The sequence below is a fragment of the Rhizobium sp. CG5 genome (assembly GCF_023701945.1).
Classification (GTDB): Bacteria; Pseudomonadota; Alphaproteobacteria; order Rhizobiales; family Rhizobiaceae; genus Allorhizobium.
Map to the genome: position 1 here is coordinate 1 of NZ_JABAEF010000017.1, position 57,671 is coordinate 57,671.

General features: G+C 58.9%; 41 protein-coding genes and 8 pseudogenes (1 of these 49 running past the window's edge). 23 read left to right on the forward strand and 26 right to left on the reverse strand.

Annotated features, from left to right (window positions below):
• The first annotated feature begins 144 nt into the window (after positions 1-144).
• The gene (locus HGO38_RS23255) at positions 145-1,140 is read left to right on the forward strand and encodes an IS110 family RNA-guided transposase (protein WP_250958314.1); all 996 of its coding nucleotides are present in this window, start codon (positions 145-147) and stop codon (positions 1,138-1,140) included.
• A 544-nt stretch (positions 1,141-1,684) separates the two neighbouring features.
• Here HGO38_RS23255 and HGO38_RS23260 read toward each other — a convergent pair.
• Positions 1,685-2,611 carry an AraC family transcriptional regulator gene (locus HGO38_RS23260; RefSeq protein ID WP_250958315.1) on the reverse strand — a complete coding sequence of 309 codons (927 nt, stop codon included), beginning with the start codon at positions 2,609-2,611 and terminating at the stop codon, positions 1,685-1,687.
• An 81-nt stretch (positions 2,612-2,692) separates the two neighbouring features.
• Here HGO38_RS23260 and HGO38_RS23265 point away from each other — a divergent pair, with 81 nt between their 5' ends.
• On the forward strand, positions 2,693-3,520 hold the full coding sequence (locus tag HGO38_RS23265; RefSeq protein ID WP_250958214.1) for an oxidoreductase: 828 nt from the start codon (positions 2,693-2,695) through the stop codon (positions 3,518-3,520).
• Between the two features lie 95 nt (positions 3,521-3,615).
• Here the strand turns inward: HGO38_RS23265 and HGO38_RS23270 are convergent, their stop codons facing one another.
• Complete coding sequence (locus HGO38_RS23270) at positions 3,616-4,200, reverse strand: hypothetical protein (protein WP_250958215.1); 585 nt, start codon at positions 4,198-4,200, stop codon at positions 3,616-3,618.
• Between the two features lie 209 nt (positions 4,201-4,409).
• Between HGO38_RS23270 and HGO38_RS23275 the strand changes: the two genes are divergently transcribed.
• The gene (locus HGO38_RS23275) at positions 4,410-4,583 is read left to right on the forward strand and encodes a hypothetical protein (RefSeq protein WP_250958216.1); all 174 of its coding nucleotides are present in this window, start codon (positions 4,410-4,412) and stop codon (positions 4,581-4,583) included.
• A 304-nt stretch (positions 4,584-4,887) separates the two neighbouring features.
• On the opposite strand, the gene HGO38_RS23280 is transcribed toward HGO38_RS23275, so the two are convergent.
• Positions 4,888-5,538 carry a DUF7007 domain-containing protein gene (locus HGO38_RS23280; protein ID WP_250958217.1) on the reverse strand — a complete coding sequence of 217 codons (651 nt, stop codon included), beginning with the start codon at positions 5,536-5,538 and terminating at the stop codon, positions 4,888-4,890.
• Between the two features lie 82 nt (positions 5,539-5,620).
• Complete coding sequence (locus tag HGO38_RS23285; RefSeq protein WP_250958218.1) at positions 5,621-7,336, reverse strand: ParB/RepB/Spo0J family partition protein; 1,716 nt, start codon at positions 7,334-7,336, stop codon at positions 5,621-5,623.
• A gap of 321 nt (positions 7,337-7,657) precedes the next feature.
• On the opposite strand from HGO38_RS23285, the pseudogene ligD reads away from it, so the two are divergent.
• Positions 7,658-8,703, forward strand: a pseudogene (ligD, locus tag HGO38_RS23290) (non-homologous end-joining DNA ligase).
• 177 nt (positions 8,704-8,880) lie between these two features.
• Here the strand turns inward: ligD and HGO38_RS23295 are convergent.
• The 4 genes from HGO38_RS23295 to HGO38_RS23310 form a co-directional block, all read right to left on the reverse strand.
• Positions 8,881-13,968 carry a helicase-like domain-containing protein gene (locus tag HGO38_RS23295; RefSeq protein ID WP_250958219.1) on the reverse strand — a complete coding sequence of 1,696 codons (5,088 nt, stop codon included), beginning with the start codon at positions 13,966-13,968 and terminating at the stop codon, positions 8,881-8,883.
• 99 nt (positions 13,969-14,067) lie between these two features.
• A complete protein-coding gene (locus HGO38_RS23300; RefSeq protein ID WP_250958220.1) occupies positions 14,068-14,673 on the reverse strand; it encodes a DUF1419 domain-containing protein in 606 nt (201 codons plus the stop codon).
• Between the two features lie 130 nt (positions 14,674-14,803).
• The gene (locus HGO38_RS23305) at positions 14,804-15,739 is read right to left on the reverse strand and encodes a DUF3991 and toprim domain-containing protein (RefSeq protein ID WP_250958221.1); all 936 of its coding nucleotides are present in this window, start codon (positions 15,737-15,739) and stop codon (positions 14,804-14,806) included.
• A gap of 176 nt (positions 15,740-15,915) precedes the next feature.
• On the reverse strand, positions 15,916-16,095 hold the full coding sequence (locus HGO38_RS23310; RefSeq protein WP_250958222.1) for a hypothetical protein: 180 nt from the start codon (positions 16,093-16,095) through the stop codon (positions 15,916-15,918).
• A gap of 537 nt (positions 16,096-16,632) precedes the next feature.
• On the opposite strand from HGO38_RS23310, the gene HGO38_RS23315 reads away from it, so the two are divergent.
• Positions 16,633-17,478 carry a type IV toxin-antitoxin system AbiEi family antitoxin domain-containing protein gene (locus HGO38_RS23315; protein WP_250958223.1) on the forward strand — a complete coding sequence of 282 codons (846 nt, stop codon included), beginning with the start codon at positions 16,633-16,635 and terminating at the stop codon, positions 17,476-17,478.
• Positions 17,468-18,385 carry a nucleotidyl transferase AbiEii/AbiGii toxin family protein gene (locus HGO38_RS23320; protein ID WP_250958224.1) on the forward strand — a complete coding sequence of 306 codons (918 nt, stop codon included), beginning with the start codon at positions 17,468-17,470 and terminating at the stop codon, positions 18,383-18,385. The genes HGO38_RS23315 and HGO38_RS23320 overlap by 11 nt, the downstream gene beginning before the upstream one ends.
• A 287-nt stretch (positions 18,386-18,672) precedes the next feature.
• Here HGO38_RS23320 and HGO38_RS23325 read toward each other — a convergent pair whose 3' ends face one another.
• The 3 genes and pseudogenes from HGO38_RS23325 to HGO38_RS23335 form a co-directional block, all read right to left on the reverse strand.
• Positions 18,673-19,434 (reverse strand): metallophosphoesterase, encoded by a 762-nt coding sequence (locus HGO38_RS23325; protein ID WP_250958225.1) that lies wholly within the window; start codon positions 19,432-19,434, stop codon positions 18,673-18,675.
• Between the two features lie 490 nt (positions 19,435-19,924).
• A pseudogene (locus HGO38_RS23330) lies at positions 19,925-23,170 on the reverse strand (error-prone DNA polymerase).
• Positions 23,170-23,454 (reverse strand): annotated as a pseudogene (locus tag HGO38_RS23335) (DUF6504 family protein); the annotation flags it as partial. The pseudogenes HGO38_RS23335 and HGO38_RS23330, both read right to left, overlap by 1 nt.
• Before the next feature lie 102 nt (positions 23,455-23,556).
• On the opposite strand from HGO38_RS23335, the pseudogene istA reads away from it, so the two are divergent.
• The 4 genes and pseudogenes from istA to HGO38_RS31170 all read left to right on the forward strand — a co-directional run bounded on the left by istA (position 23,557) and on the right by HGO38_RS31170 (position 27,014).
• Positions 23,557-25,049 (forward strand): annotated as a pseudogene (gene istA, locus HGO38_RS23340) (IS21 family transposase).
• Complete coding sequence (gene istB, locus HGO38_RS23345; RefSeq protein WP_250958226.1) at positions 25,046-25,804, forward strand: IS21-like element helper ATPase IstB; 759 nt, start codon at positions 25,046-25,048, stop codon at positions 25,802-25,804. Before istA ends, istB begins: the two are co-directional and overlap by 4 nt.
• Before the next feature lie 176 nt (positions 25,805-25,980).
• Positions 25,981-26,598, forward strand: a complete 618-nt coding sequence (locus HGO38_RS23350; protein ID WP_250958316.1) for an FAD-dependent monooxygenase — start codon at positions 25,981-25,983, stop codon at positions 26,596-26,598.
• Between the two features lie 122 nt (positions 26,599-26,720).
• Positions 26,721-27,014, forward strand: coding sequence for a RidA family protein (locus tag HGO38_RS31170; protein WP_352230508.1), 294 nt, complete (start codon positions 26,721-26,723; stop codon positions 27,012-27,014).
• Positions 27,015-27,179: 165 nt separating this feature from the next.
• Here the strand turns inward: HGO38_RS31170 and HGO38_RS23355 are convergent, their stop codons facing one another.
• From HGO38_RS23355 to HGO38_RS23380, 6 genes are all read right to left on the reverse strand, one after another.
• Positions 27,180-27,902, reverse strand: a complete 723-nt coding sequence (locus HGO38_RS23355; protein WP_250958227.1) for an amino acid ABC transporter ATP-binding protein — start codon at positions 27,900-27,902, stop codon at positions 27,180-27,182.
• Between the two features lie 96 nt (positions 27,903-27,998).
• A complete protein-coding gene (locus HGO38_RS23360; protein WP_250958228.1) occupies positions 27,999-28,664 on the reverse strand; it encodes an amino acid ABC transporter permease in 666 nt (221 codons plus the stop codon).
• A gap of 11 nt (positions 28,665-28,675) precedes the next feature.
• Positions 28,676-29,338, reverse strand: a complete 663-nt coding sequence (locus HGO38_RS23365) for an amino acid ABC transporter permease (RefSeq protein ID WP_250958229.1) — start codon at positions 29,336-29,338, stop codon at positions 28,676-28,678.
• 121 nt (positions 29,339-29,459) lie between these two features.
• On the reverse strand, positions 29,460-30,263 hold the full coding sequence (locus tag HGO38_RS23370) for a transporter substrate-binding domain-containing protein (protein WP_250958317.1): 804 nt from the start codon (positions 30,261-30,263) through the stop codon (positions 29,460-29,462).
• A 136-nt stretch (positions 30,264-30,399) separates the two neighbouring features.
• A complete protein-coding gene (gene lhpH, locus HGO38_RS23375) occupies positions 30,400-31,407 on the reverse strand; it encodes a trans-3-hydroxy-L-proline dehydratase (protein ID WP_250958230.1) in 1,008 nt (335 codons plus the stop codon).
• A 252-nt stretch (positions 31,408-31,659) separates the two neighbouring features.
• Positions 31,660-32,325, reverse strand: coding sequence for a GntR family transcriptional regulator (locus tag HGO38_RS23380; protein ID WP_250958231.1), 666 nt, complete (start codon positions 32,323-32,325; stop codon positions 31,660-31,662).
• A 215-nt stretch (positions 32,326-32,540) separates the two neighbouring features.
• On the opposite strand from HGO38_RS23380, the gene HGO38_RS23385 reads away from it, so the two are divergent.
• From HGO38_RS23385 to HGO38_RS23400, 4 genes are read left to right on the forward strand one after another with little or no spacing between them, the layout of a single operon-like run.
• On the forward strand, positions 32,541-34,790 hold the full coding sequence (locus HGO38_RS23385; protein ID WP_250958232.1) for a N,N-dimethylformamidase beta subunit family domain-containing protein: 2,250 nt from the start codon (positions 32,541-32,543) through the stop codon (positions 34,788-34,790).
• Positions 34,780-35,802 carry an Ldh family oxidoreductase gene (locus HGO38_RS23390; protein WP_250958233.1) on the forward strand — a complete coding sequence of 341 codons (1,023 nt, stop codon included), beginning with the start codon at positions 34,780-34,782 and terminating at the stop codon, positions 35,800-35,802. The genes HGO38_RS23385 and HGO38_RS23390 overlap by 11 nt, the downstream gene beginning before the upstream one ends.
• Before the next feature lie 29 nt (positions 35,803-35,831).
• Positions 35,832-36,269 carry a GNAT family N-acetyltransferase gene (locus HGO38_RS23395; RefSeq protein ID WP_250958234.1) on the forward strand — a complete coding sequence of 146 codons (438 nt, stop codon included), beginning with the start codon at positions 35,832-35,834 and terminating at the stop codon, positions 36,267-36,269.
• 51 nt (positions 36,270-36,320) lie between these two features.
• Positions 36,321-36,638: an FAD-dependent oxidoreductase gene (locus HGO38_RS23400; protein ID WP_352230507.1), complete on the forward strand. Its 318-nt coding sequence runs from the start codon at positions 36,321-36,323 to the stop codon at positions 36,636-36,638.
• A gap of 3 nt (positions 36,639-36,641) precedes the next feature.
• Here HGO38_RS23400 and HGO38_RS23405 read toward each other — a convergent pair whose 3' ends face one another.
• Positions 36,642-37,991: a DUF7986 domain-containing protein gene (locus HGO38_RS23405; protein ID WP_250958235.1), complete on the reverse strand. Its 1,350-nt coding sequence runs from the start codon at positions 37,989-37,991 to the stop codon at positions 36,642-36,644.
• Positions 37,975-38,565 (reverse strand): recombinase family protein, encoded by a 591-nt coding sequence (locus HGO38_RS23410; RefSeq protein ID WP_250958236.1) that lies wholly within the window; start codon positions 38,563-38,565, stop codon positions 37,975-37,977. Before HGO38_RS23410 ends, HGO38_RS23405 begins: the two co-directional genes overlap by 17 nt.
• A 146-nt stretch (positions 38,566-38,711) precedes the next feature.
• On the opposite strand from HGO38_RS23410, the pseudogene HGO38_RS23415 reads away from it, so the two are divergent.
• Both HGO38_RS23415 and HGO38_RS23420 read left to right on the forward strand, forming a co-directional pair.
• Positions 38,712-38,918 (forward strand): annotated as a pseudogene (locus HGO38_RS23415) (DUF4158 domain-containing protein); the annotation flags it as partial.
• A gap of 37 nt (positions 38,919-38,955) precedes the next feature.
• Positions 38,956-41,651, forward strand: a pseudogene (locus HGO38_RS23420) (Tn3 family transposase).
• A gap of 51 nt (positions 41,652-41,702) precedes the next feature.
• Here the strand turns inward: HGO38_RS23420 and HGO38_RS23425 are convergent.
• The 3 genes and pseudogenes from HGO38_RS23425 to HGO38_RS31275 form a co-directional block, all read right to left on the reverse strand.
• Positions 41,703-41,984: pseudogene (locus HGO38_RS23425) on the reverse strand (transposase zinc-binding domain-containing protein); the annotation flags it as partial.
• Positions 41,985-41,996: 12 nt separating this feature from the next.
• Entirely contained in the window at positions 41,997-42,656 is a 660-nt protein-coding gene (locus HGO38_RS31055) for a tyrosine-type recombinase/integrase (RefSeq protein WP_502941623.1), read from the reverse strand.
• Entirely contained in the window at positions 42,653-42,856 is a 204-nt protein-coding gene (locus HGO38_RS31275; protein WP_250958237.1) for a phage integrase N-terminal SAM-like domain-containing protein, read from the reverse strand. Before HGO38_RS31275 ends, HGO38_RS31055 begins: the two co-directional genes overlap by 4 nt.
• Here HGO38_RS31275 and HGO38_RS31060 point away from each other — a divergent pair.
• Positions 42,813-43,238, forward strand: coding sequence for a transposase (locus HGO38_RS31060; protein WP_284739529.1), 426 nt, complete (start codon positions 42,813-42,815; stop codon positions 43,236-43,238). The genes HGO38_RS31275 and HGO38_RS31060 overlap by 44 nt on opposite strands.
• Before the next feature lie 38 nt (positions 43,239-43,276).
• Here HGO38_RS31060 and HGO38_RS23440 read toward each other — a convergent pair whose 3' ends face one another.
• Positions 43,277-43,426, reverse strand: coding sequence for a hypothetical protein (locus HGO38_RS23440; protein ID WP_250958238.1), 150 nt, complete (start codon positions 43,424-43,426; stop codon positions 43,277-43,279).
• Complete coding sequence (locus HGO38_RS23445) at positions 43,426-45,216, reverse strand: methyl-accepting chemotaxis protein (RefSeq protein WP_250958239.1); 1,791 nt, start codon at positions 45,214-45,216, stop codon at positions 43,426-43,428. The genes HGO38_RS23440 and HGO38_RS23445 overlap by 1 nt, the downstream gene beginning before the upstream one ends.
• A 360-nt stretch (positions 45,217-45,576) precedes the next feature.
• Between HGO38_RS23445 and HGO38_RS31280 the strand changes: the two are divergent.
• A pseudogene (locus HGO38_RS31280) lies at positions 45,577-46,562 on the forward strand (oxidoreductase).
• Between the two features lie 767 nt (positions 46,563-47,329).
• On the opposite strand, the gene HGO38_RS23460 reads toward HGO38_RS31280, so the two are convergent.
• Positions 47,330-50,467, reverse strand: coding sequence for an efflux RND transporter permease subunit (locus HGO38_RS23460; RefSeq protein WP_250958241.1), 3,138 nt, complete (start codon positions 50,465-50,467; stop codon positions 47,330-47,332).
• A 4-nt stretch (positions 50,468-50,471) separates the two neighbouring features.
• Entirely contained in the window at positions 50,472-51,755 is a 1,284-nt protein-coding gene (locus HGO38_RS23465; protein WP_250958242.1) for an efflux RND transporter periplasmic adaptor subunit, read from the reverse strand.
• Positions 51,756-51,798: 43 nt separating this feature from the next.
• Between HGO38_RS23465 and HGO38_RS23470 the strand changes: the two genes are divergently transcribed.
• The 5 genes from HGO38_RS23470 to HGO38_RS23490 form a co-directional block, all read left to right on the forward strand.
• Complete coding sequence (locus HGO38_RS23470; protein WP_250958243.1) at positions 51,799-52,470, forward strand: response regulator transcription factor; 672 nt, start codon at positions 51,799-51,801, stop codon at positions 52,468-52,470.
• Entirely contained in the window at positions 52,470-53,807 is a 1,338-nt protein-coding gene (locus HGO38_RS23475; RefSeq protein WP_250958244.1) for a sensor histidine kinase, read from the forward strand. Before HGO38_RS23470 ends, HGO38_RS23475 begins: the two co-directional genes overlap by 1 nt.
• A 239-nt stretch (positions 53,808-54,046) precedes the next feature.
• Positions 54,047-54,862 (forward strand): DUF3313 domain-containing protein, encoded by an 816-nt coding sequence (locus tag HGO38_RS23480; protein ID WP_250958320.1) that lies wholly within the window; start codon positions 54,047-54,049, stop codon positions 54,860-54,862.
• 1,003 nt (positions 54,863-55,865) lie between these two features.
• The gene (locus HGO38_RS23485) at positions 55,866-56,312 is read left to right on the forward strand and encodes a DoxX family protein (RefSeq protein ID WP_250958245.1); all 447 of its coding nucleotides are present in this window, start codon (positions 55,866-55,868) and stop codon (positions 56,310-56,312) included.
• Between the two features lie 387 nt (positions 56,313-56,699).
• Positions 56,700-57,671 carry the 5' portion of a methyl-accepting chemotaxis protein gene (locus tag HGO38_RS23490; protein WP_250958246.1) on the forward strand. 837 nt of this gene lie beyond the right edge of the window, so 972 of the gene's 1,809 nt are visible here — the first part of the coding sequence; the start codon lies at positions 56,700-56,702; its stop codon lies beyond the right edge, outside the window.

The following is a 57,671-nucleotide window of genomic DNA, read 5'->3' on the forward strand; positions in this document are numbered from 1 at the left end:
CCACTTACTTCGTCCGCCGTCGAATTGCGAAACCCTCCGTCCAGTTGTTCGGTGCCACACCATGGTGCTGAAGAATGGCTTGAGCCGGATGCGGGGTGATCCGCATGTCCGGTTCTTAGGGGGCGGCCGCGCAGCAATGCGCCGCTGCTACCCGACCAGGTACATGGCATTGATGACAGCAATCGTGTCGTGATCGCTCAGAAACTCCGGCGCGCACACCTTCTTGCATTCTTTGCCAAGCTGAAGCCGAGTCTGATCGGCATGGAGGCGTGCGGCTCCGCGCATCACTGGGCGCGCGAACTGACAGGCATGGGCCATGAGGTCAAGCTGATGGCGCCGGCTTATGTGAAGCCGTACGTGAAGCGGGGGAAGAACGACATGGTGGATGCCGAGGCGATCTGCGAGGCTGTGACCCGGCCGACCATGCGGTTCGTTCCAATCAAAACCGCGTCGCAGCAGTCGATCCTGATGGTGCACAAGTCGCGTGCTCTCCTCATCCGGCAGAGGACCATGCTGGTGAACGCCTTACGAGGCCATCTCACGGAGATCGGCATCGTGGCGCCGGTCGGGATAGAAAGAACGGCAGAGCTCGTCGAGCGGGTGCTCGCACACGAGCCGACCGAGCTGGACGTTCCGCCGCTCGTGGCTGACATTGTCGTATCCTTGGCCAGGCAAATCGACTCCCTGACCGCCGAGGTCAGGACACTTGAAGCCAAGATACGCGAATGGCAACGAACGAGCGAAGCAGGCCGCAGGCTTGCGACGATCCCGGGCGTCGGCGTAATCACTGCCACAGCATTGGCGGCGACGGTGCCTGATGCGTCAGTCTTCAGGTCGGGGCGAGAATTTGCCGCATGGCTCGGGCTGACGCCACGATCGAACTCGTCCGGAGGAAAAGAGCGCCTCGGCAGGATCACGAAGGCCGGGAACCGATATCTGCGAACGCTGCTGATCGTTGGCGCGACAGCCGTCCTCAGGCATGTCAGGCATAAGATGCACGGGCCGCTCATCGAGTGGGTCAGGAAATTGTTGTTGACGAAGCCCCCGCGCCTGACGACCGTGGCGCTGGCGAACAAGATGGCGCGGATCGCATGGGCCGTGATGACGCGGCAGACGGTATACACAAACGCCATCGCATAGAAACCGACGCAACAGCGTCACCGAGTTCGGAGGGCCTGCCAGACGATCGTGATGAATACCGGTTCCGCCGGGGATCAGGACAACCCGTTCGCGAGACTGCATCTGCAGAATGCGCTTTTTTGATTGGGACCATGATCCGCGGATTTCATCAAGGCCCGCGGCCGTTCGGCCGATCATCAGAGAGGCCGGACATATGCGAGCAGCCAGCCGGGTTCAAAAAGATCAGAAGATAGGCTTGACCGAGGGGGTGTCCACATATGCCTCGCGAGGAATGGCGGCTAAGCCGACAGGGGAAGAAAACGAGCCGGCCGTTGCGGATGCCGAGCGAGCCGAGCACCGCGAGGCGGTCTTTGGTCAGACATGCCCCATCGAGACCGCAGTGGACTTGGCCTACTGACAGATCAAGTGTTACGACTATGGCATCATCGGGAGGTGCCGAATGGGAGCGGGTTGCATAGTGGCCACAACTCCCAATCGAATAATCGAAGCGAACGCCCACATGTGAGAGATTGCCGGAACGGGCATTATGCCTCCTCGCTTATGCTCAGACGAGTTCGCCAAGGTGGTGTCTGACCCATTTCGCCTCCTCCGACGCTGTGCGACCGAAATGTCGCTTAAAGTCTCGGCTGAACTGGGCCGGGCTTGCATAACCGACTGACCTCGCGACCACCGCAATCGTCTTCTCCTGGCGGGCGATGATCAATCTTGCTTCTTGCAGCCGCATGGCCTTCACGTATTGCATCGGACTGGTGCCAGTCAGGTCCTTGAAATTCACATGGTAGGACGGCGCGCTCATGCCCACCCTGCCGGCCAGGTCGGCGATGGAGATTTCCGTGCCGTAGTGCTGCCGCAGCCAGGCCAAGCTCCGGAAGATTTTCCCGTATGGCCCACTGTGCTGAAGCGCGGCAATCATTGCGCCGCCTTGCGGACCGACCAGCACCCGATAGTGCAGTTCGCGCAGAATACCCGCACCCAGAACGGCACTTTCGACCGGACTGCGAAGCGCCCTCAACAGGCGTAACAGGACGTCCTCGATGTTAGCATCCATCTTGTTCGACATCAGACCGCGTGGCGGATGACCTGAAAGCTCGCTGCGCTTTTCGACCTGCAGGGCGATCTCAGCCGCCAACTGCATATCGAATTCGAGATAGACCGCAAGCAATGGCCTCTCCGGACTGGCGGTCGATTCCATCCGGAAAGGCACGGGGACAGAAACAGCCAGATAGTGGTCTTCATCGTAGCGGAAGATTTCTCCGTCCAGCATGCCCTGCTTGCTGCCCTGCAGGACGAACACGGCGCCTGGGTTATAGAGGACCGGGACATCGTGGAGCACGGCCTCGGTGCGGAGAATACGAACGCGATCGAGCCCGGTCGGATTGTATCCGTGACGCGGAGCTAGACCGCCGGCCAACTCGACCAGCTGGCCTCGCATCGATTGGCGATGTCCATCAATCATAGGATTTGGCAACAACTTCATCGGATCCGCAATCGTTCAGCCGGACGATTAATACTATCTGTCAAACGTCTCCTCAATCAAGGAAGTTCGCACATCATGTCGAGAAAGACCTTTTTCATCACCGGCGCAAATTCCGGCTTCGGCTTGGCCATCGCTACGGCTGCTGCTCAGATGGGCCATCAGGTGATCGGCACCGTCCGCTCCGAGACGGCACGCTCGGCGCTTGCCGCAGCCGTGCCCGCCATTCACCCCGTCCTTTGCGACGTCACCGCGTTCGACCAGATTCCGGATGTCGTCCGTGATACGGAAGACAAGTACGGGCCGGTCGATGTGCTCATCAACAATGCGGGTTACGGCCACGAGGGCGTCATCGAAGAATCGCCTCTCGAAGAGATGCGCAGACAGTTCGACGTGAACGTCTTTGGCGCTGTAGCTGTCGCCAAGGCGTTTATTCCCAGGTTCCGCGAACGGCGCCAGGGTTTCATCGTCAATGTCACGTCGATGGGCGGCATGATCACCATGCCCGGTATCGGGTATTACTGTGGCAGCAAGTTTGCGCTGCAAGGCATATCGGAAGTGATGCGTTCAGAAATGGCGCCGTTCGGTGTGCATGTGACGACGTTATGCCCCGGCTCTTTCCGCACAGACTGGGCCGGACGTTCGATGATCCGCACGGAAAGGTCGATCGCGGATTACGATTCCCTTTTTGATCCGATACGCGAGGCCCGGCAGGCAGTCAGTGGCAAGCAGCTTGGTGATCCAGAGAAACTCGCTGCAGCCGTCTTGATCCTAGTCGAGACCGATAACCCGCCACCGCAACTTCTCCTTGGCAGCGACGCTCTCAAGCATGTATCGGCGAGACTCAAGCGTCTCCAAGAAGAGATCGATGCGTGGACCTCCGTGACGGTATCGACGGACGGCTGACCGGAGAAAGAGGGCGCTCGGACCCTACGGCGCATTTACCCATTTATGATTTTCCTAAATGGGGCCTCAGGCGGGGCCGAAGCCCCGCGATCGTCCTATTCAAATGCTGCCATCTGGGCCGTCGCGGCCTTTTGGTCGACTGAGTTGGCGGGCTGCTCGACCGTACGCTCGTAGGGCTTCCAGGTTTCGCCGGTTATGTCCTCGTAAGCCGAGACGGCTCCTTCGGCTGCCATGCGAACCACATGGGCCTGCAGGCCCATGTCGGCTGCGAACTCGCGCTTTCGCTGGGCGCGGCTGTCGAAGCCTACCGGGCCGTCGAGGTCCTCGTCCCTGGTATCGTTGGAGAGCTTCATGGTGAGATCGCGGGCTTCGGTTACCGCGCGGCTGTAAAACTGCCCCGCGCCGTAGGCTGAGCCGACGAAGGATCCGACGATGCGCTGCATGTGGATCTGCATGGCCTTTTCGGCAAGGCCGTCCTTCAGGGCATCGGCGCTTTCGATCAACTGACCGCGGTGGAGGTCGCGGATCCCGTCGCTGTCGATGAGGGCAAGGCCGAAGCTTTCCGAGATGCGCAGTGCCTGGGCTGTATCGGGGCAGGCGTGCCTGACCATTTCGAGGGTGGTGGCGCGCTGGGATTTGGCTGGGCGGTTTTTCTGGGTGGAGCGGTTGAGCGGTGCCATGATCGGATCCTTTATGAGCGATGTTTCAGCGAAGCCCGGGGTGCCTGACGTCGTCCGGCTCAGCCCCTCGGGTGCGGGCAAAAGGACATGGGCACCAGCGGCCCGGCCCAAGGTCAGGGCATCGCCAGGAGGAGCGAGGACGGTTTGCGGATGGTGCTGCCCGCCTCAAGCGGGCTGCGACAGACGCGGGCCTGCCTTGCGACGAGGCGATGATCCTGCCGCAACGCGGCGCGAAAGCGGCCTTTGACCGGGGCGCGCCCATGTCAGACCGCAGCAAAACCGAGGTGCTGTGCCGGCCGACGATCTGGTTTCTCGGCAGCATGACGCAATCGCCATCGCCGATCCGACCGTGGCAACGCCGCTTCACCCACGCAGGCCACTGACAAATCCCGGTCCCATCACAGTGTGCCAGGATGGTTGCCGCCAGTTCTCTGGCTCCGCGTTTCGATCAGCGCTCTTACCGTACCTTCGAGTGGCCGGACCCCTCTCACCCGGCTCAGTTGATATGCATTCTGTGATCAGTGAATGGGCCACGCCGTGCTTTGCATTTCCACCGCGCCTTCGTTTATCGTGTCAGCTCAGCCCGCCGGGAGCGGCAATCCTGCTGCCGTGCCCAGATCCTGCGATAGAGCTCGATGAAATCGATTACCTGATTTCGAGGTGGGTCGCAGTCTGTGAGCGCGGCAGTCATTGCCTCGCCGCCCAGGTCACGAAGCTGGACGGACCGTCATATGGCTGGTGCTTCAGTGGATCAATGACGAAGCCGTGTCGGCCGATCTGGTAGTCGGCGCGTGGAACCAGGAACCGTCGTTCGCCTGTCTCGCCCCGAAACCCGCCCAGCGTCGCGATGCACTCGACGAAACCCGGTTGGTGATCGGAATTGAGGGCCGCGATGACCACCCAGTCATTGCGATGGCGGCTCTCGAATTCCTGCCGGTCCCGCATGTGAGACTGACTGCCGTCCAATGCGACGCCCATGACGCGCTCGTAGGCATCAGGATAAGAGTCGCGAAGTGTGCGATCGCCGAGGCGCCGCTCATAGGCGGTGAACAGCTGCGGAAAGGCGTGGGCGATCTTCGCCCATTCACAATCCTCCTCGTAGAATCCGTTGTCATTACGATAGAGGGGATGGACGACGGCGTTTGCAATTTCATCCAGATGGAAGCCGCCGTGACTGGCGGTCGAATGCAGAACGATACCGTCGGCATATCGCCGCGAGACCTGTGCCATGCCCCAAGGCGTCGATGCTCCGGCATGTATCGTCGGCCGGTCCAATGCCCTTAGTTCAGCCTCATGCACTGCTTTTTCTGTGGCCATGTCATCATGGATCTCTGCCATGACAAACTCCTTCTAACTGTTTGAGACAGAAACGCCGCCGGCATGAGCCAGCGGCGTCGGTTCAGATCCTGGTGCCTGGCGTTTATTCGGCAGCCTCGCGGAAACCTTCGTCCGCCTCTTCCTCGGCCGCAGAATGGTCCACAACCTCACCACCGGAAAGCTGATCTTCCAGCGTATCGGGAACGTCGTCAGCATCCTCCAATCCGCTGTCGACGCTGGTGTAGCGTTCGACCCACGATCGCACCTCCTCAGTGGATGGCGCCAGCAGCGCTGCCGGATTCACCAGCCGTCCGTCGGCAAAATGCTCAACCAGAGCCGCGCGGGTATCCTTCACCTTGATCCGACCGGGCACGCCCGCCGTTTCCGCGGTCGCCTCAAGCGCAGTGCGTGACAGGCATGAGAGGAAGTCTTCCGTCGCCATATTGGGCAGGAACTCATCAGCACCGACAGCGTCGCCGGCAATGCGGGCGATCAGGCCGCTATCGGAGCGATTGCGCCGAAGCGATAGGACTTCGATCAGAACCGAGCGTGCAGCCTGCACCAGTGTCTCGCGATCGGAGGACAGTTTGCCGTCCTCGCCAATCAGCCTAGCAGCATGCGGGCCGCATTTCGCATGACCATAGGGATTGTCCGATGCGCCGCTGGCAACGCTGACATTCATGCCGGTGAAGGCGAGAATGAGCAAAGCCATCAGCGTGTCGTCTTCGATCGGCGCACGGGCAAGCGCCTCGTGCAGAGCGTCAGTCCGCAAGTCGCCGATCATGTCGAGGCCCTTCTGGGTTACATCGGGCCGTGCTTTCGGTTCCTCGACATCCTCGACAACAGTTTCGACACCATCGGCATCCTTGACCAGCTTGGGCTTCTTCACGTCGGGCATGCGATAGGCGACCGACTGCACCGAGCCGTCGCGGGCGTTGATGTACCAGCCGGTCAGGTCACCCTTGCCGGCCTTGCCGTAGACCTGTTGCGCTTTGGCCGGCAGTTTCGCCTGGCCGTATTCATTGGCCTCGATCACCGAGCCACGCTTCGGCAGATTGTTGGAGAGCCATTCCTGCTGCGCACCGAGAAACGCCTCGACGTCTGTCGTATAGCGGCTGTCCTCGTCAGCGGGTGCAAACAGGTCCTCGACCCAGGTGATGCCATAAGCCTGCGCCAGTTCGTCACCGAAGCTTGCATGCTTGGCGAGCATCCGGGTCGTGGTCAGTGAGCGGGCCACCTCCCACCACGAGACCTGCGGGTCCTGCTTCTTCGGCTTGTACTTCTTCCAGACCTCGGCCTGCTCGTCCTGGCCGGCGGCGGCGATCGTGCGCAGCTGTTGCTCGTTCGGCATATCGCCCCGCGCCATCTGGTCGAGCATGGCGGGCAGGATGTTGGCGAGCAGCCGTAGCTTGCGGATCTGCCGGCTCGGAAGTGCCAGCGCCATCGCGATCGACTCTTCGGTCCACCCCAGGGCCACCAGCCGTTCGATGGCGCGCCATTGATCGACGGGGTTCAGCGGCTCGCGGGCGATGTTCTCCGCAAAGGACTGCATGGCGCCGAGATCGTCGGAGGGATCGGCCAGCAGCAGCGGAATTTCCAAGAGATCCGCGGCAATCGCCTGGGCGGCGCGGCGATGTCCGAAGACGATGATATAGCTATTGCCGCCATCGGGATCGAGTTTGACGATTGGTGGCTGAACGACGCCGATTGCCCTGATCGATGCGCAGAGCAGCGCGTCGGACTGGGGTGAGGATTTCGACTGGCGGGACCGGTCGGGATTGTCCTTCAGGCTGCGCGGATCGGCTGTAATCAACTGCATGGGAATGACCTTTCGGTTTCGGGCGGACGGACTGTCCTTGCCTCCTCGTCTTCTTCTCGAAGACATCTCCCGAACCGCAGGACGGGACGGCGGCTGCAATTGCGCCGGAGCAGACCTGGCTTGCGGGCGAGCGAGGCACACCTGCCTTGCGAGGCAAGCTTGCCCGGTCTCGGCAACCGGCGCGATTGAGAGAAGCAGCAGCCGTTGGACCGCTCTTGCGAACCGGTTTCCTTCCCCTCCTTCCTCCCCTCCCTCGTCGTCCTCCCTTCCATTTCCCAGCGATGTCACACGATTTTAAGCAATTGCTGCTGAACTCTGGCCATGACAAAGCCGCCGCGCCAAAAATCCCAGCCGCTTTTGCGGGAGACGGATCTCCCGATCCGCTCGCGACCGCTTAAAATCCGCGATCCTGCCCAGCCGCAGCTCCCTTTCGATCCGATGCCAGCGCGTATCGAACCGTGCCTGGCGCTGTTGAAAGCAAAACCGCCAACCGGACCGGACTGGATCTACGAGATCAAATGGGACGGCTATCGTATTGCAGTTCACATCGAGCCGAAAGCGGTGCGGATCATCACACGTGGCGGTCATGACTGGACCGACAGGTTTCCGGCGATCGCAGGCGCTGCGCGCAAGCTTGACGTCGGGACCGCCATTCTCGATGGGGAAGCCGTTGTCCTCGATGCCGAGGGCCGCTCGGATTTCGGGGCGCTGCAGCGTTCACTTGGCGGGCGCGGGGGCAGACAAGCCTCTGAGCATGCGATCCTCTACGCATTCGACCTTTTGTATTTCGACGGGCATGACCTGACGAAGATGGAGTTGTCCGGACGTCGTCACCTGCTGGAAGACCTGATCGGCGAAGGCGAAGGAGCGATCCGCGTCTCGCAGGAGGTCGAAGCGGATGGCGCGACACTTCTGGCGGCCGCGCGCGAGCACGGCCTGGAAGGCATCATCGCCAAGCACCGCGACAGTGCCTACCGCTCGGGTCGGCTCGGCAACTGGCTGAAGATCAAATGCATCCAGAGCGGAAGCTTTATGATTGTCGGATACGAGCCATCCACCGCGGCGCGCGGTGGGATCGGCAGCTGTTGCTGGCGGCCTACCAGGGTGCCGCGTTCGTCTATGTCGGTTCGGTCGGGACTGGCTTCAAAGAGAAAGACACTATCGAACTGCGCCGGATGCTGGACACGCTGAAGACCAGGCGTGCTCCAGTTGCGGTTGATAAGAAGGGGGCCGTCTTCGTTCAACCGACATTGATTGCCGAGATCGAGTACCGCGCCTGGACCGACGATGGCAAATTGCGGCACGCCTCGTACAAGGGCCTGCGGGAACTGCAGGACAACGCGGCGATCTACAAACTCAGCGAGTAGGTTTCTAAGGTCTCAAAACGAAAGGGCGCTCGACCCTTTCGGGGAGCGCCCTTTCCAACCCGGACAGTTTCAAACGCGCGGCAAATCGCCACTGTGAGGCAAACCATCGAAACGGGTGATGACCGACAGGTGTGTATCGCCCGACCTCGTTTCAAGTGACGGTGGATATACCGCCGTTCATGCGGCCTGCTGGCTATCCTCCTCTGGTTCATCGGCGGTCGCCGCCAGATCCCTTTCGATCTCGTCCAGTTGGCTCAGCTTGAGTTCAAGCTCAGCTTCGAATGAGAAGCTTTCACCCAGACGCGGCGTATAGGAGGCGAGGCGACGTTTCGCATCGGCGAGACGATTGCTATGGTTCTCGCGTTCCTGTTCAAACCCGCCAAGCGCGTGCTCGAGCCGGGAGATGGCACCGATGGGCGTGGTGGTGACGGCCAGGTCGATCTCGTAGTCGCCACCTGTTCGTTGAAGCAGCGTGTCGTACCGGTACCCGTCCTTGCCGAACCGCTCGCCATGATATGCGAGATCGAAACCGCCGATGGTGGCGATAGTGGCTTCGCCCTCCTGCTGAAGCTGAACCAGCGTCAGGATCTCCTTCATCAGCGCGCGGCCGGCGAGCTTGCGCTCGTCAAATTCGGCACTTCCGACCTGCATAGTAAAAGCGTCGCCCATGGTTGGGACCAGACGGTCGATGTCCTTGCCCACGTCCCCAATGCGGCGGCTGGAAACCTCGATGTCCCGTTCGGCATCGCGGATCTGGCGCCGGATCGCGTGCTGGTCGTCGATATGGGCGGCCCGCAGCCGATCGAGACGGGCAATCTCGGCTTCCAGCCCCGCCTTCTGCATGAGCCGCTCGTCGCCTGACGCGATGGCCTTGGCCATGCCGAACTGGTTGGCCTGCCCCTCCCCCATGTCCTCAAGCCGCCGAACGCTGGTGTCACCGGACAGCGCGGCTGCTATGAACCGGGCCTTACGCTCGTTGTTCTGCCACATGGTGGCATCGAGGCTCCCAAGCGTGGCATAGGCAAAGACATCGACCTCATCATGCTGATTGCCCTGACGAATAATACGGCCCTCGCGCTGCTCGATCTGCGATGGCAACCACGGAACATCGAGATGATGCAGGGCTCTCAAACGGGCCTGAACATTGACGCCGGTGCCCATGGTTTCGGACGAGCCGATCAGCACGCGAACCTTGCCGGCATTGAAGTCGTTGAACAGCCGCTGCTTTGCGTCCGACTTCTTGTAATCCTGCATGAAGGCGATTTCGGAAGCCGGCACGCCCAATCGGACCAGTTCATCGCGGATCCAGCGATAGGCAGAAAAGCCCCGCGTGGCCTCGACATTGATCGTGCCGAGATCGGAGAAGATCAACTGGCCGGCGCCCGGCCGGTCGAACGGCTTGCCGTCCTTGCGGCAATATTCCGCCTCTCCCGTTTCCTGCCATATCCGGTAGGTGTTGAGAACGAGTGCGTTCAGCTTGTTGGCGGTCTCATTGCCCATGGCCTGATCGACCAGGCGCAGATCGATCGCGGCGTGACGTCCGTCGGTGATGACCGAGAGCAGGATGTCATCGCCGGGCTTGGTCGGCCCGTCGCGCATCTCGATCGCCTTGATCCGCGCGTCAAGTTGCTTCTGGTACGCCCTAAAAGCAGCGGTTGGCTCTGCGGTGACGATCTGGCGCTTGCCGCCGGAGACATCGGGGACCTTCACATAGGTTTTCAGATCGACCGGCAGCACGACGTCGGCAAAGGATCGGAACATGGCAATGAGTTCCGGAACGTTGACGAACTGGCTGAAGCGCGTGACCGGCTTGTATTTACCCGACGGCTGTAATTCGAGTTCCGTCGAGGTGTCGCCGAAGGTCGAGGCCCAGGCGTCGAACTCGTGCAGACCACGTTCCGACAATGCTGCCGGATCCATCATCCGCTGCGCGGAGAACATCTCGCCGAGCATGTTGGTGATCGGGGTGCCCGATGCCAGCACCAGCGCCCTGCCCGGGTTCTTCGTCTCGATGAAGCGGGATTTGACGAACAGGTCCCAGGCGCGCTGCGAACCGTTCGGATCGACACCGCGCAGCGTCGACATGTTGGTGGCAAAGGATAGCTTGCGGAATTCCTGCGCCTCGTCGACGATGATCTGGTCGATCCCGAGCTCCGAGATGGTCAGCAGGTCGTCCTTGCGCGTCGCCAGCGCCTCAAGCCGTTCCTTGTGACCTTCCTTCATGCGCTCTATGCGCTTGCGCGACAGCCGGTCGTCACGCTCGACCTTGACCAGGAGGTCCTCGTAAAGCTCCAACTCGTCCTGGATCATCTGTGCTGCAAAAGCCGATGGTACGGATATGAACCGAAACGCCGAATGGCTGATGATGATGGCATCCCAGGTGGCGGTCGCTGCCCGCGACAGGAAGCGATGGCGCTTTTCCCTGACGAAGTTGGTCTCGTCGGCGACCAGGATCCGCGCATTGGGATAGAGCGCCAGGAATTCACGGGCCGCCTGCGCCAGGCAATGGCCGGGCACGACGAGCATTGCCTTATTGATCAGACCGAGCCGACGCTGTTCCATGATGGCGGCCACCATGGTCAGCGTCTTTCCAGCACCGACGGCGTGCGCGAGGTAGGTGGCGCCGGCGGAGATGATCCTCCAGATGCCACGCTTCTGATGGCCATACAAAGAAAAGGCGCCTGAGGCGCCGGGGAGCTTGAGATGATCGCCGTTGAAGGATCTCGGCGCGATGTTGTTGAAAGTATCGTTGTAGACCCGCGCCAACCGATCAGTGCGATCCGGATCGGACCAGATCCAGGACTGGAAGGCCATCTTGATCTTGGCGAGCTTTTCCTTGGCGGCTTCCGTCTCCACCGTGTTCAGCACCCGGCGCTCGGTTTCGCCATCGCGCATCGTGTCGAAGATCTGCGGTACGGACGAGTTGAGGGCGTCGGATAAAAGCTGTCCGGCATGGCGGCGGTGGGTGCCCCATTCCGTGGTGCCAGCAGCCGACCATTCGAGTTGACGGGCATTGGCCGTCCATGTCGCCAGCTCCGGCAGATGGTGGATGGAGATCTCCGCCTTCATGGTCTCCTTGACGAAGGCGACGACATCATCGGCCGGGATCCACGGCGCGCCGAGCCGGGCGGTGATGTCGGAAGGCCTGAGATCGGCAGGCTGGACACGCTCTAGCGCCGCGACGTTTCGCGCGAAGACTGGATCAAGCTCGGCCGCCGCCCGGGCAACAGTGAGCTTCGAACGGACCGCGCCGGACAGATAGGCATCAGCCATCTGCCAGTAGCCGTTGGACGGATCGCGGAAGATCGCCTCGCCCAACTCGCCGATAACATCCTCAACGTCACGATGCAGCAGCTCGGCGATATGATCGGGATCGACATGACCACGTTCGTTCAGCACCACGGCAAGCGCATCGAGCGCGGAGGTGATGACGGGTGCCGGCGGCGGCGCGATGACGCGTTCGGTAAAGATCGGACCCGGCTTGGCGGTGTTGGTCTCCAGATCGTAGTCTTCGATCGAGGCCACCAGCCAGCAATCGGGATCGTCTAGGAACGGCGCTAGGTTCGGCCGGCGGTGGGTTTCTCTGATCTCCCCGGTTTCCGGGTCTTCCGCGGTCGAGACGCTGGTGAAATTGATCGGGCCGAACTCGCGTACGAAGCTCGACCAGGCGATGCGCAGCGACACTTGCGCCTTTTGCCATGGCTGATCGCGTTCCTGAAGCTTGAGAATGAGCCGGACCGCATCGCGGATCGGGATCAGCTTTTGGATGATCAGGGCGTGCTTGGCAAAGATGCCAACAGTGCTGCGACCCTTCCTGACCTCGACCGGGACAGCAACCCCATCCACAACCTGCATCAGTGCCGCGGCCTTGCCGATGAAATAGCTTCCCTCGCGCACCTTGGGATCGTCTGGCCGCTCTGCCATGGCATCGGCGACTTCGTCCTCAAGCGCGAAGTCTATTGTGGAAGGCTCGCCGTCGTAGATGTCGGCTGGTAGCTGACTGATCGCGGCGTTCAGGCTCGTTTCAAGATCATCACCGATCCGGAGGCAGGTATAGGTCTCGCCGAATGGACCTGAGGTGACCGCATGGCGGCCCAGCACCATGTCGGGATGATCGACGAACCACCTGTTGATACGGATGCTGTTGCCCTCACCTTCCACCTTTACATCCGCGAGATCGACCCATCTGTCGTCTCCAGCCTGCTCGTCGACGCGGCGCTTCCGGAAGAAAAGGATATCGACGACAACATCCGTGCCGGCGTCAGCGCGGAAACTGCCTTCGGGAAGGCGGACCGCGCCAACAAGATCGGCCATGCCGGCGATATGTTCACGGGCGCGGGCGTCAGCCTTGTCCATCGTGCCGGACGAGGTCACAAAGGCGGCAAGCCTGCCGGGCTTCAGCCGGTGGATGGACTTGGCGATGAAATAGTCATGCAGCCGCAAGCCGAGAGAGCGGAAGGCCGGATCGCTTTTCACCGTACGATCGGAAAACGGCGGGTTGCCGATCGCAAGGTCGAAATGGTCGGACAGGTCGGTGCGGGCAAAATCGCCGCAGACGATTCTGGCCCGTGGCTGCAGCAGCCGGACGATACGGGCGGTGACGGGATCAAGCTCGATACCGGTGACATGGCTCACCTTGGAGAGAGTGTCCGGCATCAGCGCCGGAAACATCCCCGTGCCAACACCCGGCTCCAGGATCCGGCCACCCTTAAAGCCCATGCGGAGCAGGCCAGACCAGATGGCACGAACGATAAACTCCGGCGTGAAGTGGGCATATTGGGTGCAGCGCGCCAGAGACGCGTAATCGCCAGGCGCAACGGCACTTTCGAGATTGCCGCCGAGCTCCTCCCAGCCTTTGCGAAACGCCTCGTCGCCGGGACGCCGGAAAATGCCGTTGGCCAGGTCCGACGCGCCGAAACCTGTAAAGCGAATAAGCCTGGCCTGCTGGTCAGGTCGGGCCGGTAGACCATGTCGTTCGATCTCGCCCGCCAGCAGGATGGCGGCGATATTATCGCGCGCCCGCTCGCGCCACGATTTTGCGAGACCGCGCGAACCCTGCAGCCGGAAATCGACCTTCGTCCGCATCTGCGGTGTGGTTTTCGGTTCTTTGCGAACCGGAGCGGCTGGCGCCAGTGTCGAGGGGTGCGGGTCAATATCGATATCGGTCCCGAAGTTTGCTGCGAAACCCGGCACACCGAGATCGAAACCGGATGCGAGAGCTGTATTGCCGAACAGGTCGATGGTGAAAGGATCGTCATGCGCCATTGGAAAAACTCCTGTGAGTGGGCGCGCCGAGGCACACTCGCGGGAAGAAGCGGTGTTGCCAGGCTGCGGATGGTGGAGGTTTGGAAATGAAGGCCGCCGTTAGGCAGCGATCGTTTCCGGCAAAAGACGGAACTGCACCGGCAGCTTGGCGGCAATCTCCTCGTCGGACAGATCGTCAAGCAGCTTCCAGATCTTGCCTTGAGCCGAGGGATAGACCAGCACGATCTGCCGATTGCGTAGATCGGCTGGAAATCTGTTGTCGGCATAGCCGCGGAAATCAGGTCCGGTCGCGCTCCAGATATGATCGAGCTTTTCCTGTCGGCTCATGGCGCGGACGGGACGGGATTCGCGGGTGATGATTTCGGCACGCATCCGGTTAGGTGACTGACGATCACCCAGGTCGCAATATCCGTGAAACCAACGGGACCGATCATCGATCGTCAGTGCGAAAAAGACACTGGTGACGCTGGCGGCCAGAAACTCGCGCATGGCGAACATGTCGCCGCGATAAAACAGCGGAGGGAGGATCTCGAACATGTGGTCGTGATCGGCTTCGGATATCTCAAACCACTCGCCGACGTAGCGCGTGCCATTCATCCTGTTATCGTCGAATGGCGCCTGGGCGTGGCGGTTAAACAGGGCGTACATCTCATGGCGGCTGGCGACGCCTTCGAACACTTTACGTATTGCTGGGGAAGCGAACATCTGTGGCTCCTTCGGGGTTACGACTGAAGCGAAGCCTGGTCGACCTCTCCTTTCAGTCCTTTGATTACCCCTCCTCAGCCGGCGCTTCGCGGGCAGCGGGTCAAGGGCCGCCGTCAGGCGGGCGGCAGCTTCACCCTTGATGCGCTGGCCGCGTATGCGGCAGCTCTCCTTTCTCCCTCCTGTCCTTCAGTTCCTCATTCCAGTCTTCACATCGCGGCCTCAGCCGCGAGAAATCGCAACCGGCGCGATCTGCCATCTGGCGCAGACGATCGGCAAAAACCTCACCCTGAACATTGTTGTCGGTCGCGGCCACCAGCCACGTGCCTTCCCCGGACGCTAAGTTTTCCAACGCGAGCGCGGTTAGCGGCGACCACCCGCCGCCGGTGCTGACGTAGAGCGTGTCGGATCGTGTCTGCTCGATTGCGGCCAGGCTAAGTGCATCGATCGCCGCCTCGGTCACACAAATCCGACGAACGTCGTTCATTCCAAACCGGAAGAGCGCCTTGGCGCCGCCGGTGGAAAACCCGCGCCACTCAGGGCCGCGCTCTTCCCAGCCAATGACGGCGCCAGTCTCATCGACATGTTTTGCCCACATCGAGCCATAGGGGCCTTCTCGAAGAACGTCCGCCTCGATCGCCGCAGAGATAACCTGCCATGGCAGCGCCCGGTTGTGTCGAAGATAGCTCCATGTTGCCGATGCTCGCCACGGCCGCTTTCTTTGGTTCCAGCGGTCAGCAACCGAAGCCCCTGTTTGTGTTTGACGAAGAGGCTTCTCCCAGGTCGCTGCGGTTGGCTGAAACGCGACGAGATCGCCGACCACCGCCAAGGCCTCGGCAAAGCCGATCCCATGGAGATAGCTTGCGAGCGCGAAAACGTCGCCCTTGGCATCCGAACGAACGTCGAACCAGCCCCTGTCGTCATGGATGACGATGATGATGTCGTCGTCGCGCCGGAATTTGACTGCCCGGCGCGTGCTCTCTTTCCTGTCTATCGCGAAGCCCTCATGCTCAAGGACGGCTGCGCAGCCCACCTGGGTACGCAGCTCTTCGATGTCATTCTTTTCCATTTCACTTCCTTAGCTTTCCTGACTGTTCGGGCTGTCAGCGCCCAGGCCGCGAAGATGGAAGCGCGCAAGGGCGCGGGTTCGCAATGTGCAGATCTGCCGGGACAAGCTCGCGGCGAAGCCTCCCTTGCGCGGCATCAGCGCAAGCGGCACGCGCTTCCCCCGAAGGGGTGATCGGCTCAATGAGCCGATCCGTAAGCAAAGGGATCATAGATATTGATGATGGCGTCCTCGTCGCCGTCATACTCGGCGGAAGTCATGACGCCGATCTCGCCATCCACCTCGAAGAGGGTGACCGGGACCATCAGGGTCCGGGCAAGATCGAATGCGTGGTTTTGTGCGAGGCTGAGATCCGACATGTGAGGCTCCATCCGTTGGCGGGGCCAATCCCCGCTCAATGGCGCCCGTTCGATCCGGGCCCGGCCGCGGTCACCTCGGCGGCGCAGCCAGAGAGGTCGCAGGAACTGCGAACCCCCTGCGGGTTGACCGTCCAAGGACGGGACTGGATTAGGGATGCCAGACAAGAGAGCTGGGTTTGGCAACGCCATTGGCTGGAGCGGATTGGTATTCGATCTCGCCGCACTGACCTTCGTCCGGATCATCCGGACTGCCATCAACCGGAATGAAGTGAAAATAGGGAACGGCTTGTCTTCCAATGTGAGACTTAGGCGCATAGCGTTCGATTTGTCGGACAGGTGTTCATCGATCGCATCATGTGCGACGGCACACAGGGTGAGACTTTGGCATTGCGTTTAAGACGCAACGAACGAAGCGCTGCCAACTGGCCCGGTACGCAGCTTCGGGATCTCCTATTCGTGTCAATTCTGAATTGACAATCGATAAATGTTTTAAAGTAAACTTGATATTCACTTTGAACTCGTGCCATAATGTCCATTATGAATGAACATCCAACGCCAAAGCTAAAGCACCTTATCCAATCGGTTCCGCCGGGCTTCCTCGTCGATTCGGCTTGGACGGCACGCCATGCAATCTCACGGCAATCCGTATCGGCGTATATCAAGCAGGGTTGGCTTGAGCGGATCGCGACAGGCGTCTACCGACGACCATTTTCGGCAAGAGAAACGGCGCAAGCCGTCACGGGCTGGAAAATTCCCTTGCTATCCGCGCAGTGGATCATGGGACATGTTTTCCACGTAGGAGGTTGGACCGCACTTGGATTGCGCGGCCATTCCCACTACCTGCAGCTCGGCGGCGATACGCGCGTCTACCTCTATGGCTCCGATATACCTGACTGGCTTATGACATTGACAACCGATGCCAGGTTCGTCCGACGAGGTCATGGACTGTTCTCCGACGAGAACAACGGCGTCGAGGACAGCGAATTCAGCCTCTCCGATAATCCAGATGAGGAACTGGCCATGAGCCCGTGGCGATGGCCTATCAAAATGTCATCGGCAGAGCGGGCAATACTGGAGCTTCTAGATGAACTTCCAAAGAACGAGAGCTTTCACAACATCGACATGGTGTTTGAGGCAATGGTCAATCTGCGCCCGAAAATGTTGACGACGCTGTTGACCCAGTGCCGCAGTGTAAAGGTGAAACGCCTTTTCTTCGTCTATGCCGACAAGCACGCGCATGCGTGGCTCAAGCATATCGACAGATCGCAAATCGACATGGGACGCGGCGATCGGGCACTTGTCCCAGGCGGAAGGCTCCACCCGATTTATCGCGTAACGGTCCCTGCCGACCTGCTGCCAAAGGAGAATATCAATGGCGCGTGATCGCTATATGCGGCAGGTCGAGCTGCTCGTTAGGACGTTGCCCTACATCGCTCGGCAGGATGTCTTCGCCCTCAAGGGGGGAACGGCCATCAACCTGTTCTACAGGGATATGCCCCGCTTATCGGTCGATATCGACCTCACCTACCTTCCAATCGAGGATCGGGACACCACGCTCAGCGGTATCGACGCCGCGCTTGACCGCATTCGTGAAGACCTGCTGAAAAATCTGCGCGGCGTCGACGTCCAGCGTATCGCCGGTGGCGGCAACAATGACACGCGAGTGCTCGTCCGGCAGGGCACCACCGAAATCAAGATCGAAATCTCGCCGGTCGCGCGTGGAACGGTGCATCCTCCGGAACTGCGGACGGTCACGGATGGCGTGGCCGAGGCGTTCGGCTTTGCCGAAATGCAGGTCGTGTCCTTCGAGGATCTGTTTGGTGGCAAGCTTCATGCCGCCGTGGACCGTCAGCACCCACGCGATCTCTTCGACGTGAAGCTGCTCTATGACAATGAAGGGCTCACTGATGCGTTGTTTCGGACCTTTCTCATCTACGTCGCAAGCTCCGGCCGCCCCCCGCATGAGCTGATCAGGCCGTCATTGTCCGAAATCGATGACGCCTTCGTGAAAGAATTCGAAGGCATGACCATCGAGCCTGTCAGCCTGATCGAACTGAAAGACGCGCGAGTCCGGCTGACAGATGACCTTCGAGCCCGCCTCGACGATAAAGCGATGCGATTCCTGCTTACTCTCCATGATACGGAACCGGATTTCGACGCCATCGGGTTGCCACAAGCAGCGGCACTACCGGCAGTACGGTGGAAATTGCTCAATTTAGCAAAGCTGAAGCAGCAGAACCCCGAAAAACACGCTACGCAGCGTGGGGAGATTGAGAATATGTTTGCTTGAGCCCACTGCATTCTCAAGCTCGGCGGGCCGCAGGCTTCTTACTCAGGGGTCGAACCAACGCAGCGGACATTACCGGCATGCGACATCGCGCCACCTGCAGGCGGGCATAGCCCGGAGCAAAACATAGAAGAGCATCGGAGCTTTCAGCATCGCGCCGGCCGAACAGGGCGGGAAAGCGGGACCGACTGCCCCCGGAAGAAACGTTCCATTCAGTCTGTCGCGAAGGCGGAGCCAACGTCCGAGTTTCACGACACAGTCCGTGACAACGATCTACTCTTCCCTATCGATTAGTCGGGCCGCCACTCGCCGACCTCGATGGAACCGCTCTCGGTCAGTTCGGTACATACGAAGTGTAAAAGCTCATCGTGCGTGATGACGGCGGCGCTCAGCCGGCCAGTCCGGTACGCTCCGGTATCCAGTGCTATGCGATTTGAGTAAACTTCGGGCCGCAGCGACTTTGTGATCGTGTGACCGTGTAAAACGACGTGGTCAAGAACGTCCATGTGGTCCAGAAAACCGGCCCTGATCCAGCGCAAGTCGTATTCGTCCTGTTTTGCGAGCAGAATGCCGGGACGTATTCCAGCGTGAACAAAACAGAAGCGGCCCATTTCCATGAACGTATGCGCGTTTTCGAGCAAGTCCACATGATGTGGGAAGACTCGGCGGATATCGGCGGCGATGTTCTCAAAATCTGGCACCGGACGACTGGAATATGCACTCACTGTCGCGACGCCTCCCCAGTCCATCCAATTGACAGCGTCGTCATAGGTGAGGGCACCGCGAAGGAGCTCACGTAGGTAAAAATCATGATTGCCGAGAATGAGCCGGGAGCCCGGATAGAGATCGAGTGTCGAGCAGACCTGATCGAGTACCTTCGGACTGTGAGGGCCGCGATCGATCAGATCGCCCAGAAAGATCACGACAGGCTTAGATTGATGATTATTCGCATGGGCGGCGATGTATCCAAGCATGGCTTCGAGAAGATCGGCGCGTCCATGGACGTCGGCAATGGCATAGACGGTGGATGGTAAGCTCTCGGTCGGTATCACTACTTTTTCCTGCAGGCGAAGCCAACGCGTGGCGATCGCCCTTGTGCTTGCAACATGTCGGAGCTTGGAGCGGCGGGGGCGGGGCCAGGGCCAAACCTCGGCGGTGGCATTCCTATAGGCCATGCCGGCGGTGGCACGCTACCAAAAGTGAGTGTGGCGCGAGATTTTCCGCCATGCCTATCGCGCGTTCCTGCCATGAACGGGATAGTGCGACCCCATGGGCATCACAACGTCTCCTCAAAAGAGATCAAAGCAAATGTGGCCGGCACCAGCCACATCTACCGTTATTGCAAACCAGTTTCGACCATCGTCTGCACCATGTCGGCATCACGACGCGGATGACTGAGCATGGCATCCGAGTGGGACGAAGGACGCGCACGAAAAATGCGCCTGATCAAGTTGGCATCTCCGTGGGCATTGACCGCGTCAGCGCTGAGTGTCCCTATCGCCTTGCTTTTGAGCGCGTCGCCTCTGTAGCCGCCCACCGCACTCACTGAAAATTCCTACTCTTCACCTTCAGCGTATCGATGTGCAGGTCAGGTACATAAATTTCCCGCGCCTTGATGCCCATCGGCGGCCGCTCGCGGCTGTCCGGACTGCCCGGTGATCCATGCGCGAACTCATCGCCCCGCCCTGTCGGAACGCGGAAAGTGTTCCGTTCTCCCAGGCTCGCAAGATCGGTGGTCAGATCGAACATCCGTTGCGCCACCTTCCCGCTGGATCTTGCCGTTGATCGCCATCATTGAGGATCCGAGCACGACGCGACGCTGCTTTTCAAAGAGGCTTGGCCAGACAACAATATTGGCAACGCCCGTCTCATCCTCAATGGTCATGAACATCACGCCCTTGGCGCTTCCCGGCTTCTGACGTACGAGAACAAGACCCGCCGTCATCAGCCAGCGCCCATCGCGCGCTGATGTCGCCTCGGCGCAGGTGACGATGTTTCGCCGAATGAGATCCTCTCGCAGGAAGCTGACCGGATGGGCACGCAGCGTCACACCGGTATGGCCATAGTCCTCGACGACATTGGCGCCTTCGGTCATCTGCCGAAGTGCCACGTCCGGTTCCTGCTGCTCGGCAATCACCGTCCGCTCGCGCTCGGCGGCCGCAGCAAACAGCGGAAGCGGTTCGTCGCGCAAGGCCTTGATCGCCCACAGCGCATCGCGTCTTTCAAGTTTCAAGTCCGGTCGAAAGGCGTCGGCCTCGGCGAGCTTAACCAGGGTAGCCGACGGCACGCCGCCGCGCCGCCACATATCGTCGATGGAAACGAAGGGCTCGTTGCCACGTGCCACTGCAATCTTTGCCGCATCCTGTTCGGGCAGCCCCTTCACCAGACGCATCCCGAGGCGCACGGCATGGCTGTCGGTTTCCTCGATCTCTTCGAGCGTGCAATCCCACCGCGAGTGATTGATGCAGATTGGCCGGATCGCTATCCCGTGGGCCCGGGCGTCGGTTACGATCTGCGCTGGCGCGTAGAAGCCCATCGGTTGCGCGTTGATGAGGGCGGCACAGAACACATCAGGATAGTGGCATTTCAGATAGGAAGATGCGTAGGCGATCAGGGCAAAGGACGCGGCATGGCTTTCCGGAAAGCCATAGGAGCCAAAACCCTCGAGCTGCGAAAACGTCTTCTCTGCGAATTCTGCTGTGTAGCCGTTCTTCACCATTCCCTGGACCAACTTGTCCTTGAACTTCGAGACCCCGCCGGTGAACTTGAAGGTCGCCATGGAGCGCCTCAGCGCATCCGCCTCGCCGGCGGTAAAGCCGGCACAGACGATCGCCACCTTCATCGCACTCTCCTGAAACAGCGGCACGCCCAGCGTCTTACCGAGTATCGCCTCCAGTTCCGGCTTGGGATAGACCACCGCCTCTTTGCCCTCGCGCCGCCGAAGATAAGGATGGACCATATCGCCCTGGATCGGACCGGGTCGAACGATGGCGACCTGAATGACCAGGTCATAATAGGTCTGGGGTTTCAGCCGCGGCAGCATCGACATCTGTGCCCGGGATTCGATCTGGAAGGTGCCGAGCGTGTCGGCCTTGCGGATCATCGCGTAAGTGGCCGGGTCCTCCTGCTCGATGGTGGCGAGATCAAGCTTCACTCCCTTGTGCTCTTCCAGCAAGGCAAAGCCCTTTGCCATGCAGGTGAGCATTCCCAAGGCCAGCACATCGACCTTCATGAACTCGAGCGCCTCGATGTCGTCCTTGTCCCATTCAATCGTTTGCCGATCCTCCATCCTCGCCTGCTCGATCGGCACCAGTTCGTCGAGGCGGTCATCGGTCAGGACGAAGCCGCCGGGGTGCTGACCGAGATGACGAGGTGCGCCCATAAGCTGCTGCGCCAGTTCCAATGTCAGCCGCAGGCGGCGGTCGGACATGTTCATGTTCAGCTCGTTGACCTGCTTTTCGCCGACGCCCTCCTTGCTCCAGCCCCAGACGCCGGCCGACAGAGCTGTGATCATGTCTTCAGGCAGGCCGAGCACTTTGCCGACATCACGAAGCGCACCTTTGGCGCGGTAGCGGGTGACGGTGGCGCAAAGGGCGGCCTTCTGCCGACCATAGGTCTTGTAGATCCACTGGATCACCTCTTCGCGTCTGGCATGTTCGAAATCGACGTCAATGTCGGGCGGCTCGTTGCGCTCTTCCGAGATAAAGCGCTCGAACAAGAGGTCGTTTGCGGCCGGATCGATCGCAGTAATCCCCAGCACGTAACAGACGGCGGAATTGGCGGCACTTCCGCGACCCTGGCAAAGAATATCCTGAGATCGCGCAAAGCGGACGATGCTGTAAACCGTCAGGAAATACGGCGCGTAATCGAGTTTGCGGATCAGGTCGAGTTCGTGATTGAGGGTCTTCACCACGTCGTCAGGCACCCCCTCGGGGTAGCGGTCGCGAACGCCCTCCCAGGTGAATTTTTCCAACGTCTGCTGCGCCGTCAGCCCGGGGATGATTGCTTCCTCCGGATACTGGTAGGTGAGCTCGTTCATGTCGAAACGACAGCGGTCGACAATCTCGCGGGTGCGGGCGAGAGCTTCTGGATAGCGGCTGAACAGCCGGTGCATTTCCTCCGGCGGCTTGAGAAAACGATCGGCATGCCGTTCGCGCAGGAAGCCGGCCCGGTCGATGGTGGTGCGATGGCGAATGCAGGTGACGACATCCTGCAGCTGCCGCCTGCCCGGCTCGTGAAACAGCACGTCATTGGTGACAACAGGCCGGACCTTGTGCCGGATCGCCAGTGTGTTGAGCTCATGCAGGCGTAGTTGGTCGTTCGGCCGCCGGCGCAGCGTCAGCGCCAAATAGGCGCGGTCGCCAAATATCTCCTTCACCTTGCGCAGCTGGATAGCGCATACGTCATCGGCCTCGTCGGGGATCAGGACGGCGAGCAGTCCCTCCGCATAGAGAGACACATCCGTCAGATCGAGATGCATTTGCCCTTGCCGCCTCGCTCCTTGCCGAGCGACAGAAGCCTGCAAAGCCCCGAATAGGCGGCCCGGTCCGTCGGATAGACCAGGATCGACATGCCGTCCGCCAGATCGAGCCTGCAGCCGACGACCAGCCGGACACCGGTTTCCTTAGCCGCCTCCCAGGCGCGCACGATGCCGGCAAGGCTGTTGCGATCGACGATGCCGAGCGCCGCAATGCCGAGTGCCTTTGCCGTGGCGAACAGCTCATCGCAACCTGACGCGCCACGCAAGAAGGAAAAATGACTGGTGACCTGGAGCTCGGCGTAGCGCATCAGCCATAGATCCCGTGCAGAAACCATTTTGCCGTTCCGGTCGCGGGATCCACCCCGTCGCCGGAGCGATAGACCCAGAAGCGATTGCCGTCTTCGTCTTCGATCGAATAATAATCCCTGACAGCCTCCATCTCGGATGAACGAACCCACCATTCGCCGAATACACGTTCCGGCCCGTCACCACGCTTAATTCGCCGGCGTTTGCCGCGCCAGGTCATTGATGCCGGCGGGTGGTCGGGTGTGAGCGCAATCACCTCGATCTGAGATCGGCGGTGCAAAAGTCTGCCACGGTAACGGCGAGATAGTCTCGCCGTAGGGGCGGAGTAAAATCCGGCCACCTATCTTCCTTCTGCGTTGAATGCAGGAGGGATAAGGGGATTTACACCGTGGAATTATATCTGAAGGTGCGACTGGCTGTCTCGGAAGGGATGAGCCGGCGTCAGGCCGCAAAGCATTTCAACATATCTCGCGACAGCGTTTGCAAGATGGTGTCGTATTCGACGCCGCCCGGCTATCAGCGTCAGTTGCCGATCCGGCGGCCGAAGCTGGATGCGTTCGTTTCGACGATCGATCATTGGCTTGATGAGGACGTGAAGGTACCGCGCAAGCAGCGCCATACGGCCAAGCGGGTATTCGACCGGCTTCGGGACGAGCGCGGGTTTACCGGCGGCTACACGATCATCAAGGATTACATGCGCGAGCGAGATCAGCGTCGCCAGGAGGTGTTCGTGCCGCTGGCTCATCCGCCGGGCCATGGGCAGGCCGATTTCGGCGAGGCGATGGTGGTGATCGGCGGTGTCGAGCGGAAGGCGCACTTCTTCGTGCTGGATCTGCCGCACAGTGACGGCTGCTATGTGCGGGCCTATCCGGCTGCGGTATCGGAAGCCTGGGTGGATGGCCACATCCATGCGTTTGCGTTCTTCGGGGCCGTGCCGCAGTCGATCGTCTACGACAACGATCGCTGCCTGGTAGCAAAGATCCTTCCCGACGGCACCCGCAAGCGAGCAACACTGTTCAGCGGTTTCCTGTCCCACTACCTGATCCGTGATCGCTATGGTCGTCCGGGGAAAGGCAACGACAAGGGGAATGTCGAGGGGCTTGTTGGCTACGCCAGGCGCAACTTCATGGTTCCGATCCCGCAGTTTCCGACATGGGGTGCATTCAATATCTGGCTTGAGGAGCAATGCCGCAAGCGTCAGCGCGACAGACTGCGCGGCGAGAGCGAGACGATCGGAGAACGGCTGCAGCGCGATCTGGCTGCCATGCGTTCGTTGCCACTATCGCCCTTCGATGCCTGCGATCAGGCCAGTGCCAAGGTCACGGCTCAGTCGCTGGTGCGGTAGAAGACCAACGACTATTCCGTCCCGGTCGCCTATGGCCACCAGGATGTCTGGGTCCGGGGCTATGTCGACGAGGTGGTGATCGGCTGCCGTGGTGAGATTATCGCCTGCCATACCCGAAGCTGGGAACGAGAAGATGTCGTCTTCCTGTGCATTACCTGCCGCTGATCGAACAGAAGATCAATTCGCTGGATCAGGCAGCACCTCTCCAGGGCTGGGATCTGCCGCAAGAGTTCGCCACGCTGCGCCGTCTTATGGAGGGCCGCATGGCCAAGCACGGCCGGCGTGAGTATGTGCAGGTCCTGCGTCTGCTGGAGAGCTTCGAGCTTGCCGACCTGCATGCGGCGGTAAAACAGGCCCTCCAGCTCGGCGCGATCGGCTTCGATGCCGTCAAGCATCTGATCCTGTGCCGGGTGGAACGCCGGCCGCCTCGACTGGACCTGTCCATTTACCCCTACCTGCCGAGGGCGACGGTCGAGACGACGTCGGCGAAGGCCTACATGCGCCTCCTGTCATCGGATGCGGGAGAAGCGGCATGAGTACCGAAGTGCCAGAGATCCTGCTCTCCCATTATCTCAAGATCCTGAAGCTTCCGACCTTCCAGCGCGAGTATCAGAAGCTGGCCCGGCTATGTGCCACCGAGGGGGTCGATCATGTCGGATACCTCTTCCGGCTTTCCAAACGGGAGATGATCGAACGGGATCGCCGCAAGGTCGAGCGCCGCATCAAAGCGGCCAGGTTCCCTGTCGTCAAAAGCCTCGACAGCTTCGACTTCGCCGCTATCCCCAAGCTCAACAAGATGCAGGTGCTGGAACTGGCCCGTTGCGAATGGATCGAGCGAAGGGAGAACGTGATAGCCCTGGGTCCCAGCGGCACGGGCAAGACACATGTGGCACTCGGCCTCGGCCTGGCAGCCTGCCAGAAGGGTATGTCCGTCGGCTTCACCACCGCAGCCGCGCTGGTCAGCGAGATGATGGAGGCACGTGACGAACGGCGGCTGCTCCGCTTCCAGAAGCAGATGGCCGCCTACCAGCTTCTCATCATCGATGAGCTGGGCTTCGTGCCGCTTTCCAAAACCGGCGCGGAATTGCTGTTCGAGCTGATCTCACAACGCTACGAACGGGGTGCCACCCTGATCACCAGCAACCTACCCTTTGACGAATGGACGGAAACCTTGGGCTCCGAGCGTCTGACCGGGGCTCTGCTCGATCGCGTGACCCACCATGTCAACATCCTTGAGATGAACGGCGACAGCTACCGTCTCGCTCAAAGCCGCGCCCGAAAGGCCAGCTGAAACCCCTCAAAAAATCGCCACGCACGCATGAGACCCCCGCTCGGGCTACGCCCTCCCGGAGGTCTCATGCGTGCGCCACAAGTGGCCTGGTTTTACTCCGCCGCCTGGCCGGATTTTACTGCGCCGTTGACACCGATGAGACGCGTCTTGCCGGAACCTATCTCAAGGGCCGCATCCTGCTCGCCGGCGATGCCGCCCATATCCACGCTCCCATGGGCGGACAGGGCATGAATGTCGGACTGCAGGACGCCTTGAACCTCGGCTGGAAACTGGCCGCAGTCCTGAAGGGCGAAGCGCCCGACAAACTGCTTGGTACCTATGACGAGGAACGGCGACCTATAGGAAAAATTCTCTACACCAATACGCTGGCGCAGGTCGCGCTGGTCACCCGGTTCGATCCGGGCACCCTTGCCTTGCGGGAGACGCTAAACCAGCTCCTAAAAATTCCTACAGTCAATCATCTTGCCGGTGAACTTTCTGGTTTCGACGTCGCCTATGGCGCCGATGCGAAGGCTGCCGTTACTGCCGGACAGTTGACGGCAGGGGTACGCGTTCCCGATATCGAACTGGTCGGCAAGGCCGGCGTATCGATGTCGCTCTACAGCCTGCTGGTGGAAGGGCGTTGGCTTCACCTTTCCTTCAAACCAGGCGCATCGGTCTCCGGTCCGGAATGGTTGCGATCCACCAGCGTGCAATCCCTGGCGGCAGACCCTTCCGACCACGCGGCCCTACGCCGCGTCCGGGCGCTGCTGGTCAGGCCAGACGGTTACGTCGCCGCTGTCGATCAGGAATAAGGGAGGCATCGATGGAAACTCTCAACCCTTCCTCCCTGACCGATGCCTTCTCGCACCTGATTGCACAAATCGCCATCGCCCCACCTGGCGCGCGCCTCGCCGCCATCTCGGGCTAGGTCGCGATCGATAGGTCAGGTCAACTCGTCGGTGGAAACGATCATGCCGCCCAGGCAAGGCAATGCTTCGGGAATGTCTTCAACGCCCTCGCGGCCATAAAGGCGGATCCTAAAGACATCCTGCAAATGAGGATCTACGTAGTCCGGCACACTCCGGATCTCGTCCCGGCGATCTTCGGGGCAGGGGGTGACATATTCGGTGAAAAATGGCCAGTTTGCGCAAGTACCTGGATCGGCGTTGAAGCACTGGCCATGCCCGAATGGCTTGTCGAGATAGAGGTTCTGGTCGCCCTGCCATAACGTACAAGGTATTATGAGACGCAGGGCGTCCGGGAGCCGGACACCTTCGTCTCATTTCATGAAGGCAGCACTGTGATCATCACGCTTTGAACGGATCTGAACTACGACTATCTCCAAATTCACTAAAGCTCGGCGACTAAGATTATTTTTCTATAATCTAGCAAATCAAAGCACCGACCGCAGGAAATCCGCCGTTTCAGAACGCTGCGGAGTATCAAATATCTGCTCGGGCGTTCCGATCTCATGGATAAGCCCTTCGCGGAAAAATGCCACGCGATCGGACACCTCGCGGGCGAACCGCATTTCATGCGTCACCACGATCATGGTCATGCCCTCCTGGGACAGCATGCGCAGCGTGTCCAACACTTCGCCGACCAATTGCGGATCCAGAGCGGACGTGACCTCATCAAACAGCATGTAGTCAGGCGACATCGCAAGTGCGCGGGCGATCGCCATTCGCTGCTGCTGTCCGCCCGACAGACGCGACGGAAAGGCTTTCAGCTTCTCGCCAAGACCGACATGCTTGAGCTGCTCAACCGCGATCGCCTCGGCCTCCGCCTTTGATTTACCCAGCACCTTTCTGAGCGCCAGCATCACGTTTTCGAGCACCGTCAGATGAGGGAACGCGTTCCATTGCTGAAACACGATCCCTATCTTTCGGCGCAGTTTGTTGAGATCGGTACTCTTCGCATGCACGTCTGTGTTATCGACACGAATGGTGCCGCCCTGGATCGGCTCAAGACCGTTGATGCACATCAGCATCGTCGATTTGCCGGAGCCCGACCCACCGATCATGGAAAGGACTTCCCCTTTCTGGACGTCCAGGCTCACACCTTTCAAAACATGCAAGGTGCTGAAGTGCTTATGGACATTCTCGATTTCAATCATTGTTTCTGCAACCTTTGCTCAAGTCGGATTCTCGGCCTTGCGGGGAGACACTTGCTCCGAAGAGCAAGGATCAGGTCGGCGAATAGCCTTCCGGGTTCAATCATTCTCGCGCCACCTTCTTTCCAGCCGTCCGCCGAAACGCGAGATGGGGAAGCACAGGATGAAATAAGCCAGTCCAACGATACCAAGGACGAACAGCGGCTCCTGAATCCGTGTCACGATGATCTGCGAGGAGCGAAGCAACTCGACGACGCCAATCCATGAAATGAGCGCCGTGTCCTTCATGACCCCGAGCGTGAGGCCAATCCAGTTCGGCAATGCGACACGCAGGGCAATAGGAAACACGACCTCCCTCAAATCCTGGCCCCAGGTCATTCCAAGAGACCGGGCGGCGCGCCGGGTCGTCGGGGGGACGGCCAGAATGCCGGCACGAACCACCTCTGTGCAGAAGGATGCTGTATAGATGGCCAGAACCACACAGCCGACGGTAAAGGCCGACCAGTTCAAATCGATGATGGATTTGAATGAATTGGCGAGCACAAACTGGATCAACAGTGGAACCGAGCGGAAGATGTCGAGCACAAAGCCGATTGGTGCGTTGAGCCACCAAGGTGCGCTGGCACGTCCCAAACCGAGCAACAGCCCGAGTATGGATCCACCAAGCACAGCCCAGAACGTAATCGAGATCGTAACACCGGCACCTTTGAGCATGAACAAGAAGTCATTGAGGGTCAGGGAGGTGTCGAAAAAGGTCTGCATCATAGCGGTGGCCCTCAATATCGGAACAGGCGCCACGCCATCAGGCGCGCCGAGCCGATGACCAGCTTCGTCATCAAATAATAGAGAACAGCGGCAATCGCGAAGAACTCGAACGTACGGAATGATCTGACATTCAGGTCCTGTGTCACACCGGTAAGGTCATTTGTCAGGCCCACCACCACGCCGAGGGACGTCATCAGGATCGCCCAGACCATCTGGTTTGTGAGCGGCGGAAAGACGACGCGGAACATCTGAGGCAGCACGATGAGGCGAAACGCCTGGAATTGTCCCATACCCAGAGACCGGGCGGCACGCATTTGTGTGCCGGGAACTGCTCGAAGTCCGCCACGGAAGGTTTCGGCAAGATAACCCGCATTGTTGAATGTAATCGCTGCCAGCAAAGCAAGGAAGCTGTCGAGGAATATCCCCAGTGACCCCAGACCAAAGTACACCATATAAATCTGGAACAACGCCGGCGTGTTACGGGCCAGCTCTACCCAACTGAGGGAAAGAGCCCGAACTGCGCGAAACCGCGACCCGGATGCCAGCGCCAACATAATCGCGAGCAACGTGCCAAGCACCATTGACAGCAGGGCGACCTCAAGCGTCACAAGGGCGCCCCAGAGCATATCAGGCAGCGCTCGAAACGCCGCTCGCCATTGAAAAGTATAGTCCATGGTCGTTCCCGCCATTTGGAAAGGATCGGGGGAAGGAACTCACTTGGAGATCCCGTCACGTCGAGCTGCGGCGGGCACGACTTCCTGTCCGGGAAAGTCTGCCCGCCGAGGTCGTAATCGATTAGCGGTAGACGCCGGGGATCGTCAGATCGGGTGCGTCACCAACGCCGACCCATTTATCCCACAGTTCCTTGTAACGACCCGTACGCACCTGCTGATGGATGAAGAGGTTCAGGTAGTTGATGAGGCCCTGCTCCTGGCGAAGCGTGACCAGTGCCGTATAGTCGATTTCATAAGGTGTCTCCCCGGCAACCACGACGCCCTTGTATTTGCCATCTTTAACGATCGTCGCGGCAACGGGGGCCGTGACGACGGTCGCCTCAATCTGCCCTTGGGAAAGCGCGAGAAACACATCGGCCTGGCTCTGGTAAGCTCTGAAGGAACCGCCGCCCCACGCCTTGACATCCTTTTCGAGGGCCATTGCCTCATAGCCGCCGGCGACACCGCCGACATTGCGGCCTTTCAGCTTCTCATAGCTATCGATCCCGAGTCCCTCTTTCGCGAGAACGACTTCTGTCAAGGCGGTGTATGGCATGGTGAAACCGACAGTTTTCGCCCGCTCCAGAGTGTCCGATGTCTGTGCGACGGCGATGTCAGCCCGGCCGGACACCAGTGCCGGAATACGATCCGGGAAGGTGGTCTCAACGATCTCTGCCGTTACGCCGAGCGCTTTGGCGATGTCATTGCAGTAGTCGACGTCGTAGCCGGCCGGATTGTTCTCCGCGTCGCGCATGCCCATCGGAGGGTAGTCGAGCACCACCGCGCAACGTAATGTGCCGGAAGCCATGATGTCATCCAGCTTGTCAGCATGAGCGACCGTCAAAGTTGATGCCACCAGTGTGGTGGCCAGGATAATTGAAGCCATACGCATTGTTGCATTCCCCTTTTTGTTGATTGGTAGGACTTGGAGCACGGATATTATCGAATTTCCAATATCGTATACGTTTCTTCCGCGCGGGCTGCAGCTATCGAACGAGACTGCAGCGGCTTAGAAACTGTAATTATTGAACCAAGAAACCGAACGTAAGCGGGTCTTCCTCATCGATCGTCCAATTTGCAAACCCGCAAATGTAGGCCTTGCCACTGACTTCCGGGATGACCGCGTCGTAGTCGCCAACCTTTGTCTCGCTCAACACACGTCCCTTGAACACCGTGCCGATGATCGACTCGTTCACCAGTGTTTCCGATGCTGAGAGTTCGCCACGAAGATAGAGTTGCGCGATACGGCCGGCGGTTCCGGAGCCTGTCGGTGATCGGTCGATGGCCCTGTCCGCATAGACGCAGCAATTCGCCTGGGTCGAGCCATCGTGGCGAGGATCGCCGTAGACCATGACGCCATAGACGTCATTGAACTCGGGGATTTCAGGGTGAACCACGGACATCTCGGCATTCACAGCCGTCTTGATCTCGTATCCAAACTGCTGGATCTTCTGAACATCCTTCTCGCGGATGGCGATATCGAACGGGCGGCCGTCAACGTAGAAATAGGTGGCACCGCCATAGGCGATATCGCCGGTCACCTTGCCGAAAGTCGGGGTGTCGACCGTCACGTCCCGCATGAAGATGAAGGACGGAACATTCACGAACCGAACGTTCCCTGCCCGCTTTCCGTCCCACTCGACAAAAGCTTCGATAAAGCCACAGGGCGCATCGATGCCGACGCGGGTTTCGGGCGACTTGCGTTCGACCCAGCCGAGCTCAAGTGCTGCGGTTGCGAGCGCAATGACGCCATGGCCGCAATGGGGACTGTAGCCCATGTTGTTGAGGAAGATCACGCCGAAATCGGCATCGGCACTGACCGGCTCCGTGAGGTAGCCGCCATAGAGATCTTTGTGGCCGCGGGGTTCCAACATGACCGCGCGTCGATACTGATCGGCGTTTTCCTGAAGCCAGGCGCGGCGTTCAACGATGGTCGCTCCGGGAATCTTCGGTAGACCCTGGGTCACAAGGCGGAATGTTTCACCGCACGTGTGCAGCTCGACGGTTGTCAGTGATCTTTCAAATTGCATGCGGACTTCTCCAGGACATCACACCACACAGGCATCAACGGAACCGTCGTCAGGTGGCAATTTTTAGATATCGTATACGATAAACGATAATGGTCAACCGCAAAAATGGAAGAACGGCGCTTTTTCATACAAGCACCATTTTTGTGCAGCGGCGTTCCGAGCCGTCAGTCAACCGAATGGCGCACCGAGTCGCACCCGCGATCTTGCGAGCGCAGGTCACACGTGGACGTCCAGCGGCACAGTGGAGTCTGGTTATTTCCGGATGTTTGCGAGAAGGGACTCGCAAGCTTTGGTAATATGCCGCGTCAGCAGCTCAGCGGCCTTCTCAGCGTCGCCCGCCCGACATGCGGCGAGGATCTCGCGATGCTCCCTGTCGTCGACACCCGTTCCTCCAGACAGCGTCAGCTGAATGCGGAGATAGCGCTCGATACGATCATTGACCGAACGGATGAGGTTGAGAAGGAACGACCGCTCGGCGTCCTCGTAGAGGCATGAATGGAACTGCCAGTTCAATTCTGCCCACCTCGCGACATTCGTTTCCCGGGCGAATGCGTCGCAATATTCCTCGGCCCTTTGGAACGTACGTGCCGTCATTCTGGGAACGGAGAGTCTGATGGCGTTTGACTCCAGCATGGCGCGAACTTCGAAGATCTGCGCGATTTCCGGCTCGGAAACGCTTGTCACCACCGCGCCGCGGTTCTTCTGAAACTCGACAAGCCCCTCAGCCTCAAGCCTCTTCAAAGCCTCACGCACGGGGATCTTACTGACATCGAACAGTTTTGCGACGTCGTCCTGGCGGATCGGCTCGCCCTCGTCAAACTCGCCACTGACGATCGCTTCCCGGATATGCTTGGCAATGATGTCGGATGCCGTGGGGGCGGTTCCAAGCGATGGCAGATCGGCGGGGTTAAGGGGCAAATGGAAATCTCCGAGTCTGCAGTCGATGTGGGAGTGATCGAATAACGTATTCGATATTAGATCGCAATGTTAGGACTTCTTCCCCAATACGCGCCCCGTCGTCGTCAAGATGAATCCGGGTTGACACAAACAGATACCGTATACGATATTCTATTTAGTGTGCCGCTCGACGAATGTCCACCGGCCCAACAAAACGCCCTCTCACTCGGTGAAACATGTCTATCCAGGAATACAGACCGCCAAGGGTAATTGGCTACGTCACCCCGCTCAGCGCCAGGCCGGGTGAACGGCTGGACTTCAAAATCTCATCGCTTGGCGATCGCGCGATAACCGCGAAGGTTGTCAGGTTGGATTGCTGCGATCCGAACCCACTCGGCCCCGGATTGAAAAGCGAACAGGTGGAATTCGGCTTGTCGGCGGTCTATCCGGCCAGAGAGCAGAAGACCCATCTAGGATCCTGCGCATTCGGGTCGCTGCCAACCATCCCGGTCACGCAAGACCTGACGGTCGAACTGACAGTCCGCCCAGGCTTTGTCAGTGCCACCGATCAGACGATCTTTTCCTTGCAAGATATTGCCGGCACGACAGGTGTCGCCTTGATTATCAATGGCGGGCGACTCTTCCTTAAAAATCTGCGGTCACCGGCGCAATCGCAAAGCCTGGATCTTTCCCTCAAGCTGAATGTGTGGAGCAATCTGGAGGTCTGTTTTTCGGATAATGGCGTGATCGTGCGCGCATCAACCGTGGAGACGTCAAAGGTCGGCGAGTCCAGGTTAATCGCAGGCTTGGGCGAAGCATTGCGCGATGTCGACCATATCTGCCTTGCGGCATTGTGGAACGGACATCCCAAGGATTGCTTCAACGGTACGATCGAGGCGCCACGTCTCTCCGTGGCTTCGCCAGAGGCTTTAGAAACCGGCCGCACGATCATCGCCCAATGGACTTTCACCGATAGCGGCAACAGCGAATGGGTGAGCGACGATATCGACCCATCTCGCGGGCTTCAATTGATCAACCTGCCGATGCGCGCCGTCCGCTCGTCCGCGTGGACCGGGCGACACATGGACTGGAAAGTCGCACCGGAAGAATACGCGGCAATCACCTTCCATTCAGACGATCTGAGCGACTGCGCATGGGAGACGACGATCGCGCTCGCCGTGCCCGACGGCGTGCCTTCTGGCGTCTATGGTCTGGTGGTCGAGAATGACATCGCGACCGATACCATCCCGTTCTACGTGCTGCCGGGTCACGGCATGCCACGACAGAAAATCGTCTTCCTGGCGCCGACCTTCACCTACATGGCCTACGCCAATCACGCCCGCGGAAACTTTGCAGGCCCGCTCGAAGCGCGCGTAAAGGACTGGGGCGCCTATCCCCATAATCCGGATGTCGTCGGCACCTTCGGCTACTCCACCTACAACCGCCATCCGGACGGAACTGGCGTGACGATATCTTCGCGGCTGCGTCCGATCATGACGATGCGCCCTGGATACCTTGTCTACCACGACCCGCACGGCTCGGGCATGCGCGGCTTCCCCTCTGACTCTCACCTGACCGACTGGCTGACCAACAAGGGTTTTGCATTCGACGTGCTAACCGACGAGGATCTGGATCGTGAAGGGGTCGATGCCCTCTCACCCTACGATGTGGTTCTGACTGGAACGCATCCTGAATATCATACCCGCCGCACCATCGAGGCCATCCTCGCCTACCGGCAAGCCGGCGGACGGCTGATGTATCTTGGGGGAAACGGCTTCTACTGGAAGATCGGCCGCGACCAGACCTTGCCCCACATTCTCGAGCTCCGACGCGCCGAAGGCGGCATGCGCGTCTGGGCCAGCAAGCCCGGTGAATACTATAACCAGCTCGATGGCGAATATGGAGGGTTGTGGCGACGAAACGGCATCCCTCCCCAGACAGTTGCTGGCGTCGGCTTTACCGCTGAAGGCAATTTCGAAGGGACGTACTATGTCCGTACGGAAGAGTCGTTTGCCGGAGAGCTGGCTTTCCTCTTTGAGGGCATTCCCGTTGATGAGAGGCTAGGCGACTTCGGCCTATCCGGAGGCGGCGCTGCAGGATTCGAGATCGACCAGGCCTGCGCGGAACTTGGAACGCCGGAATTCGTAACCGTGGTCGCAGCGTCCGAGGGGCATGGGCCGTCGTTCGAGACCACCTATGAGGAACTGCTGACCCCCGGCGTTATCGACGGCGGCCCGCGCCCCTATGGCGGCATGCGCTCGAATATCGTCTACGGCCTCGATGAGAACGGCGGCGGCCTGTTCTCGGTCGGTTCGATCACCTTTTGCGGCAGCCTTTCCCACAACGGCTACGACAACAATATCTCCCGGCTTCTCGAAAATTGTCTCCGGAAGTTTCTCTCGACCCCGCGCGGCGGCGGGGGTGCGCACGCTCTGTCGTCGCCCGATACCCCTCCTCCTATTGGCAGCCATTCCTATGACTCATGAACAACAGCACGTCCGCGTCAAATTCTACGCACTGAGATCCTTTCTCGTTCAGATTTTTTTGAACCATGGAACATCCCAGTTCGTCGCCGATATCCTTGCGGCAAACTGTGCCGGCTGCGAGCGCGATGGCGCGATCAGCCATGGCATCTTTCGTATTCCGGGTTACCTCGCATCGCTCGACACCGGTTGGGTTGATGGAAAAGCAGACCCCGAAATCTCCATGATCAGCCCGTCGTTCATTCGCATCGATGCTCACAACGGATTTGCCCAGCCCGCACTCGCCGTCGCAGCAGACGCAATCGATGCGGCCGTAAAGGCGACTGGCATTGCTATTGTGGCGACCCGCAATTCTCATCATTTCAGCGCGCTGTGGCCGGATGTCGAGCCTTTCGCACGCAGAGGCCTGATGGCGATCACCTTCGTCAACGGTCTGGCGAATGTCGTCCCCCATGGCGGTCGCGCGCCGGTATACGGCACCAACCCGATCGCTTTCGCAACGCCGGTCGCTGGTGCGGATCCCCTCGTCGTTGATCAGGCGACGAGCGTGATGGCCAACGGCGAGGTCAGGCTACACGCACTGGCGAACCGAAGTCTGCCGGAAGGAACGGGCGTCGATCGTAACGGAACCCCATCCACCGATCCACACGCGGTGCTGGCCGGCGGCGCACTCAACACATTCGGTGGCTCTAAGGGCTCGTCTATTGCGATGATGGTCGAGCTGATGGCAGGCGCGCTGACCGGCGGACAGCTGTCGTTCGAAAACGACTTTGGTGATTGTGTCGGTGCGCAGACACCGAAAGCGGGGCAGCTGTTGATCGTTATTGACCCGGAGCGTGGCGGCAACAACGACTTTGCCGGGCGGGTTTCGGGTCTTTGCGATCGCCTCATGGAGGTCGGCCAAGAGAGGCTGCCCGGAGCAAGACGCTACGAGAACCGCCGCCAGTCAACTCTCCTTGGCATTCCCATTTCGGAACACAGGCTTCTCGAACTGCAAACCCTTGCCGGCAACTGAGCATCAACGCACATATCCCAGAGGCGCACATGAACAAGATCACGCTCGATAAAAGCCGACTGCGGCTGCATCGGTCCTTGAATGACCATCAGGTCGACCAGCTGGTGGAATTATTTCAGGCAGAATGGTGGACCAAGGGCCGGACAAAGACCGACGTCGTAAAAGCCTTGGCCTCCGGTGGTCCGGTCTTCGCCTTCATTGATCCTGACGGCGACGAGCTCGTTGCGTTCGCTCGCGCAATGACGGACGGCGTCTACAAGGCGATGATCTTCGACATCATCGTAAAGAGCACTTGGCGCAACACGGGCTTGGGCGGGCTTCTCATGGAAACGGTTATGAACGATCCCGCACTGGCGAACATCAAACACCGGGAACTTTACTGCCTGGCTGAGATGGTGCCCTTCTATCAGAAGTGGGGGTTCACCGATGAGCTGACCGGCCTGTATTTCATGCGGAAATCCGCCTGACGCCGTGACAGTCCCGAGCCAATATTCAACTGCCGGAGAAGCGACCCACAAATGGATACCCATTCGATCGACTTCGCCGTTATAGGCTTGGGCGCCTTGGGCACAGCGACGCTTTACCAGCTGGCCAAGCTGGGCGCCAAGGTCGTTGGCATCGATCGCTACTTGCCGCCGCATCCGTTTGGATCGAGCCACGGACGTGCCCGGGTAACCCGCAATGCCGTGGGCGAAGGATCTGCCTATGTGCCGCTGGTCAGGCGTTCGCAGGAAATTCTCGGGGAACTCGAGCGGTCCTTCAATGTCGATTTGATGGAACGGAGCGGCACGCTCATTATGGCCTCAGTACATTATTGGGACACAGAACTACGGTAGCGGTTACTGGCGCAGATCGCTGACGTCGAGTTCGTGCCACATCCACTCGAAACTGTATGTGGCCATGGGGTCCGCGGCGTTCGGCTGTTTTGCGGATTGATTTTCGAGATATTTGAGCCATTCGGCGACCTTCTGGCGGCCGGCTGCTGATTTTGCCGCCTGACGTGGCGTCTTGTTGCCGAGCATGCCGACCGGCTGGTCGAGGGTTTCACGATATTGGCGGTCCATGAACTGATGGACGATCTGCTCAGCGATTTCGGGCGGGATATCGGAAGCGGCTTCCTTCTGATCTTGGGCAGGACGTTCAGCCATCATCTGCTCCACGGTGCGGATTTCAGTGAGTGGCGGGCGCACGAGATCACCAAGGGTCTGCTGGATCAGGACCATTCCTTTGTCTGCGCGCGCGGCCGAATTGGCGGCCAAATGCAGGAAACGCCCCTTCAGCTCGACATTTCCCAGCACACGCAAACCGTTTTCCATGGTGGTGTCGAGAGAAACCCCGGTGTTCTTCTTGGCTTTGCTTTTCGGCTTACCCTCCAGCCAGTTCCAGAATTTTGCGTTCTCCTGCGACATGCCGGGAATAGTGTTCACCCGAGCAGTAATGTCCTTCTGGGTTGTGCCGGATGCTAGCGGAAACCTGATATCGTGGAATACGAGATCGTCCCCGTCGGCATTCTGGAGCGGCGGCATGTCCATCGTTTGCTCAAGCGTGACGAACAGCCATGAAAGGGTGAACATGGAAGTTGCCGCCCGCAGGTCTTCATCCCTGATGACCGGTAGCTTCTTCGCATTCTTTTTGCCGAACATCTGGCGCAGGCCATCAAACAGCGCGTCGGTGGCCTGTGGCGTGAACGGCAAAAGGCCACCGGCAAAGACGTTTCTGCCCATGACGGGCACGATGCGGGCGGCGATCCTGTCCCACTGCTTGAGGGTTTTCGTGGCCGTTCCCTCGCTGACGGCAAGCGGCTCGCCACCGCGAATAACGTCACGCGCCATGAGCGACTTGCCCGGAACGACCTCGCTGACCTCATACAAGCTCATGATGGAGGTGCGCAGCGCCTTCATATAGGCTTTCGCCTGGGCGTTCTCCTTCCAGCCGCGACGCTTGAGGTATTCATCGATAATGTTGCCGCCTTCGACCTCGAAGTCCTGGGTCAGAAAGTCCTCGAAGACGCAACCCCACAGCGTCATGGCCCAGTTGTCGCCGAGGATTTCGGCAATATCCTCGAATTCCATGTCACCTGCATCAAGGACCGGTCCGAAATGATCCTCAAACACCTCCTCGAAGCACTCGCGCCATTCATCGCGGGCTAGAAACTTCATCAGACCCTTGAGGTCATGGCTGGTCGGCATGGATGGTCTCCAGGTTCTGACGGTGTTCGGCGACGATGCGTGAGACGGTTGGTTCGCTGACATCGTATAGTCTCGCCATTTCGGTTCCGCTTTTGCGGCCTGACAAGACACTTTCGGCGATTTCCCGGCGTTTCTTCGGGTCAAGTTTCTTGCGGCGCCCCCCGATCCTGCCTTCAGTCCGAGCGTGGGCCAGACCCGTCGTGGTCCGTTCCCGGATCATGGCGCGCTCGAACTCCGCGAAGGATCCCACCATCTGCATCATCATCCGACCGGCGGCCGTGGTTGTGTCGATCGCTTCCGTGAGCGACCGGAAACCGGCGCCTGCACTGGTGATCCTGTCCATCAGGTGAAGGACATCCTTCAGCGATCGTGACAGGCGATCCAGCTTCCAGACAACGACGGTGTCGCCATCGCGCAGTTGATCGAGCATACGGTGCAATTCGGGCCGGTCCCAACGCCCGCCGGACGCCTTTTCTTCGAACACGCGCTTGCAGCCAGCTTCAGAGAGCGCGCGCGCCTGCGCCCTGTTCGATTGCTCGTCTCCCTTGCTCACCCGGGCGTAGCCGATCAGCATCGAGGTCCTTTCATAAACGGTCGTTTGTGCAAGCGCTCTGGCTACACTGACGAAGCAAGGCGAAATTCCTTTCACAATCCTGTTTCAATATAGCCTCGTAAGGCAAGCGATTTTTGAAAGGATATTCAATGCCGCCGCGAATTTCCATGACCAGAAAACAGAGGGATGCACTGCTGATATTGCCGGAGACGGAAGCCGAGGTCTTGCGTTACCATATGCTCGTCCCAGATGATCTTGCCGCCGTCAATCAATGCCGGACGCCGGAGACCCGGCTGAGCTATGCGCTCCAACTCTGCTGCCTGCGGTTCCCTGGCCGATATCTCAGCCGCGGCGAGCTGCTGCCAGGTATCATGCTCGATCATATTGCCGATCAGGTTCAGGCCGACGCTGATGTCATCGCGCTGTTTGCCCGCCGCGGCGCAAACGCGATACGAACAGTTGACCACAATCAAGCAGCGCCACGGCTTCCGCGATTTGAACCGACCATTGCGGGACGAACTTGCCGCCTGGGCTCAAAACGAAGCTGTCGGTTTGACCGATGGCCGGGTGCTTCTCGATCGGCTGATCGAACGGATGCGAGCTGGAAGGATCATCATCCCTGGTATCAGCGTCGTCGAACGTTTGGCCGCCACGGCGATGCATTCTGCTGATTTCGCGGCGATTGCCGAGATCGGCGCGCTTCTATCTTCACCACAATGCGATCAGATGGACGTGCTTTTATCGGCCAAGGTTCATCGCCAGCAAAGTCGCTTGTCGTGGCTGCGTGCGCCGGCTGGGGGAGTAGGCGCACGATCGCTGGCCGAGATTCTCGACAGGCTCGACCTTGTCCGCAGCATCGTCGGCGATGTACCGGCACGCTTGCCTCTCCACCTCAATCACCGCATGGCTCAAATGGCGAGAGAAGGAAGCCTCTATACGGCGCAAGCGTTCCAGCAGATGAACGCACCACGCCGACATGCGATCATGATAGCGACCTTGAGCGAGTTGGCGATTACGTTGACCGATGCAGCGTTGTCGATGTTCCAGTCGCTCGTTGGGCGTGCCAACCTGCGCGCCAGAAAGCGGCTTGAAGAAACGATCGCCGCATCTGCGGAACAGGGGCGTGTCCGGCTTCTTCGGATCGCCGAGGTGCTTGAAGCTGTGGTGACTGCCGTGCGAGCCGAAGCCGATGTCACGGCCGCCGTCACTGCGATCGCGCCCTTGGAAACCATCGCAGATGATGCGGCTATCATCCGGCGAACACTTCGCCCAGGAAGACCGGACGTGCTTGGCGAGCTTGCACCCGAATACCACGTGTTCAAGAAAATCGGCGCCCGGTTCCTGAGCAGCTTTGCGTTTGAAGGCGGTCGCGCCGTGCAGCCGCTTCTTGCCGCAATCGCGGTGTTGGGCGGGATTGGTGGTGACCGTCGTAAACCGCTACCTGCCGACGTTCCGCTCGGCCATCTTGAGCGGCGCTGGTCCCGGTATGTCTTCACCGGCAATTCCATTGACCGCTCCTATTACGAACTGGCCACCTACTTCATCCTGGCCAATGCACTTGCGAGCGGCGGCGTGTGGGTTGCGACATCGCGAATTCACCGCCCGCTCGAAAAGCTCCTCGCGCCCGCTTCACCGGCAAATCCGGCGCAACCGGTCGCTCTGGTTCGCGCTTTCAATGCCGAAGATTATCTTGCAGACCGCATGGCTGCGCTCGATGCAGCTCTTCTGAACACCGAATGTCACCTATCTGGCAAGGATGCAGCGATATTCGCTGATGGAAAGCTCCGCTTCCCCAAGGAGCCAAGAGGCGAAAACGAGCAGGAACAAACACGTGCCGTCACGGCGAGGTTATACGCCATGATGCCGCGGGTGCGGATTACCGATCTGCTCGATCAGGTCAACCACTGGACCGACTTCACCGAGCATTTCTCCCATGTCTCCACCGGATTGCCGCCCGTGGATCAGCGCGCCTTCATGGCTGCATTGATCGCTGAAGCGACCAATCTCGGCCTGTCACGAATGGATGAGATGTGCGGTACGGTGACCCGGCGTGCCTTGCTACGTATGCAGACATGGCACATGCGTGAGGACACCTTCCGCGCCGCGTTGGCGAGCATGACCGACGCAATTCATGCCGAGCCGCTATCGGTCTGGTTTGGCGAAGGCTGGCGTGCTTCCGCCGATGGACAGGCCTATTATCTCGGTGGTCCGGGCGAAGCTGGCGGCGCAATCAATGGACACTATGGCCGTGATCCGATCGTGAAAATCTACACCACGATCACCGATCGCTATGCGCCGCTTCATCAGAAGGTCATCGCTGGCACCGCTGGTGAAGCCATCCATGCATTGGACGGCATTCTCGGCCACGAAAGCAGTGTCGACATCGGGGCGTTGCATGTCGATGGTGGCGGCGTTTCCGATATCGTCTTTGCCATCGCAGCACTGCTGGGCCGCTCTTCGAGCCCCGAATTCCGCGCCTGTCGGACCGCAAACTCTATGCCTTCGAACCGAAAACAAGATATGGTCGTCTGGCACCGCTGTTCGGACACCGTCTCGACGCCAACCTGATCCTGGGGCATGCCGACGATATCGGCAAGGTAATCCGGGCACTCGCCGACAAGGTGGTCACGCCTTCCCTTATCCTGAAGAAGCTATCCGCCTACCGGCAGCAAAACAGTCTGGCCGCCGCCTTGCGCGAAATAGGGCGCATCGAGCGCACCCTCTTCACCTTACGGTGGTTTGAGGATCCCGCTCTCCGGCAACTCGTCACCGCAGAACTCAACAAGGGCGAAGCACGAAACACCCTTGCCCGCGCCGTCGCCTTCCATCGCCTGGGGCGCTTTCGGGACCGTAGCCATGAAAATCAGACGAGCCGGGCTGCGGCCCTCAATCTCGTCACGGCCGCCATCGTTCTCTTCAATTGCCGCTATCTCGGACGGATCACGGAGGCTTCGCGCCGACAAGGCAGGCCGTTCGATGAGAAGATCATCTCAAAACTGTCGCCATTGGGATGGGATCATATCAATATTACCGGCGATTATGTGTGGTCTGACGCCCTGGAGGTCGACCAAGAAGGATTCCTGCCGATTAGGTTGGCACCGTCCTGAGCCGAAAATCGCCTACCGTATATCCGGGTCCCAATAATGTACTGGGGCCAAATAGCCGACCGGCAGCAAGTCAGCCTGCCGCGCGGCAAGCCAGTCACGGCTCGCTTGTCCTTGACACTTTGGGCAATGCCGGTTGCGGCAAGAGTTATAGGCAATGCGGAGCGTGTCGCAATCCTGGCCCTGCTGGACATGCCCGCCCAACCGAGAAGTCCGGCACATCTCCACCGCGCTCATCACCCGGCGCTCGACGCGCCCGAGATGAGCGTCGTGGGACTGACGATAGCCTTCCCCGTGGCGGCGAAAGATGTCCGCCACCTCCAGTCCCGCCACCATGGCAAGACGTCCTCAGCCTGATGGCACCACCTCAAGCCGCAGCCGGTCGAGCGGACTGGTCGTGCTGCGGATCAGGGTATTGGAAACCTTCGTGTAGCGCGCCGTGGTGGAAAGATTGTTGTGGCCGAGGAGAACCTGGATGATGCGGATCTCAGTTCCGCTTTCCAGAAGATGGGTGGCAAAGCTGTGGCGAAGCGTATGCACCGTCACCCGTTTGTCGATGCCGGCGGCAGTGCACGCCGAACGGTAAGCCGAGTGCAAAACCTGGACATCAATGGGCTTGGTCTCGTCGCGCCCCGGAAACAGCCAGAACTGCGGTCGCGTCAGTTTCCAATACACCCGCAAGATAGCCAACAACTGTGCCGAGAGCATCACGGTTCGGTCCTTGCCGCCCATGCCATGCTCGACGCTGATGACACCGCGTTCACTGTCGAATATTGCCGACTTTGAGACTGACGGTCTCCGAGGCACGCAGCCCGCCACATAAGCCGTCGTCAGCGCCGTTCTCGTCTTCTGGCTTGGTATCGCTTCGAGAAAGCGTACGATCTCGTCGCTATTCAAAATCGGCGGCAGCTTGGCCGGTGTCCGGGCATAGGCAATGCGCTCCGGTATCTCATTATGCCCAAGTGTGACGCCGAAGAAGAAGCGGAGAGCACAAACCGTCTGGTTCAAGGCCGGCCACGATAGGCAATTGACACCAGATGCACCTGAAACGCGCGCACGTCTTCCAGTCCAAGACGGTCTGGCGATCGCCCGAAATAACGCGAGAACTTCGCTACCGCATGCAAATACGATCGTTGCGTCGCCGGCGACAGATTGCGGATCGTCATGTCTTCTATCATCCGCCGCCGCAGCGGGATCATCTCCATCATCGTCATCTCCTACTTTGAAAGTTGGGCAAACATCCAATCCTTCAAAACAGCAGCGATATTGGCAATCAGCCGCCAAATATGCCGCGCAAGCGGCTTCGTTCAATCCCCACGACTCCGGTTTCAGACAAAATGCTCTAGCTCGGCAAAACAATGTCGTCAGACGGCTGATGCCGGTTCTGGTCTCGGCGCTATCACTGCGCTCGGCTTCGCTGCAACCATTGATGACCCGACACGCTTCAAACGATCATCCAGCGCCGGTGCTTATCTTGGGCTGACACCTCGCATCTACGCATCCGGTGAGAAGATGAGATCCGGGCGGGTGTCGAAACGGGGCGATGACTTCTTCGACGCAGCCTTTATGAGGCAGCCAATGCGCTGCTGACACATATTCCACAGTTCTCCCCTTTGAAGAGCTGGGGATTACGCATCGCCCGGCGTGGCGGCTATCGAAAAGCTAAGCTGGCTGTCGCCCGAAAGCTCGCCGTGATCCTTCACGCGATGTGGATTTCGGGGAACCCTTCCGCTGGTCATCGCAAGAGCCGAGCGAGCTGGCATGTCGGCATGGATCATTAAAACTCCTCCCAGCTCGCCTCTTTGGTCGCCAACGCCGCCAAGCCTCGCATCGCCACCGGCGAGGTCGCTATTCTCGTGGCACGGGGAGTGGTGGAAGCCACGGAGGGTGTCGAAACGCCGCGGGAAGATCCTACAATACGGGGCGTATCTTGGAATTTGAACTGTTCAAGGAGTTCGAACAGTGCCGTCGCCTCCTGCGCAAGCCCATGACTTGCGGCTGTCTGTTCCTCGACCATGGCGGCGTTTTGTTGCGTGCCCTGATCGACCGTATTGATCGCCTGATTGATCTCGCCAAGGGCAATCGATTGTTCTCGTGAGGCTTCAACGATGGCCACGACATTCGAGTTGATATCGTGGACCTGAGTTGCGATCTCCTGCAAGGCGGAGCCGGCCTTTGTGACAAGCGACACCCCATTTTGCACGTGTCCGCCTGATGCCGTTATCAAGGTCTTGATCTCTTTGGCGGCCTTAGCTGAGCGCTGCGCGAGTTCACGCACCTCTTGCGCAACCACCGCGAAACCCTTGCCGGCGTCCCCTGCCCGCGCGGCTTCGACCCCGGCATTGAGGGCAAGCAAGTTCGTCTGGAAGGCGATCTCGTCGATGACGCCGATTATATTGGAAATCTCGCGTGACGAGGTTTCAATCTGATCCATGGCACTGATGGCGTCACGCACGACCTGGCCGGAATGCTCGGCATGTTCCCGAGTATGTCCGACGAGCTTCCCGGCTTCTTCTGCACGGCGACTCGAGTCCGTCACCGTCGTCGTGATCTCCTCGAGCGCAGCGGCCGTCTCCTCAACTGAAGCGGCCTGCTGCTCGGTCCGCTTTGCCAACTCGTCAGCCGCGGTCCGAATCTCGCTTGAACCCGACGCAATCGCACGGGCATTGTCGGCAACCGTAGCCATTGCGTGCTTGAGCTTCGTGGTTGCGGCATTGAAATCTGACCGGAGCCGTTCCAGCGACGGGATGAACGGGTTCTCTATCTTCTGCGACAGGTCGCCGTTTGCGAGGTTGGTGAGACATCCGGCGAGCGTGTCGACATTTTCGACGCGACCGGTCACGTCGGTCGCGAACTTCACCACCTTGAAGACTTTTCCGTTCATGTCGAAAATCGGGTTGTAGGAAGCTTGTATATGAATCTTGCGACCGCCCTTGCCGACCCGCATGAATTCGTCCGCCGCCAGCTCACCTCCAGAAAGTTTCTTCCAGAACTCGCGATAGGCGGTTGATGAAGTGTAGGAAGGATCGCAAAACAGGGAATGGTGCTTGCCTTGAATTTCAGAGAGCGAGTAGCCGAGGGTAGAAAGGAAGTTTTCATTGGCGGTCACGATTTCGCCGGTAGGGGTGAACTCAATAATCGCTTGGGCGCGCGACAGCGCCTCCATCTTGCCGGCATCCTCGGCCGCCTTCAGCCTCTGCGCCGTTATGTCCGTGGCAATCTTGATCACCTTAACGGCTTTACCGCGACGGATCACCGGGTTATAGGACGCTTCGATCCAGACTTCCTTGCCGCCTTTACCGATGCGTTTGTATTGCTGTTGGTCGAATCGTCCAGCCGCAAGCTTTGACCAGAATGCTTTGTAGTCTGCCGACCGCGCATATTCCGGATCGACGAACATAGTGTGCTGCTTACCAATAATTTCGGCAAGGTCGTAGCCGAGGGCTCGGCAGAAATTTTCGTTCGCTGTCAATATCTTGCCGGATAGATCGAACTCGATCATGGCCTGCGATTTAGAAAGCGCGGCAAGAACCGCGACAGCATTGGCACCACGATCGAGAATATTCACGACATTTCCTCCGGCGAAATCTTGCATGGCGATAAGATGAGCCAAGTAAGTATATTCGCACATGCATATTAATCAGGATTTAATTATAATTTTAACGTTCAGCAGGTTAGACTGGGAGCACAGATTCGAAGCAATGGAGCAATCAAAATGCGATCACCAGACCTCGACGAGCGCGGCCATATGGTTAATCCGCCGCTTCGCGAACGCATGTCGATCGGTTTGACAGCAGGGATCTCTCTCGGATGACTGGGAGTCCGATGGACGGACAATGCTCAGCTACACATACAAGCCCGTCATCTCTTTAGTGTAGGCTCAAAACGACGAATTTCTGCGTTCGGCTGACCGACAACAAAACGGAAAGTGAAAATGGAAAGAAGCAAGCGTCTGGAACCGTTCGTGTTCGGCAACATGATCGAACTGCGCAACCGCATCGTCATGGCGCCGATGACCACCTGGGCCGGCAATGACGACGGCACGGTATCTGCCGATGAAGAGACTTACTACCGCGTGCGGGTCTAGGACGTCGGGCTTGTGATCACGGGCTGCACCCATGTTCAGGAAAGGGCATCGGGTTCACCGGTGAGTTTGCCGCTTACGATGACAAATTTGCTCCAAGCCTGAAGCGACTGCCGGCGACTTGGAAAAGCGGTGGCGCGCCGGCGATCTTGCAGATCTTCCATGCCGGCGTCAAAACACTGCGCGCGCGCTCACCGACGAAGAAGGCCTGGGCGTTGTGCGTGATTTTGGCGAGGCGACGCGGCGGGCCATCGACTGGCATTTACGGTGTCGAGCTGCATGGCGCTCACGGATTCCCACTACAAAATTTCTCCTTGCCCCATTTCAACAGGCGCACAGATCACGGGGGTGGGTCGCCTGAAGGCCGCATGCGATTCTAGCTTGCAGTGGTCGATGCGATTCGCCAGCGGTCGCTGGTCACGCTGCCCGACCTTTTTTGCTGCTACCAGATCTCGCCGGAGGAGCCCAATGAGGGCGGTTTGCGCATCGCTGACTCACTTGCGCTGATCGACCGCCTGGTTCCAATGGGATCGATTACCTCGTGTCGCTGAGCAACGCGCCTTGCGGCGCGCGTTCCCCTCATCGCTGCGGGGCAGGTCCGGACAACGGACCAGGCCGAACATGCAATCGCAGCCGGTATGTCACTTGTCGCTATCGGTCAGGGATTGGTGATGAACCCGGAACTGGGCGTCGTTTGCGGGTGAGGAAAGGACTGGTGCGATCGCTCTTGATCTTGCCGCTGCCGACGTGCCGCGGCTCGGCATTTCAACTAAGCTGTGACCGTCATCGAAAACACTGCAGGATGGTTCAAAAATCGCAAAGCAGCGTAAGCGACCGATATCGCGGCGCGCGCCAGAATCCCCAAATTACACGTACTCATCCGCCGTGACTACTGCTTCTGTGGTGGCGATCGCCTGGAACATTGACAACAATGGCCGCAGCTCTCGATCCCGCGCAGCCGCTCTTTTCAAGACCTCCCTCGTCACGATCACCAGCCAGTCAAATGCTTGTCGCGCATCGGAATATGCGCGTTTTCGCAATGAAGGCCTGAAGATCTCGCAAAACCAGTGCCATTGATTACTTCCGGCGCCGAGAGCACATTCTAAGACGGTGTCAGGCCGAAGCGCAGTGGCACCCCGCTTCGGCAATAACGGTCAGAAATTGCTTCAGCATTCTGCCACCCAACTGGCTACTCATGAGACGCCGGCCCATTACGGCATCTAGGACGGTCGATCGACGATGTGCCGACCGTTTGCGTCGCGGAAGATGGATCGCTGTTGGCCGTCTACCCCACCACCATTGGCAGCAATGACACGGCCTCACCAACCGGCATGCATAAGGTCAAGGGCGTCTCCTGTTTTTGGCTATGCAGAGATCGCCGATGGGCGACTGCCCTGAACTGTGGGAGAGAAGCATTGCGGCTGCATTACAGGATTGGCCACCCGGCGCCGCTTCAACACGTGGGTGCAGTGAGGGCGAACTACTGTATGAAGCGGCGCGATAGCATTAAGGAGGATAATCGGACCGCCGAGCAGCGCAGCGAACAGGATCGCGGAAAAGAGCAGGCGGCTGACAATGCGGGTAATCGATTTGCGGTTTATTGACATTGTCCTACTTCGCCGGTTGCGAACGGAGTTGGCGCAATGATGCGAGGCGGGCCCTTCACTTTCCGAATCAAGCTGTCGATGCAGGAAATGATCACCGGGATAACGATCAGACTGAGAACTGTGGAGCTTATAAGCCCACCGATAACCGCATGTGCCATGGGAGCCCTCTGTGCGCCGGCCCCGGAAGTTTCCAAGGCAAGGGGCATCATGCCGCAGATCATCGCAAGCGTTGTCATCACGATCGGGCGAAAGCGGACAGCGCCGGCATTTGCTATGGCCTCGGCAACGGGCAGTCCGCGTTGGCGCTCCCGGTTCGCGAAGTCGACCAGCAATATGCCGTTCTTCGTGACGAGCCCCATCAACATGATAAAGCCGATCATCGAGAACATGTTGATGGTGCTTCCGGCAGCCAACAGCCCGATCAACACACCCATCAGCGACAGAGGAAGTGCCGCCATGATGGCAAGCGGTTGCAAGAAACTTCCGAACTGCGACGCAAGCACGACGTAGATGAAGATCACTGCCATGATCAGGGCCTTAAGCAGGCTCGCAGCTGCTTTCTCAACGTCTTCGGCGTCGCCCCCAAATTTGATCCGGTATCCTGCAGGGAGTTCCTGTTTGGCTATGATGGCCTCGAGATCGGCCGTGACGTCACCCATGGCACGACCCGATATATCGGCGGAGATCAGAACTTCACGTGACTGGTCCAGGCGGCGGATTTCCGATGCAGCCGGAACCAGATCGATGTCAGCAATCTGGTCGAGCCTCACCATGCGTGGACTTTCACTGTTGGCGGTATCTGGCAATTTGATCAATAAATCGCGGATAGCGGAGACGCTGTCTCGTTGATCCACGGGGAGTCGAACCACCAAATCGTAAGTTTGACCAAGCGGATCGGACCAGGTTCCGACCTCTTCGCCATCGACGAATGGTGAGAGCATCGCGGAAAGCTCGCGGACGCCAACACCAAGGTCACCGGCTTGCTCGCGCTTCAGCCGTACCGAGAAAAGCAATTTCCCATCGCTGGCGCTTGAATTGACATCCACTACTCCTGGGATCCGGCGCATGCCCGCAATCAGCTCTGCTGCGGCTTTTTCCAAGACCGCACGATCATCGCCGAGCAAGCTCAGTTGGATCGGGCTTGCACCGCCACCGAGACCGGCTTGAATGATGGCGATGTTGATCCCGGGGATCACTGAAAGGCGCTTGCGGATCGGGTCAGCCAGCGTCACGGGAGTTCGATGGCGTTCTTGTTGAGGCACAAGACTAAGAATCAATGTCGCGTTGTGTTTGCCTGGATTGCCGCCCGTATTGATCGTCGAATAGGTGGAGGTCAACTCGGGAAATTCACGCAAAGCGGCTTCAACCTGCTGAAGTTTTGCAGTGGTGTAATCCAGCGATGAGCCCGCTGGAGCGGTTATGTTGATCTGAAACTGTCCCTCGTCCGAAGTCGAAACAAACTCAACGCCCACAAGTGGAACCATGAAAATGCTCGCAATGAACACCGCTGTTGTGAGCAAGAGCGTGACCAGGCGATAGCGCAGCGCCCAGCGGATCATCTTCCGGTAGATGGCGACAATCACCTCAAAACCATTATCGAAGCGCGCGATGGTACGGCCAATCGGGCCGCCAACCGCATTAAGCTCAGCATCTGGGTCATGCCATATGCTGGAGAGCATGGGGTCGAGCGTAAACGCCACGAACAGCGAAATCATCACCGCTGCGGAGACGGTAACGCCGAACTCATAGAAGAAGCGACCGACCATGCCGTCCATGAAGGCAACCGGCAGGAAAACGGCAACAATTGCCGCTGTGGTTGCCATTACGGCAAGCCCGATTTCGTTTGTGCCATCGAGTGCCGCCTGGAAATGCGACTTACCCATGCGCAGGTGACGGGTAATATTTTCACGGACGACAATGGCGTCATCGACCAGGATGCCGATCGAAAGCGTCAGGGCAAGCAAACTGAGCATGTTGAGGGTAAAACCCAGGAGATCAATGACAGCGAGTGTGCCGATCATCGAGATTGGCAATGTCAGCGCGGTGATGACGGTGCTTCGCCACGAATTGAGGAAGAGGAAGACAATGGCGACTGCCAGCGCCGCCCCTTCGATCAAGGTCGATTGAACTTCACTGAGCGACTCCACAATGGGTTTGGATGCATCCTTGATGATTTGAAACTGCACATCCTTCGGACCCAGGACGACGGTGAGCTGATCAAGCCGTTTGCGCAGCTCGCTTACCACCTGCACGGTGTTTGCGTCCTGAATCTTAACGAGGTCAATCGCCAACGCCGTCTCACCATCGTACATGGCCCGGCTTTCCAGATCCGCCGGGCCGGTTCTTACCGAGGCCACGTCCGAAAGGTAAACAGGGAGCCCACCGCGGCGGGCAATCACCAGATCAAGTAATTCCTTGGGCTCCGAGAGCCGACCCTGGATCTGAATAGTGCGTTCGGAGAGGTCGCTGATGATGCTTCCGGCCGGCCGGTTCCTGTTGCTGCTCTTGATTGCTTCGATCACTTCGTCGGCGCCTACACTAAGAGCGGTCAACCGCGTTTCGTCGATTTGAATATCGATCTGCTGTTTCTGGCCGCCAACCAGTGTTGCCTGCCCAACGCCGGACACGGTCGCGAGCTCGCGGATCACGCGCTCCTGAACAAGATTGGTCAATTCGGGCACGCCCAGGGTTGCGGACGTGACGGCAATCGAGAGGATCGGCTCGTCCAACGGATTGAAGCGCGAGACGATGGGCTTGTCGGCCTCTTCCGGGAACTCTGCGTCAAGGGCTGCGACCTTGTCACGGACGTCTTGCGCCGCGACCGGGCTTTGCACCTCGAGTTGAAAACTCGCCACGACGACGGATCGACCTTCGTAGGATGTTGAAGTTACGTCCTCGATACCGCTGATCGTGTTGAGCGCCTCCTCGATCGGCTTGGTTACGTCCATCTCGACAGCTTCGGGCGTGGCGCCAGGGTAAGTGGTGGTGACGACCACCACTGGAACATCGACATTTGGAAACTGATCGACCCCCAGCCGATCATACGAGAAGGCGCCGATCACCAGCAGAACCACCATCATCATGGTGGCAAAAACCGGATTACCGATGGAAATGCGGGTGAGAAACATGAACTTATTCCATCTTCGCGACTGTGACGACAAGGCCCGGCTGCAGCTCGGCAAGTGGCGCCCTTACGATCATGTCGCCGGGCGCAAGACCAGAGACCTCGGCCATCTGGTTGTCATCCCACCTTGAGATGATGCTCACCGGCTGGCGGATGAGAATGCCGTCCACGAGTTTGAGAACGTGAGCGTCTTTATCGTCTCCCCGAAATGAGGCGACAGGAATGGCAATTGCGTCTTCGGTCTGCCGGACCAGGATTGAGCCGTGGACAAACATGCCTCCCTTGAAGTGGTAGCCATTGCCTGAAAGACGAATATGGACAGCCACCGAGCGGCTACCGTCGTCGGCGACCGGACTGATCCGAGCGACCTTTCCCCTGATCACCTGATTTTGGACGCCATCGACCTGAAGCTCCACGACCTGTCCTTCAGCGACACGAGTAACCTCTTGCGTCGAAATCAGAACCCTGGCTTCCATATCGCTCACGTCGACAAGGGTGAGAAGTTCCGCGTCTGCCGCGATTTGCGCACCCTGATTGACCGAAAGCTTGGATATCACGCCGTCAAAGGGGGCAAGGATCTCGGCATTCTGCAAAGCTGTTCGCGCTATTTCGACGTAGGCGGCAAGGCTATCCAGCCGGGCTTTTCTTGCCGCAACCTCACTACGTGCTTTGTCGAGCTGCTCTTGGCTTGTAATATGTTTGCTCGATAGCCGCTCAATCCGGTTGAGCGACTGCATTGCAAGGATCATTTCGGCCATTGCGCCTTCCTGGTCCGCCTCTTTTTGTTTCAGAGCGGCCTGAAGGTCGGCTGACTCAAACCCGATCAAAACTTCACCCGCCCTTACGGACTGTCCTTCTCGAATGCTCGAATGGGTAACCCTGCCCCCACTGATGGCGCGCAGTTCTACAAGACGGGAGGGACGAAGTTCGCCCGTTACCCTGAGCCGCTCAACAAGCGCGGCCGGCTGAATCTCAGCGACTTCCATTGCCGAGAGTTCGAACGATGATGGCGTGCCACGGATATGCGCGGCCACCACCACCTTTTGCAGTCGTTCGTTAGGTCCGCTCGTTCCCCGTGCAGGGCCGATCAAAGCGACGGAGCAATAGACGCTACCAAAAAGCGCCGCTGCTATTATGAATATTTTCTTCCGTTGGGATGCCATGAAGTCGACCTCTTGTGATAGGGCACCGCGTATCAAGCCGTCTGCTACCGCGTCTGTAGGTGGACGATGAGGTTCGACAATTGCAGCAGCATTAACCGCCATCTTTTTATCCTCGTAATACTGCTGCAATGTTCCTGGTGACATTGCTGCAAGGACAGGATGCGGGGCTACGATGAGACTTCTGTTGATCGAGGATGAAAGGGAACTGGCGACAGCGCTATCGGCTGCGCTGTCAAAGCACGGGATCGTTACCGATCACACGATGTACCTCGCCGATGCCCATGAGCTCGTTCTGCAAAATGACTACGACGCCATCCTTCTGGATCGGCGTTTGCCGGACGGAGAGGGACTGACATTCATCCCGATATTAAGGCGTGCAGGCAATGATACGCCAATCATCGTACTCACTGCCCGAAACGAGCCAATGGAACGGGTTGCGGGCCTCGATTTCGGTGCGGACGATTATCTTGGAAAACCGTTTCTGGTTGAGGAGTTGATGGCGCGTGTCCGTGCGCTACTGCGAAGGCCGTCTGGCGTGATCGATCAAGATATCAAGGTTGGACGATTGGCGATCGACCCATTGAACCTCACTGTCAGAATTGGAAGCGTTACGCTCGAGATCCCGCGCCGGGAGCTTTTGGTTCTCCAGGCGCTTGCAAAACGCAAGGGCAAAACCGTTCTTCGGGCCACGCTCGAACAGGCGGTCTATAATTACGAAGAAGAGATACAATCAAACGCACTGGATGCGCACATTTCCAGGCTGCGCAAGAGATTATCGGATGTCGATGCGGGCACGACGATTCACAACATCCGCGGTGTCGGCTATCTCCTGAAGGAAGAATAATGGGTGCATACCGATCGACAAACCCATCACTTTGGTGGCGCCTAAGCTGGCAACTCAGCCTGGTGATCAGCGCGGTAATCGGTGGTGTGATCGTTGGGCTATCGGCGTACGGCACGATGGTGATGTCGCCCAACATAGCGATGGAGAGCGAGGTCAAGAACGCTGTTGCCGAATCGATCAGGCGAAATGGCGGCGGCCAGCTTGAACTCGAAGACACCCTCTTAATGCGGGCGCTGATGGAGGAGAACAGTCATCTGTGGTTTGTAGCGGCCACTGCCGACGGTACCTTCGTCTCTCGGGGAGCTATACCCGCACCATATGTTGCGATCGTTCCTTTAACCTACCTGTTTGATTCCGCGGATATCCGCGAGGCAGACGGAATAGACGAAATCGCATCGATCGATGATGTTGCGACGCCCCTGGGTGAAGTGCGCGTATTATTTGGAGGCATAGCCAGCAAAGGCTCGCCGGTGCTTGCGGTGCTCGGGCAAGCCTATCCGATTTATGTATCGCTGCTTGCGATGGCATTGCCCGCCATATTTATTGCTGTCCCATGGATCGTTCGAAGCGCCCTTGCAAGGATCAGTGATGTTGCGGACAGAGCATCGCAAATTGACCCGCATCGTCAGGGCAGCCGTCTTCCTGTCGAAGGGATTCCGGGCGAAGTCGCTCCGCTCGTCGCGGCGTTCAACGGCACTCTCGAGAGGCTTGAGACTGAATTCAAAAAACGCCAGCGGTTCTTGATCGACGCTGCTCATGAGCTCAGAACACCCATCGCCATTATGCAAACGCGCATCGACGGCATGTCAGATGGCCAGGAGCGCACACGCATGTTGCAAGATGTGGCGCGCCTCGCCGACACGGCGGAACAGTTGCTTGACTTCGAACGCAACGATCAAGCGGTAGACCTTGATGAAGAGGTCGATCTCGTTACGATCGCGCGTGCCGTCGTGGCTGACTTTGCGCCTCTCGCGATCGCAGCCGGCTATGAAATTTCATTTCAAAGCGAGGTTGAAGCTCTCCCCCGCAGGGGCAACAGCATTGCGTTGACCAGGGCGATCGGCAACTTGGTCCGCAATGCGATCGACCATTGCGATGGAAGAGGAACGATTGAGGTCTCGGTCTCCGCGTCTGGTGAGATCACCGTCGGCGATGAGGGACCTGGCATACCAGTCGAACATCAGGAACTGGTATTCCAACCATTCTACCGCGTTACCCCGAGAAGCCGGGGCGCGGGGCTTGGTCTAAGCCTAGTGAAGCAGATCGTCAGCAATCATGGCGGACAAGTTAGCATCCAGAGTCATTCAAGCGGCACGAGAGTTACCGTCCGCCTTTGATATGGGCTGGTTCCTTGCTATCTTATCGCTCCCATCACGTTTGCTTCGACATTCGCTCCCGGACGCCCGAAAACTTGCAGGACGATCGCATCTTGTAATGCTGCCGCAATCCTCGGCTCCGACTGTTATTCCAACATCAATGTTGGAGGCCCGTGAGCGTGCAAATCTACAATCAGTTCTTCCGTCGTTTGCTCGACGCTCTATCAAAGGGCGTTATTTCTGCTCTTCTGACACTCTCCATGACAGTTGCAGTGGCCGGCTGTACATCCGTGCCACTGACGGAAAGTGGAACGCTGACCTCCTACAGCAATCTGAGCCCTCCCAAGGGCAACTTTGGCAAGAAACGACGGCTTTACGTCGATGGCAAACAATTGGCCCAGATAAAGACGGTTCGGATCATTCCAACCAGCTTCTCCTTCAATGCTGCATCTCGTATCAAGTTGGAGACCGACCGTGCCCTAGTATCCAATGCGCTGGACCGCGCCCTTTGCGTCGCATTGAGCGACAAATATGAAATTGTGCCGGCCGGCCAACGAGCGGACCTGACAATCCGTTCTGTCGTTACCGATATTGTGCCGACCAACAAAGGTGTTGCGGCTGCGGCGACTGTTGCAAGCGTTGGCGGTGGTTTCATGATCCCAAGCGACATTCCTCTTGTCGGCATTCCACGGATACCCATCGGCCTCGGCGGTCTTGCAGTCGAGGCGGAAGCAACCGATAGTTCCAATGTTCAACGTGCGGCGATGATGTGGAGCCGCGGCGCCAACTTCCTCCAGGACAAGCCGCGCTACTCGGAGGTCGGCGACGCCTACGGCCTTGCAACCAGATTCGCCAGTGACTTCTCGCGGACATTGATTACAGGCAAGGAACCGAAGATGTTGGATATCTCAGTCCCTTCGAGAAACCGGATCCAGTCCTGGCTCGGCGGCAAACCGAAATATGCGGCATGCGATGCGTTCGGCCGAGCCCCCGGCATCGTTGGCAAGGTTGCCGGCAATTACGGCCTTCCGCCGCAATGGACCGACAAGAAACCGAAAAACGTCCCTGCATATTGATCCATCAAATGATGGTCGATTGTCTCGGACCAGCCCGCTGATAAATCCGCCGAGCAGATTGGCTCTTCATACGGGCTAGGGGCGAAGCAGCGGCCAAATCTTCAGCCAACTTCGCCCACCGTATCTCATGCTGCAGCAGAGCTCGGATTGAGCCTGCGGCTTCAATAGTGCATCACGCATATTGCATGTAACGCTCCTGTAATTCTCCAAGAGGATCGTTCCAGAAGAAAGAGAATCGTCTTCGGACAACGGAAAGGAACAAGGATATTACCGCCGATGACAAGCATTTTTGGATCAGGATTATTTCAACTCTACTATCGACAGCGATCATGGCTCTGGTTCCATCCGCCTTGCTGCCAGACATGGATGATTGTCGAGCTACGTTGCGCAGCATGCGTTTCTGGAGGTTCTGGTCATGACGGAGCAGGCAGCCATACGAAAGGAATCCTCTTCGCCAGCCCAAAGCCTGTTTGACATGCCGAGGCTTGCAGCCCCATTTCTAACGGGCAGGCATTTGCTTCGGTCGATATCATTAACCCTCAGCCTTACTGTGGGATCCCAAGCTGTTTTGGCAGCTCCCCTATCTCCCGCTGTAAAGGAACAGTGCGGAGTTGAGATCCGATCTAAGTGCCTTCGGCCATGACGGCTCACCCCTGATGCTATCTCAACATGCGTTGAAGAGAACAAATCAAGCCTGTCGCCGACATGCCAGGCATTCTGGGTCACCGCCCATATGTGCCAGGTAGAAATGAAGCAGGTTTGCAACGGGTTGAATCCCCTGACCATCAAAGGCTGCTTGAGGAACTCCAGGCAGAAATTCTCTCTGACCTGCCAGGAAACGCTAGGCCTTCAGTAAGTCTGCTATCACAGCCAGCGCTGGCGCAGCACTGCGAGTCCTGACGCCGGAGATGTCGGTTAAGTTTATACGTCTTCCGGGGATCCCGCCAGGGTAAAGCCGCACCGGTATGTTTTGGGCATCAATTTAGGAGACCTGGAATGAAGAATGGAAAATCAGTCTATGGCGAGGCGAACAATTCTTGCCCAGTTTTTTGCATACGCCGGCTTCCTCAAGCTGAGCCGGACACCAGAGGCCCTTGCCGCCCTAGGCTGGCACTGGACCGTCGATGTTCCACCCTCGCTTATCACCTTCATCGGAATCATGGAGGTGTTGCCATCGGCAACATTTCCCGGCAGCATTGCGTATACTGCCATGGCTTACGACTCTCGCCGCGGCAGGCATGGTACTCTTGCAATTGGCGGCTGTGGCCTTGCATCTTTCTCGCGGGGAAACGAGAGTGCTTTGGCTCAATGCAATTTTGGTCTTCGTCGCCGGAGCAGTTGTCTGGGTCGGCGGTTTCACGGCGTAGCAATTAATGCCATCATGTGGATCGAAACGGACCGACCAGTCGTACGCCGTGAACGCCAACGTGACAGCTTTTCAGTTCCATGAACGAGATGACATCGGACAACGGGTCCATTTTAGACGATCCCCAAGGATTATTGGACGGCATAGCATAGATCGTCTCCGCGGCGCGGCGCTCTAAATGCCACCTGGCGTCGTTCTCGTCCCGTTCCTTTAATCGTTGGCGATCTTGGATGTCCTGTGCATGACGAAAGGTTTGCGTTATGCCGTCGTTTGCGCCATAGACTGTATGATCAAGGGCAATTCCTTGCGTTGCAGGCTCAGCTCATAAGTTCACGAGATTGGAAACGCATGGCACTGGTGAAAACCTCTCAGTTAGGCGCAAAGACAAATCCTCCGAAGGCCGGCCAGACGGGAGCTGTGGCGGAGCCAAACACAAGATCCGTCAGCCGACGATCGCAGGATCGTTCGCGCGTGCGGCAACAGCAGGCGGCCGAGCGAATCGGGGCTGCGACGGAACAACTTGCGACGGGCGTGTCGGAAGCCGCGGCAGCCGCAGAAGAGTTGCGCCGGGCGCTTGAGCAGATCGCCAGCGGGGCCGAAGAAGCAGCAGGAGCGGCGCATGAGTCTTTGTCCGCCACCACCCACCTTTCGGCGCGGTTCTCCGAGGCTAGGACGGAAGCGGAAGCCGCGCGCAGGCGCACCGAGGAACTTCAGACCTCTGTCTTCGAATCCGCTGCGCAGATCGATACGTCGATCTCCGCAATCGATGCGAATGCTTCACGCCAGATCGCTTCCGTTGCCGTCATCGACAGGCTGCAATCCCAGGCGGAAAGCATCGGCGCTACGACCGTCGCGGTTGCCGATATCTCGGACCGCACCAATCTGCTCGCGCTCAATGCGGCGATCGAGGCGGCGCGGGCCGGTGACGAAGGCCGTGGATTTGCGGTCGTCGCCGACGAGGTGCGGTCGCTGGCGGAAATTGCCGAGCGAAGCTCCCGCGATGTCAGCCAGCATGCCGAGACGGTCGTCGATGGCGTTCGCCGGATTGCCGATCGCATCCGGTCCGCTGCCGCCAAGGCGCAGGAGCAGACGGCTTCGGGTCGGACGGTGTCCGAGGAACTACATGCCATCCGCTCGGGCCTCACCGCCCTGTCGCAGAACAGCCAGGTGATCCTGATCGCTGCGGTCGAAGCGGAAGTCGCAACGCGCGAGGCCCAGAAGGGTGCCGAAGCTGTTGCGGCAGCGGCCGAAGAGCAATCCGCGGCTGCGACCGAGGCGCAACGCGCGGTCCAGCAACAGAGCGCGGCGTTAGAGGAAAGCCAGCAGACGGCGCAATCTCTGGCCACACTTGCCGATGAGCTGATGAACGAAAGCGGCCGGGCCTCGCGGACGGAAGAGCTGAGTTCTGCAGCAGAAGAGCTGTCCGCCACCGTTCAGGAGCTT

What these genes read in the sequence shown, in the direction of transcription:
- HGO38_RS23475 (WP_250958244.1), top strand. Translation starts at nt 52,470, where the DNA reads ATGGGTGCATACCGATCGACAAACCCATCACTTTGGTGGCGCCTAAGC.
- HGO38_RS23470 (WP_250958243.1), top strand. Translation starts at nt 51,799, where the DNA reads ATGAGACTTCTGTTGATCGAGGATGAAAGGGAACTGGCGACAGCGCTA.
- HGO38_RS31060 (WP_284739529.1), top strand. Translation starts at nt 42,813, where the DNA reads ATGTCTTCTATCATCCGCCGCCGCAGCGGGATCATCTCCATCATCGTC.
- HGO38_RS23440 (WP_250958238.1), bottom strand. Translation starts at nt 43,426, where the DNA reads ATGATCCATGCCGACATGCCAGCTCGCTCGGCTCTTGCGATGACCAGC.
- HGO38_RS23410 (WP_250958236.1), bottom strand. Translation starts at nt 38,565, where the DNA reads ATGCTGATCGGCTACGCCCGGGTGAGCAAGGGAGACGAGCAATCGAAC.
- HGO38_RS31275 (WP_250958237.1), bottom strand. Translation starts at nt 42,856, where the DNA reads ATGATGGAGATGATCCCGCTGCGGCGGCGGATGATAGAAGACATGACG.
- HGO38_RS23270 (WP_250958215.1), bottom strand. Translation starts at nt 4,200, where the DNA reads ATGGCACCGCTCAACCGCTCCACCCAGAAAAACCGCCCAGCCAAATCC.
- HGO38_RS23400 (WP_352230507.1), top strand. Translation starts at nt 36,321, where the DNA reads ATGGATACCCATTCGATCGACTTCGCCGTTATAGGCTTGGGCGCCTTG.
- lhpH (WP_250958230.1), bottom strand. Translation starts at nt 31,407, where the DNA reads ATGCAATTTGAAAGATCACTGACAACCGTCGAGCTGCACACGTGCGGT.
- HGO38_RS23365 (WP_250958229.1), bottom strand. Translation starts at nt 29,338, where the DNA reads ATGGACTATACTTTTCAATGGCGAGCGGCGTTTCGAGCGCTGCCTGAT.
- HGO38_RS23315 (WP_250958223.1), top strand. Translation starts at nt 16,633, where the DNA reads ATGAATGAACATCCAACGCCAAAGCTAAAGCACCTTATCCAATCGGTT.
- HGO38_RS23265 (WP_250958214.1), top strand. Translation starts at nt 2,693, where the DNA reads ATGTCGAGAAAGACCTTTTTCATCACCGGCGCAAATTCCGGCTTCGGC.
- HGO38_RS23360 (WP_250958228.1), bottom strand. Translation starts at nt 28,664, where the DNA reads ATGATGCAGACCTTTTTCGACACCTCCCTGACCCTCAATGACTTCTTG.
- HGO38_RS23370 (WP_250958317.1), bottom strand. Translation starts at nt 30,263, where the DNA reads ATGGCTTCAATTATCCTGGCCACCACACTGGTGGCATCAACTTTGACG.
- HGO38_RS23320 (WP_250958224.1), top strand. Translation starts at nt 17,468, where the DNA reads ATGGCGCGTGATCGCTATATGCGGCAGGTCGAGCTGCTCGTTAGGACG.
- HGO38_RS23280 (WP_250958217.1), bottom strand. Translation starts at nt 5,538, where the DNA reads ATGGCAGAGATCCATGATGACATGGCCACAGAAAAAGCAGTGCATGAG.
- HGO38_RS23405 (WP_250958235.1), bottom strand. Translation starts at nt 37,991, where the DNA reads ATGCCGACCAGCCATGACCTCAAGGGTCTGATGAAGTTTCTAGCCCGC.
- HGO38_RS23355 (WP_250958227.1), bottom strand. Translation starts at nt 27,902, where the DNA reads ATGATTGAAATCGAGAATGTCCATAAGCACTTCAGCACCTTGCATGTT.
- HGO38_RS23305 (WP_250958221.1), bottom strand. Translation starts at nt 15,739, where the DNA reads ATGGAAAAGAATGACATCGAAGAGCTGCGTACCCAGGTGGGCTGCGCA.
- HGO38_RS23275 (WP_250958216.1), top strand. Translation starts at nt 4,410, where the DNA reads ATGATCCTGCCGCAACGCGGCGCGAAAGCGGCCTTTGACCGGGGCGCG.
- HGO38_RS23390 (WP_250958233.1), top strand. Translation starts at nt 34,780, where the DNA reads ATGACTCATGAACAACAGCACGTCCGCGTCAAATTCTACGCACTGAGA.
- istB (WP_250958226.1), top strand. Translation starts at nt 25,046, where the DNA reads ATGAGTACCGAAGTGCCAGAGATCCTGCTCTCCCATTATCTCAAGATC.
- HGO38_RS23285 (WP_250958218.1), bottom strand. Translation starts at nt 7,336, where the DNA reads ATGCAGTTGATTACAGCCGATCCGCGCAGCCTGAAGGACAATCCCGAC.
- HGO38_RS23480 (WP_250958320.1), top strand. Translation starts at nt 54,047, where the DNA reads ATGACAGTTGCAGTGGCCGGCTGTACATCCGTGCCACTGACGGAAAGT.
- HGO38_RS23300 (WP_250958220.1), bottom strand. Translation starts at nt 14,673, where the DNA reads ATGTTCGCTTCCCCAGCAATACGTAAAGTGTTCGAAGGCGTCGCCAGC.
- HGO38_RS23310 (WP_250958222.1), bottom strand. Translation starts at nt 16,095, where the DNA reads ATGTCGGATCTCAGCCTCGCACAAAACCACGCATTCGATCTTGCCCGG.
- HGO38_RS23395 (WP_250958234.1), top strand. Translation starts at nt 35,832, where the DNA reads ATGAACAAGATCACGCTCGATAAAAGCCGACTGCGGCTGCATCGGTCC.
- HGO38_RS23460 (WP_250958241.1), bottom strand. Translation starts at nt 50,467, where the DNA reads ATGTTTCTCACCCGCATTTCCATCGGTAATCCGGTTTTTGCCACCATG.
- HGO38_RS23485 (WP_250958245.1), top strand. Translation starts at nt 55,866, where the DNA reads ATGGAAAATCAGTCTATGGCGAGGCGAACAATTCTTGCCCAGTTTTTT.
- HGO38_RS23295 (WP_250958219.1), bottom strand. Translation starts at nt 13,968, where the DNA reads ATGGCGCATGACGATCCTTTCACCATCGACCTGTTCGGCAATACAGCT.
- HGO38_RS23385 (WP_250958232.1), top strand. Translation starts at nt 32,541, where the DNA reads ATGTCTATCCAGGAATACAGACCGCCAAGGGTAATTGGCTACGTCACC.